Annotated in this window: 46 protein-coding genes (2 of these 46 running past the window's edge); 26 read left to right on the top strand and 20 right to left on the bottom strand. The window is 68.3% G+C overall.

Annotated elements, in window-relative coordinates:
• Positions 1-718, top strand: the 3' portion of a protein-coding gene (locus ATL31_RS02845; RefSeq protein ID WP_245861851.1) for a ComEC/Rec2 family competence protein. It extends 1,697 nt beyond the left edge of the window; only the last 718 of its 2,415 coding nucleotides appear in the window; its start codon lies beyond the left edge, outside the window; the stop codon is at positions 716-718.
• 9 nt (positions 719-727) lie between these two features.
• Here the strand turns inward: ATL31_RS02845 and ATL31_RS02840 are convergent, their stop codons facing one another.
• A complete protein-coding gene (locus tag ATL31_RS02840; protein WP_101394445.1) occupies positions 728-1,681 on the bottom strand; it encodes a LysR family transcriptional regulator in 954 nt (317 codons plus the stop codon).
• A 66-nt stretch (positions 1,682-1,747) separates the two neighbouring features.
• On the opposite strand from ATL31_RS02840, the gene ATL31_RS02835 reads away from it, so the two are divergent.
• Positions 1,748-2,752, top strand: a complete 1,005-nt coding sequence (locus ATL31_RS02835) for an NAD-dependent protein deacetylase (RefSeq protein ID WP_101394444.1) — start codon at positions 1,748-1,750, stop codon at positions 2,750-2,752.
• Positions 2,749-3,297: a GNAT family N-acetyltransferase gene (locus ATL31_RS02830; protein WP_101394443.1), complete on the top strand. Its 549-nt coding sequence runs from the start codon at positions 2,749-2,751 to the stop codon at positions 3,295-3,297. The genes ATL31_RS02835 and ATL31_RS02830 overlap by 4 nt, the downstream gene beginning before the upstream one ends.
• A gap of 4 nt (positions 3,298-3,301) precedes the next feature.
• On the opposite strand, the gene ATL31_RS02825 is transcribed toward ATL31_RS02830, so the two are convergent.
• Positions 3,302-4,501 carry a RimK family alpha-L-glutamate ligase gene (locus ATL31_RS02825; protein WP_101394442.1) on the bottom strand — a complete coding sequence of 400 codons (1,200 nt, stop codon included), beginning with the start codon at positions 4,499-4,501 and terminating at the stop codon, positions 3,302-3,304.
• 26 nt (positions 4,502-4,527) lie between these two features.
• On the opposite strand from ATL31_RS02825, the gene ATL31_RS02820 reads away from it, so the two are divergent.
• Both ATL31_RS02820 and ATL31_RS02815 read left to right on the top strand, forming a co-directional pair.
• Positions 4,528-5,040, top strand: coding sequence for an ATP-dependent zinc protease family protein (locus ATL31_RS02820; protein ID WP_101394441.1), 513 nt, complete (start codon positions 4,528-4,530; stop codon positions 5,038-5,040).
• Entirely contained in the window at positions 5,040-6,005 is a 966-nt protein-coding gene (locus ATL31_RS02815; RefSeq protein WP_101394440.1) for a succinylglutamate desuccinylase/aspartoacylase family protein, read from the top strand. The genes ATL31_RS02820 and ATL31_RS02815 overlap by 1 nt, the downstream gene beginning before the upstream one ends.
• Before the next feature lie 123 nt (positions 6,006-6,128).
• Here the strand turns inward: ATL31_RS02815 and lexA are convergent, their stop codons facing one another.
• Positions 6,129-6,854 carry a transcriptional repressor LexA gene (lexA, locus tag ATL31_RS02810; protein ID WP_101394439.1) on the bottom strand — a complete coding sequence of 242 codons (726 nt, stop codon included), beginning with the start codon at positions 6,852-6,854 and terminating at the stop codon, positions 6,129-6,131.
• A 219-nt stretch (positions 6,855-7,073) separates the two neighbouring features.
• On the opposite strand from lexA, the gene ATL31_RS02805 reads away from it, so the two are divergent.
• The 3 genes from ATL31_RS02805 to ATL31_RS02795 all read left to right on the top strand — a co-directional run bounded on the left by ATL31_RS02805 (position 7,074) and on the right by ATL31_RS02795 (position 9,645).
• Complete coding sequence (locus ATL31_RS02805; RefSeq protein ID WP_143598297.1) at positions 7,074-7,520, top strand: LysM peptidoglycan-binding domain-containing protein; 447 nt, start codon at positions 7,074-7,076, stop codon at positions 7,518-7,520.
• A gap of 665 nt (positions 7,521-8,185) precedes the next feature.
• Positions 8,186-8,770: a hypothetical protein gene (locus ATL31_RS02800; RefSeq protein ID WP_170062484.1), complete on the top strand. Its 585-nt coding sequence runs from the start codon at positions 8,186-8,188 to the stop codon at positions 8,768-8,770.
• A gap of 23 nt (positions 8,771-8,793) precedes the next feature.
• Positions 8,794-9,645, top strand: a complete 852-nt coding sequence (locus ATL31_RS02795) for a cobalamin-binding protein (protein WP_101394437.1) — start codon at positions 8,794-8,796, stop codon at positions 9,643-9,645.
• A 34-nt stretch (positions 9,646-9,679) separates the two neighbouring features.
• On the opposite strand, the gene ATL31_RS16385 is transcribed toward ATL31_RS02795, so the two are convergent.
• Positions 9,680-9,847: a hypothetical protein gene (locus ATL31_RS16385; protein ID WP_158239773.1), complete on the bottom strand. Its 168-nt coding sequence runs from the start codon at positions 9,845-9,847 to the stop codon at positions 9,680-9,682.
• A 480-nt stretch (positions 9,848-10,327) separates the two neighbouring features.
• Between ATL31_RS16385 and nrdR the strand changes: the two genes are divergently transcribed.
• A complete protein-coding gene (gene nrdR / locus ATL31_RS02790) occupies positions 10,328-10,825 on the top strand; it encodes a transcriptional regulator NrdR (protein WP_101394436.1) in 498 nt (165 codons plus the stop codon).
• A 57-nt stretch (positions 10,826-10,882) separates the two neighbouring features.
• Complete coding sequence (locus tag ATL31_RS02785; protein WP_101394435.1) at positions 10,883-13,858, top strand: vitamin B12-dependent ribonucleotide reductase; 2,976 nt, start codon at positions 10,883-10,885, stop codon at positions 13,856-13,858.
• 170 nt (positions 13,859-14,028) lie between these two features.
• Here the strand turns inward: ATL31_RS02785 and ATL31_RS02780 are convergent, their stop codons facing one another.
• From ATL31_RS02780 to ATL31_RS02755, 6 genes are all read right to left on the bottom strand, one after another.
• Complete coding sequence (locus ATL31_RS02780; protein ID WP_101394434.1) at positions 14,029-15,786, bottom strand: competence protein CoiA family protein; 1,758 nt, start codon at positions 15,784-15,786, stop codon at positions 14,029-14,031.
• 250 nt (positions 15,787-16,036) lie between these two features.
• Positions 16,037-16,747, bottom strand: a complete 711-nt coding sequence (locus ATL31_RS02775) for a hypothetical protein (RefSeq protein ID WP_101394433.1) — start codon at positions 16,745-16,747, stop codon at positions 16,037-16,039.
• 10 nt (positions 16,748-16,757) lie between these two features.
• On the bottom strand, positions 16,758-17,942 hold the full coding sequence (locus ATL31_RS02770; RefSeq protein ID WP_101394432.1) for a hypothetical protein: 1,185 nt from the start codon (positions 17,940-17,942) through the stop codon (positions 16,758-16,760).
• Between the two features lie 7 nt (positions 17,943-17,949).
• Positions 17,950-18,690 carry an AAA family ATPase gene (locus tag ATL31_RS02765; protein WP_101394431.1) on the bottom strand — a complete coding sequence of 247 codons (741 nt, stop codon included), beginning with the start codon at positions 18,688-18,690 and terminating at the stop codon, positions 17,950-17,952.
• Complete coding sequence (locus tag ATL31_RS02760) at positions 18,687-20,258, bottom strand: DDE-type integrase/transposase/recombinase (protein ID WP_101394430.1); 1,572 nt, start codon at positions 20,256-20,258, stop codon at positions 18,687-18,689. Before ATL31_RS02760 ends, ATL31_RS02765 begins: the two co-directional genes overlap by 4 nt.
• Positions 20,255-20,881, bottom strand: coding sequence for a hypothetical protein (locus tag ATL31_RS02755; protein ID WP_143598295.1), 627 nt, complete (start codon positions 20,879-20,881; stop codon positions 20,255-20,257). The genes ATL31_RS02760 and ATL31_RS02755 overlap by 4 nt, the downstream gene beginning before the upstream one ends.
• Positions 20,882-21,460: 579 nt before the next feature.
• Here ATL31_RS02755 and ATL31_RS16280 point away from each other — a divergent pair.
• Complete coding sequence (locus ATL31_RS16280; protein WP_143598292.1) at positions 21,461-21,856, top strand: hypothetical protein; 396 nt, start codon at positions 21,461-21,463, stop codon at positions 21,854-21,856.
• A 166-nt stretch (positions 21,857-22,022) separates the two neighbouring features.
• On the opposite strand, the gene ATL31_RS02750 is transcribed toward ATL31_RS16280, so the two are convergent.
• Positions 22,023-22,259 (bottom strand): hypothetical protein, encoded by a 237-nt coding sequence (locus ATL31_RS02750; protein ID WP_101394428.1) that lies wholly within the window; start codon positions 22,257-22,259, stop codon positions 22,023-22,025.
• Positions 22,260-22,617: 358 nt separating this feature from the next.
• On the opposite strand from ATL31_RS02750, the gene ATL31_RS02745 reads away from it, so the two are divergent.
• The 8 genes from ATL31_RS02745 to ATL31_RS02710 all read left to right on the top strand — a co-directional run bounded on the left by ATL31_RS02745 (position 22,618) and on the right by ATL31_RS02710 (position 32,596).
• Entirely contained in the window at positions 22,618-23,061 is a 444-nt protein-coding gene (locus tag ATL31_RS02745; RefSeq protein ID WP_143598291.1) for a hypothetical protein, read from the top strand.
• Positions 23,062-23,287: 226 nt separating this feature from the next.
• Positions 23,288-23,584, top strand: coding sequence for a hypothetical protein (locus ATL31_RS02740; protein WP_101394426.1), 297 nt, complete (start codon positions 23,288-23,290; stop codon positions 23,582-23,584).
• Between the two features lie 146 nt (positions 23,585-23,730).
• Positions 23,731-24,195 carry a hypothetical protein gene (locus ATL31_RS02735; RefSeq protein ID WP_143598289.1) on the top strand — a complete coding sequence of 155 codons (465 nt, stop codon included), beginning with the start codon at positions 23,731-23,733 and terminating at the stop codon, positions 24,193-24,195.
• A 333-nt stretch (positions 24,196-24,528) separates the two neighbouring features.
• Entirely contained in the window at positions 24,529-26,283 is a 1,755-nt protein-coding gene (locus tag ATL31_RS02730; protein WP_211283955.1) for a site-specific DNA-methyltransferase, read from the top strand.
• A 1-nt stretch (position 26,284) separates the two neighbouring features.
• Complete coding sequence (locus ATL31_RS02725; RefSeq protein ID WP_101394424.1) at positions 26,285-28,768, top strand: DEAD/DEAH box helicase family protein; 2,484 nt, start codon at positions 26,285-26,287, stop codon at positions 28,766-28,768.
• 84 nt (positions 28,769-28,852) lie between these two features.
• Positions 28,853-29,827 (top strand): CBASS cGAMP-activated phospholipase, encoded by a 975-nt coding sequence (locus tag ATL31_RS02720; RefSeq protein ID WP_101394423.1) that lies wholly within the window; start codon positions 28,853-28,855, stop codon positions 29,825-29,827.
• Positions 29,814-30,821: an SMODS domain-containing nucleotidyltransferase gene (locus ATL31_RS02715; protein WP_101394422.1), complete on the top strand. Its 1,008-nt coding sequence runs from the start codon at positions 29,814-29,816 to the stop codon at positions 30,819-30,821. The genes ATL31_RS02720 and ATL31_RS02715 overlap by 14 nt, the downstream gene beginning before the upstream one ends.
• A 23-nt stretch (positions 30,822-30,844) precedes the next feature.
• On the top strand, positions 30,845-32,596 hold the full coding sequence (locus ATL31_RS02710; protein ID WP_101394421.1) for a ThiF family adenylyltransferase: 1,752 nt from the start codon (positions 30,845-30,847) through the stop codon (positions 32,594-32,596).
• Positions 32,597-33,005: 409 nt separating this feature from the next.
• Here ATL31_RS02710 and ATL31_RS02705 read toward each other — a convergent pair whose 3' ends face one another.
• Positions 33,006-34,226, bottom strand: coding sequence for an IS256 family transposase (locus ATL31_RS02705; protein ID WP_101394420.1), 1,221 nt, complete (start codon positions 34,224-34,226; stop codon positions 33,006-33,008).
• On the opposite strand from ATL31_RS02705, the gene ATL31_RS17165 reads away from it, so the two are divergent.
• On the top strand, positions 34,156-34,785 hold the full coding sequence (locus ATL31_RS17165) for a DUF6011 domain-containing protein (RefSeq protein ID WP_425440319.1): 630 nt from the start codon (positions 34,156-34,158) through the stop codon (positions 34,783-34,785). The genes ATL31_RS02705 and ATL31_RS17165 overlap by 71 nt on opposite strands.
• A gap of 101 nt (positions 34,786-34,886) precedes the next feature.
• Here ATL31_RS17165 and ATL31_RS02695 read toward each other — a convergent pair whose 3' ends face one another.
• The 3 genes from ATL31_RS02695 to ATL31_RS02685 form a co-directional block, all read right to left on the bottom strand.
• The gene (locus ATL31_RS02695; RefSeq protein ID WP_101394418.1) at positions 34,887-35,291 is read right to left on the bottom strand and encodes a hypothetical protein; all 405 of its coding nucleotides are present in this window, start codon (positions 35,289-35,291) and stop codon (positions 34,887-34,889) included.
• Positions 35,291-36,478 (bottom strand): TRAFAC clade GTPase domain-containing protein, encoded by a 1,188-nt coding sequence (locus ATL31_RS02690; protein ID WP_101394417.1) that lies wholly within the window; start codon positions 36,476-36,478, stop codon positions 35,291-35,293. The genes ATL31_RS02695 and ATL31_RS02690 overlap by 1 nt, the downstream gene beginning before the upstream one ends.
• Positions 36,479-36,648: 170 nt before the next feature.
• Positions 36,649-36,999 (bottom strand): hypothetical protein, encoded by a 351-nt coding sequence (locus tag ATL31_RS02685; protein WP_101394416.1) that lies wholly within the window; start codon positions 36,997-36,999, stop codon positions 36,649-36,651.
• Between ATL31_RS02685 and ATL31_RS02680 the strand changes: the two genes are divergently transcribed.
• Both ATL31_RS02680 and ATL31_RS02675 read left to right on the top strand, forming a co-directional pair.
• On the top strand, positions 36,986-38,092 hold the full coding sequence (locus ATL31_RS02680) for a DUF6994 family protein (protein WP_245861850.1): 1,107 nt from the start codon (positions 36,986-36,988) through the stop codon (positions 38,090-38,092). The genes ATL31_RS02685 and ATL31_RS02680 overlap by 14 nt on opposite strands.
• Positions 38,093-38,490: 398 nt before the next feature.
• Positions 38,491-43,935 carry a DUF3320 domain-containing protein gene (locus tag ATL31_RS02675; protein ID WP_101394414.1) on the top strand — a complete coding sequence of 1,815 codons (5,445 nt, stop codon included), beginning with the start codon at positions 38,491-38,493 and terminating at the stop codon, positions 43,933-43,935.
• A gap of 100 nt (positions 43,936-44,035) precedes the next feature.
• Here ATL31_RS02675 and ATL31_RS02670 read toward each other — a convergent pair whose 3' ends face one another.
• The 5 genes from ATL31_RS02670 to ATL31_RS02655 form a co-directional block, all read right to left on the bottom strand.
• Positions 44,036-45,544 carry a DUF262 domain-containing protein gene (locus ATL31_RS02670; protein ID WP_211283954.1) on the bottom strand — a complete coding sequence of 503 codons (1,509 nt, stop codon included), beginning with the start codon at positions 45,542-45,544 and terminating at the stop codon, positions 44,036-44,038.
• On the bottom strand, positions 45,475-45,813 hold the full coding sequence (locus ATL31_RS16605; protein WP_211283953.1) for a DUF262 domain-containing protein: 339 nt from the start codon (positions 45,811-45,813) through the stop codon (positions 45,475-45,477). Before ATL31_RS16605 ends, ATL31_RS02670 begins: the two co-directional genes overlap by 70 nt.
• Before the next feature lie 197 nt (positions 45,814-46,010).
• Complete coding sequence (locus ATL31_RS02665) at positions 46,011-46,580, bottom strand: hypothetical protein (RefSeq protein WP_101394413.1); 570 nt, start codon at positions 46,578-46,580, stop codon at positions 46,011-46,013.
• Between the two features lie 31 nt (positions 46,581-46,611).
• Positions 46,612-46,944, bottom strand: a complete 333-nt coding sequence (locus ATL31_RS02660) for a hypothetical protein (protein WP_101394412.1) — start codon at positions 46,942-46,944, stop codon at positions 46,612-46,614.
• Positions 46,941-51,557, bottom strand: a complete 4,617-nt coding sequence (locus tag ATL31_RS02655; RefSeq protein ID WP_245862616.1) for a DEAD/DEAH box helicase — start codon at positions 51,555-51,557, stop codon at positions 46,941-46,943. Before ATL31_RS02655 ends, ATL31_RS02660 begins: the two co-directional genes overlap by 4 nt.
• A 363-nt stretch (positions 51,558-51,920) precedes the next feature.
• Here ATL31_RS02655 and ATL31_RS02650 point away from each other — a divergent pair, with 363 nt between their 5' ends.
• From ATL31_RS02650 to ATL31_RS02635, 4 genes are all read left to right on the top strand, one after another.
• The gene (locus tag ATL31_RS02650) at positions 51,921-54,713 is read left to right on the top strand and encodes a hypothetical protein (RefSeq protein ID WP_245861849.1); all 2,793 of its coding nucleotides are present in this window, start codon (positions 51,921-51,923) and stop codon (positions 54,711-54,713) included.
• A gap of 2 nt (positions 54,714-54,715) precedes the next feature.
• Positions 54,716-56,221 (top strand): P-loop NTPase family protein, encoded by a 1,506-nt coding sequence (locus ATL31_RS16380; protein ID WP_158239772.1) that lies wholly within the window; start codon positions 54,716-54,718, stop codon positions 56,219-56,221.
• A complete protein-coding gene (locus tag ATL31_RS02640; RefSeq protein ID WP_101394411.1) occupies positions 56,218-56,517 on the top strand; it encodes a GIY-YIG nuclease family protein in 300 nt (99 codons plus the stop codon). Before ATL31_RS16380 ends, ATL31_RS02640 begins: the two co-directional genes overlap by 4 nt.
• A 383-nt stretch (positions 56,518-56,900) precedes the next feature.
• Positions 56,901-57,671, top strand: the 5' portion of a protein-coding gene (locus ATL31_RS02635; protein WP_101394410.1) for a helix-turn-helix transcriptional regulator. Its footprint extends 66 nt past the window's final position; 771 of the gene's 837 nt are visible here — the first part of the coding sequence; it begins with the start codon at positions 56,901-56,903; its stop codon lies beyond the right edge, outside the window.

The raw sequence follows: 57,671 nt of genomic DNA, 5'->3' as shown, positions 1-57,671 counted from the left end.
CGCGGGCCACGCCGTGCTGGTCGACGCCGGCCCCGACCCACCCCTGGTCGACGGCTGTCTCGACCGGCTGGCCATCCGCACCCTCGACGCCGTGGTGCTCACGCACTTCCACGCCGACCACGTCGACGGGCTGGCCGGGGCGTTCCAGGGCCGCACCGTGCGGCAGCTGCTCACCACGCCGGTGCGCGAGCCCGAGGCCGGTGCGGCAGCCGTCGACCGGGTCGCCCGCGAGCACCACGTCCCCGTGAGTACCCTGCGGGCCGGGGACGCGCTCACCCTCGGCGAGCTGCACGCCGTGGTGTGGAGCCCGTGGCGGCGCATCGGCGACGGGTCGGTCCCCAACAACGCCAGCGTCGTCCTCGCGGTGCGCACGGGCGACGTCGACGCCCTCCTCCTCGGTGACGTCGAGCGCGAGGCCGCCCACGACCTGCTGCTGCGGCTGCGCCGCGACCCCGCGATGGCGGCGGCCGCGCGCGGCTTCGAGCTGGTGAAGACCCCGCACCACGGGTCCTCGAACCTCGACGACGAGCTGATGGCCGCGGTACGGGCGCCGGTCGGGGTGATCAGCGTGGGCGCCGACAACGACTACGGGCATCCGGCGCCGGCGCACGTGGCGCTGCTGCGGCGCCTGGGGTACGCGGTCTACCGCACCGACCAGCGCGGCGACGTCGCCGTGGTCGAGGGCGGAGGAGCCACTCGGGTCGTCACCGCCCGGTGAACGGTCGGCTCAGATCGACCAGGCGGGCTCGGCCATCCGGGTCGTGGGGGTACGCGGCTGCGAGCCGGCACTTTCGATGAGCGCGTCCAGGGCTGCCCCGACGGCCGGCACGCGCCGCAGGTCCGGCGTGGTCATGGCGGTGATGGTGCGGCGCGAGGCCGGCTCCATCCGCAGGGCCACCACGTCCGGGTGGTGCACGGTGCGCAGGATCAGATCGGGGATGAGTGCCACCCCGAGACCCTCGGCGACCAGCCCCATCACCGCCACGTAGTCCTCGGTCTCGTACGCGACGTCGGGCCGGAAGCCCGCGGCGTCGGCCAGCTGCAGCAGGTGGCCGCGGCAACGCGGGCAGCCGGCGATCCACGGCTCGTCCCGGAGGTCGGCCAGGTGCACCGTCTCCTGGTCGGCGACCCGGTGGGTGCGCGGCACCGCCAGGCGCACCTCGTCGTCGAGCAGGGGGGTGATGACGAAGGCGTCGAGGTCCTCCTCGCCGCGGGCCAGGTCGGTGCCCTCGTAGGCGAACGCGATGGCCAGGTCGCACTCGCCGGCCCGCAGCGCCGCGATGCTCTGCGGCGGCTCGGCCTCGGTGAAGCTGATGCTCACGTCGGGGAAGCGGGCCTTGACCAGCGCCAGCGCCCGCGGCACCAAAGTGGCCGATGCCGACGGGAAGGCCATGATGCGCACCCGCCCGCTGCGCAGCCCGGCGATGGCGGCCACCTCCTCCTCGGCGGCGTCGAGCGCGGCCAGCACGGGGCCGGCGTGGCGGGCCAGGACACGCCCGGCCTCGGTGAGCCGGACGTTGCGCCCGACCCGCTCGACCAGGGCGGTGCCGGTGCGCTGCTCGAGGCGGCGCACCATCTGCGAGATGGCGGGCTGGGTGTACCCGAGCGCGCCGGCGGCCGCCGTGAAGCTGCCCTCGTCGGCGATGGCGCGCATGACGCGCAGTCCTGCGGCGTCGATCATGCCCCACAGCGTATAACCCCGTGTTATCGATCGTGCCCTGTCGGCGGGTCGGGCGATACTGGAGCCATGCCGGATGCCGCCCCGACCTCCCCGTCGTCGCGCCCGCCCCACCCCGGGCCGCTGGCCGCCCCGGCGCCGGTCCTGCGGACCGACGACACCGCCACCCCGGCGTGGGCGCTCACCCAGCCGCCGGCCGAGGCGCGCAGCCCCGAGGCCGTCGCCCGGCTGGCCGGCCTGCTGCACGACCATCCCGGCACGATCGTGCTCACCGGTGCGGGCATGTCCACCGACAGCGGCATCCCCGACTACCGCGGGCGTGACGGCACGCGGCGCGTCACCCCGATGCAGCACGGCGAGTTCTGCGCCAGCACCGAGAACCGGCGCCGGTACTGGGCGCGCTCATTCGTGGGGTGGCAGCGCTTCTCGCGGGCCGAGCCCAACGCGGGGCACCGCGCGGTGGCGGCCCTGCAGCGCGCGGGCGTGCTCGGCCCGGTCGTCACCCAGAACGTCGACGGCCTGCACCAGGTCGCCGGCAGCCGCGACGTCACCGAGCTGCACGGCACCCTGGCCGAGGTCGTGTGCCTCACCTGCGGCGACCGCAGCCCGCGCGAGGCCCTGCAGCGCCGGATGGCCGAGGCCAACCCGGGGTTCGAGGCACTGGTGCGGGGCGAGGTGGCCGACGGCTCCCGGGTCAGCAGCCAGATCCGCCCCGACGGCGACGTGGTCCTGCCCGACGAGGCCGTCGCCGGCTTCCACCTCGCCGGGTGCCTGGTCTGCGGGGCCGACACCCTCAAGCCCGATGTCGTGTTCTTCGGCGGCTCCGTCCCGCGCGAGCGCGTCGACCACGTCTTCGCGCTCACCGACGCCGCGCCGGCCCTGCTGGTGCTCGGCTCCTCGCTGGCGGTGATGTCGGGCCTGCGGTTCGTCCGGCACGCCGCCCGCCGCGGCATCCCGGTGGTCGGCGTGACCCGCGGCCCCACGCGCGGCGACGAGCACATGTCGCTGCGCGTCGACGCCGACCTCGCGCCCACGCTCGAGCAGGTCCTCGCGGCCCGGGGCCGGGCCGCGTGACGGCCGGTTCTGCGGCCGGTGACGACGACGTCGTCGTCCGGGCCGCCACCCCGGCCGACCTACCCGGGATGGCCGCCATCTACAACGACGCCGTGCTGCACTCGCTCGCCACCTTCGACGTCGAACCCCGCCCCGACGACCACTACGCCGACCGGCTACGGTCCGAGGCGCCCGGCGACCACGTGCTGGTCGCCGTCCGGCAGCCGTCGGCCGAGGTGCTGGGGTACGCGTTCAGCGGCGTCTACCGCCCACGGGCCGCCTACGACGCGACGCGCGAGGTCTCGGTCTACCTCGCCGACGTGGCCCGCGGCCGGGGGCTCGGGCGCCGCCTGTACACCGAGCTGTTCGCCCGGGTCGACGCCGACGGCATCCACACCTGCCTGGCCGTCATCGCCCAGCCCAACCCGGCCAGCGAGGCCCTGCACCGGTCCTTCGGCTTCGAGCCGGTGGGCACGCTGCGGGAGGTGGGCCGCAAGTTCGACCGCTGGGTCGACACCGCGCTCTGGCAGCGCCGCCGCCCGGCCGCGCCCGACGCCGGGCCCTGAGGGCTCACTCGGGGCGGGGCTCGTGGATCGGCTCCTTGGGCAGCTTCTTGACCTTGCGGGTCCGCCGCCGCCGGCTCGGGATCATCGAGCGCATCTCCTCGAGCCGCCCGAAGCACAGCAGCCGGTCGCCCGCCTGCAGCACATGGTTCCCGTTCGGGTTCGGGACCACCGACGTCCCGCGGTGCAGCGTCAGCGCGGTGATGTCACGCTCGCGCAGCCCCGACGCCGCCAGTGTCTTGCCCACCAGGTCCGACGCCTCGAGCACCGCGATCTCGGCCACGCCGTAGCCCGTCGAGACCGTCAGCCGCTGGCGCACGTCGATCTCGGGGAAGGCCACCTGGTTGTCGATGTAGTCGATGATCGCGCCGGCCACGTCGAGCTTGGTCGCGGTCTCGATGCCCTCCAGGCCGGGGGAGGAGTTGACCTCCATCACGAGCGGGCCCTCGGCGCCCTCGAGCATGTCGACGCCGGCCACCCGCAGGCCCATGATCTGGGCCGAGCGCACCGCCGCCTTCTCGAACTCGGGGTCGAGCTCGACCGGTTCGACCGACCCGCCCCGGTGCACGTTCGAGCGGAACTCGTCGCCCTTGGCCACGCGGCGCATCGCCGCCACCACGCGGTCGCCGACGACCAGCGCCCGGATGTCGCGCCCCTTGCTCTCGCTGACGAAGTGCTGGATGAGCACGTTCTGCCGGGTCGAGTGCAGCGTCTCGATGATCGCCTCGGCCACCTTGATCGTCGGCGCCAGGATCACCCCGATGCCCTGGGTGCCCTCGAGCAGCTTGATGACCACCGGCGCGCCGCCGACCCGCTCGATGGCCGCGATGACGTCGGCCCGGTCGCGCACGAACGTCGTCGGCGGCATCCCGATGTGGTGGCGCGACAGGATCTGGGTGGCGCGCAGCTTGTCCCGCGAGTTCGCGATGCCCCACGAGGTGCTCGGCGTGTAGACGTCCATCTGCTCGAACTGGCGCACCACCGCGGTGCCGAAGTACGTGACGGAGTTGCCGATCCGCGGCAGGATCGCGTCGTACGTCGAGAGGCGCTTGCCCCGGAACTGCAGGTCGGGCTCGTCCCCGGAGAGGTCGATGCCGAACCGTAGGGTGTTCAGCACCTTGACGGTGTGGCCCCGGTCGGCGGCGGCGGTGCGCAGGCGCTGCGTACTGTACGAGCGAGGTGCGCGGGAGAGGATCGCGAGCTTCATGGCTTCCTGAACGGAGAGGACGGACGGTGTCGGACGGTCGTGCGGGCCCGGGCGCTGCAGCCTCGACCGACAGTCTTGCCTACACCCTCGCCGGGTGGCGCGAGTGGGTCAGCCTCCCGTCCGCGGGGGTCCCGTGGGTCAAGGCCAAGCTCGACACCGGCGCCCGCTCGTCCTCCGTGCACGCCTTCGACCTCGAGGAGCTCGAGCGCGACGGCGAGCGCTGGGTGCGCTTCACCATCCGCCCGTGGCAGCGCTCCGACGACGACGCCGTGGTGGTCGAGCGCCCGGTCCTCGACGTCCGCGACGTGCGCTCGTCCTCCGGCCACACCGAGCAGCGCCTCGTCGTCGCCCTGGACCTGACCCTGATGGGCCGCACCGTCAGCGCCGAGATGACGCTCGCCAACCGCGACGAGATGGGCTTCCGGATGCTCGTCGGCCGCGAGGCGCTGCGCCAGGGGTACGCCGTCGACCCCGGCCGTTCCTACCTCGGGGGCCGCCCGCCGCTGCGCCTGCGCCGGCGCAACCGGGGGGCCGGCTGATGGCCCGGGCGCTGCGGCCCTCGTTCGAGATCGGCAGCGTGCGGGTGCGGGCCGGGCGCGCCCAGTCGCTGGCGCTGCCCATCACCCGCCTGGTCACCGGCGCCGACGTCGACCTGCCCATCCGCGTCGTCCACGGCCGTGAGGAGGGCCCCACGGTGTGGGTCGACGCCGCCATCCACGGCGACGAGGCCGTGGGCGTCGAGGTGGTCCGCCAGGTGCTGGCCGCCCTCGACCCGAAGACGTTGCGCGGCACCCTGATCGCCGTGCCGATCGTGAACGTGCTGGGGTTCATGAACGGCAGCCGCTACCTGCCCGACCGGCGCGACCTGAACCGCTCGTTCCCCGGGGCGCCCCGCGGCTCGCTGGCGGGCCGCATCGCGCACCTGTTCATGACCCAGGTCGTCGACCAGTGCGAGGTGGGCATCGACCTGCACACCGGCTCCGACCGGCGCACCAACCTCCCGCAGATCCGCGCCGACCTCGAGGACGCGCGGACCCGCGAGCTGGCCGCCGCCTTCGCCGCGCCGGTGATGCTGCACGCCAAGGTGCGCGACGGCTCGCTGCGCCACGCCGCCCGCGAGCACGGGGCCACGGTGCTGCTCTACGAGGCGGGGGAGGCCTGGCGGATGGATGCCTGGGCCGTCGAGGCCGGGGTGCTGGGGGTGCGCCGGGTGCTGGCCGCGCTCGGGATGACCGAGCCCGTGGCCGAGGACCCGCCGGCCGCCTCCGAGGTCTCGTGGCGCAGCGGCTGGGTGCGGGCCCGCGGCACCGGGATGCTCCACCTCGAGGCCGGCCTCGGCCAGCGCGTCGAGGAGGGTCAGCGCCTCGGCGGCCTGTTCGACTCCTTCGGCAAGCGCGTGCGGCTGGTGCACGCCAACCGGGCCGGCGTCGTCATCGGGCGCACCGAGGCTCCGCTGGTGACCTCGGGCGACGCGGTCGTGCACATCGCCGAGGTCGAGGCCTGACCCGAGCCGGCCCGGCCCCGGTCATCCTGCTCCACTCCGGTCACCCCGATCCGCACCGGTCCCAGGTGACCGCTGCACCGCAGCCTGGCCGGTGCGCCACGGGCTCACCGGCCAGGCAGCGGCTCAGACGCGCCGCAGCACCGCGGTGACCTTGCCGAGGATGGTCGCGTGGTCGCCGTCGATGGGGTCGAAGGCCTGGTTGTGCGGCATCAGCCACACCTTGCCGTCCTTGCGCTTGAACGTCTTGACGGTGGCCTCGTTGTCGAGCATGGCCGCCACGATGTCGCCGTTGTCGGCGTTGGGCTGCTGGCGCACGACCACCCAGTCGCCGTCGCAGATGGCGGCGTCGATCATCGAGTCGCCGACCACCTTCAGCAGGAACAGCGAGCCCTCGCCCACGATCTGCCGGGGCAGCGGGAAGACGTCGTCGACGACCTCCTCGGCCGTGATCGGCACACCGGCGGCGATGCGGCCGAGCACCGGCACGTAGGTGGCCTCGGGGCGGTCGTCGTGGATGCCGGTGACGTCGACGTCGTCGTGCTCGACCTCGGCGCTGCGCCGGTAGCCGCCCTCGTCGGCGGTGTCGGGGGAGAGGACCTCGATGGCACGCGGCCGGTTGGGGTCGCGGCGCAGGTAGCCCTTGCGCTCGAGCGCGGACAGCTGGTGCGCGACCGAGCTGGGGGAGGTGAGCCCGACGGCCTCGCCGATCTCGCGCATGCTCGGCGGGTAGCCGCGACGGTCGATGGCGTTGCGGATCACCTCGAGGACCTTGCGCTGGCGGTGCGTGAGCTCCCCGCCGTCGCCCCGGTCGGGCATCTCGTGGATGTCGGCGTTCCTCGGACGTGCCATCTCGACCCTTTCGCTGCGTCCGGGGCCCCAGGAGCGCCCGGATCGGGGTGTTATCGCAGGTCAGCCGGCTTGTCGGTGCTCATGTGCAGGCTGGTGCGCATGAGAACAGCCTACGCGGTTCGTACAGGGGATTCAAACATTCTTACGACGCGTGTCTTGAACCGGTCGAACATCCGTGCTACAACTCGTACAGACGTTCTATCGAACAACGGTTCGACGGTGGCACTGGCCGCTGGGATGGAGGACATGATGAGTGCGATCGCCTGGGAGCCCACCGAGGGCTTCGTCCACCCGCTGCCGCAGGGGCCCCGGCTCGTCGTCGTGCGGGGCGGCGCCGGTCCTGCTGCCGGCGTGTCCGAGGGCGGCGTGTCCGAGGGCGGCGTGTCCGAGGGCTTGCGCCTCACGGCCCGCGGCCGTCTCGCCCTGCTCGTGCTGGCCGCGCTCGTGGTGGCCGCCGTCCTGGGTTTCGGGGGCGTCGGCGATGCCGGCGCCGTCACCGCTGAGCACGCGGTCACCGTCGGCGCCGGGCAGACCCTGTCCGAGGTCGCCGCGGCCGAGCTCCCGGGCCTGTCCGTCAGCCAGGGCGTCCTCGCCATCCAGCTGGCCAACAGGCTGAGCACGGCCCAGGTCAGCGCCGGCCAGCGGCTCGTCATCCCCCGCGGCTGACCCGCCGGCGTCGGGCTGGCAGCCCCGTCGGCCCCCCTCGTCCGAGTCCCTCGACCCGACTCAGGACGCCGAAGGGCGTCACCTCCGTGCAGGAGGGGTGACGCCCTTCGTGCTGTCCGTGGCGGCCTCCGCCGACCTGTCCCTTTGCTGCCACACCCTGCCCCCATCGACCGAACGGCCGAGGGGGGATGGCCCGTCCTGTCGGAGTCCGGCGCTGGACGACCGAGAGGGCGTGCTCAGCGCTGTCCACCGCGCGGGCGCGCCACGAAACTCCCTACATGCAGCCCCGCCGGCGGAGCACCTACCGCGCCACGCACCACCCGGTCGTCCACTGTGGCGGCTCGGGCCGGTGGCTGTGGACGTGTGGGTGCGGAGCCCGGGGTATCGCATCCTCCGGAGGCTGGCACCACGCGTTTACGGCAGCGCTCGTGCACCAGAGCCTGAGTCCGGGGGAGTAGGCGTGCGGCCCGGGGGCAACAGAGGGTCCCCGGGTCGCACGCCTCGTCCCCGTCCACACTCGCCGGACGGGGGCGACGCATCGCAGGGGCGCGGGCCCACCCTGGCTGGGGGTGGCGGGCTCGCGCAGCGTCATGCCCGGGAACAGAAGTCTCGACGGCGTCGTTCTGCAGTGGTGTAATGAAGTAATCACTGCAAAGGAGAACGACATGCGCCCAGGACACCGACCCGACGACGACACCCGCGAGCACGGCGCCGGCCGCCCCGGCCGGGGCCGTCGCGGCGGCTGGCAGCAGGGCGACCTGCCGCCGGCCGACGACGCCCCGGACTGGTTCGCCGGCCGCCTGCCTGACGGCTGGTTCGACGCGCTCGACGTCACCGTCGACCGCGAGGAGATCGTGGTCGTCGGCACCCTCTCGGGGGTGCCGCACGACACGGCGCCCGGCGAGGTCGAGGGCCGCATCTCGCGCTTCCGGGCCGACACCCGGGAGCAGCGGATGGCGGTCGCCCAGGAGGCCCAGGCGCGCTACGGCCGCACGGTGTCCTGGGGTGCCCGCGTGGGCGAGCACACCGCCCTGTTCACCCACCTCGCCGTGCCGGTGATGACGCGCCTGCGCCAGCCCGAGCGCGCGGTGCTCGACACCCTCGTCGACGCCGGCGTGGCCCGCTCCCGCAGCGACGCCCTGGCGTGGTCGGTCAAGCTGGTCGGCCAGCACGCCGAGGCCTGGCTCGGAGAGCTGCGCGAGGCCATGACGCACGTCGACGACCTGCGCGCCCGCGGCCCGCAGCTCTGAGACCCGGCCCCTAGGGTCGGGGGATGCGCGTCGTCAGTCTCATCCCGTCGGCCACCGAGATCCTGTTCGCGGTGGGCGCGGGCGACGAGGTGGTGGGCGTGACCTTCGAGTGCGACCACCCGGCGCAGGCGCGAGGCCGCCGGATCGTCTCGACGACGACCCTGGCCGAGGGGCTCTCGCCGCGCGAGATCGACGACGCGGTGGCCGCGGCCGTCGCGGCGGGGGAGGACCTCTACCGGCTGGATGCCGGGGCCCTGGCCGGGCTGGACGCCGACCTGGTGGTCACGCAGGACCTGTGCGCGGTGTGCGCCCTTGACGCCGCGACCGTCGACGAGGCGCTGGCCCATCTCAGCTGCCGCGCCGAGGTGCTCACCGTCGACCCGCACGACCTCGAGGGCGTGTTCGCCTCGGTGCTGAGGATCGGCGCCGCCGTGGGGTGCGAAGCCGAGGCGCAGGCGCTCGTGGCGCGCTGCCGCGACCGGCTGGCGGCCGTCGAGCGGTCGGTGGCGGGGCGTCCGCGTCCGCGGGTGGTCGTGCTGGAGTGGACCGACCCGCCCTACGCGCCGGGGCACTGGATCCCCGAGATGGTCGCGCTGGCCGGCGGCGAGTGCGTGCTCGGGACGGCCGGCGAGCGGTCGGGCCGGGTCACCTGGGACGACGTGGCGGCCGCGCGGCCCGACGTCGTGGTGGTGGCGCCGTGCGGCTACGACCGCGCCGGGGCGCAGGAGCAGGCGGACGCCCTCGTCGCCGCGGGGCTGCTGCCGGCGGCGGTACGGGTGCACGCGGTCGACGCGAACGGGGAGTGGGCCCGGCCCGGGCCGCGGCTGGTCGACGGGGTGGAGGAGCTGGCGCGAGTGCTGCATCCCCCGGCCTGAGCGACCCGGCGGGGTCCGGCGGGTCGAGGTGCGGTCAGTGGTGCCGCTTGCAGCGGCGCGGGCCGTGGCCGTCGATGCCGAGGCGGGCGGGCAGGGACGACAGGGCGGCGAACCCGACGACGACGGCGTCGAGGATGGGGGAGGCGGCGTCGTCGCCCGCGCTGCCGCGGCGGGCGGTCGCGCACTCGGTATAGCGCCCCATGGGGCCTTCCAGGTGGTACCTCATGACCCGAGCTCTCCCTGATCAGCGTCGGTGGATCTGCGTACTCCTCCACGGTGACAAGGAGCGCGGCCGCCCCGCAGGGCTTCCTGAGAGAGCCTGGCCGAACGGGCGACGACACGACCGAACGGCTGATGGCTGCCCGGCATCCTTCCGCGCGCTCGACCCCTAGATGTGGTGCCTCTCCCGTCACATCAGCCCCAGCAGTAGTACCCCGACACGCCGCCGGCAGCGACACGCCGCACCCCTGCACCCCCTCTGACCTGCGCAAACAGCCGTTCGGACGATTCTTGGCCCCGCCTGCTTGCGTCGCCGGTCACACCGGGGGCATGATGAGCACAACATCTAGTGGTTACACCGCTGTAGTTCGTCCACATGTTGTGAACAGGAAACACCGGTCGTCCACAGGTTGTTCACACCACAGTCCACCGTTCCATCCACAGGGGAGGGAGTCCCAGCGCCATGCACTGCCCGTTCTGCCGCCACACCGACTCCCGCGTGATGGACTCGCGCACCACCGACGACGGCTCGTCCATCCGCCGCCGCCGGCAGTGCCCCGAGTGCGGTCGGCGCTTCACCACCGTCGAGACGGCCAGCCTGAGCGTGGTCAAGCGCTCCGGCGCCACCGAGCCGTTCAGCCGGGCCAAGGTCCTCGTCGGCGTCCGCAAGGCCTGCCAGGGCCGCCCGGTCACCGAGGACGACCTCGCCCTCCTCGCCCAGAAGGTCGAGGAGACCATCCGCAGCGCCGGCTCCGCCGAGATCGACGCCCACGAGGTCGGCCTCGCCGTCCTCGAGCCGTTGCGCGAGCTCGACGAGGTGGCGTACCTGCGCTTCGCGAGCGTCTACCAGGCCTTCGACTCCCTCGACGACTTCGAGTCGGCCATCACCCTCCTGCGCGCCGAGCGCGACGCCACCGCGGAGGAACCGCAGGCCACGCGGCCTGTCGGACCCCAGCAGTAGAACAGACACCAAGGTCACCACCGCTCCCGGCTGAGGGGGCAGAAGAGAGGAACTCGTATGACCGACATCGCCGGAGCACGTGCAGGTGCCCGCAAGCCCGCCAAGGGCAAGGGGGTGCGCATCGAGCGCATCTACACCACCCCGGGCGTCCACCCCTACGACGAGGTGACCTGGGAGAAGCGCGACGTCGTCCAGCAGAACTGGAAGACCGGCGAGACGATCTTCGAGCAGCGCGGCGTCGAGTTCCCCGACTTCTGGAGCGTCAACGCCTCCACCATCGTCACCACCAAGTACTTCCGCGGCGCCGTGGGCACCGAGGCGCGCGAGACCGGGCTCAAGCAGCTCATCGACCGCGTGGTCCTCACCTACGTCAAGGCCGGTAAGGACCACGGCTACTTCGCCGTCCCCGAGGACGCCGAGATCTTCGAGCACGAGCTGACCTACGCCCTGCTGCACCAGGTGTTCAGCTTCAACAGCCCGGTCTGGTTCAACGTCGGCACCGCGAGCCCGCAGCAGGTCAGCGCCTGCTTCATCCTCTCGGTCGACGACTCGATGGACTCCATCCTCAACTGGTACAAGGAGGAGGGCTTCATCTTCAAGGGCGGCTCCGGTGCCGGCCTGAACCTCTCGCGCATCCGCTCCTCCAAGGAGCTGCTGTCTTCCGGTGGCACCGCCTCCGGCCCGGTCTCCTTCATGCGCGGCGCCGACGCGTCCGCGGGCACCATCAAGTCCGGTGGCGCCACCCGCCGCGCGGCCAAGATGGTCGTCCTCGACGTCGACCACCCCGACATCGTCGAGTTCGTCGAGACCAAGGCGCGCGAGGAGGACAAGATCCGCGCCCTGCGCGACGCCGGCTTCGACATGGACCTCGGCGGCAAGGACATCACCTCCGTCCAGTACCAGAACGCCAACAACTCCGTGCGGGTCACCGACGCCTTCATGCGCGCGGTCGAGGAGGGCACCGAGTTCGGGCTCACCTCCCGCCAGGACGGCTCGGTCATCGAGACCGTCGACGCCCGCGAGCTCATGGGCAAGATCGCCAAGGCCGCGTGGGAGTGCGCCGACCCGGGCATCCAGTACGACGACACCATCAACGACTGGCACACCAACCCCGAGTCGGGCCGGATCACCGCGTCCAACCCGTGCTCGGAGTACATGAGCCTCGACAACAGCTCGTGCAACCTGGCCAGCCTCAACCTGCTGAAGTTCCTCAAGGACGACGACACCTTCGACGCCGTCACCTTCCAGAAGGTCGTCGAGCTCGTCATCACCGCGATGGACATCTCGATCTGCTTCGCCGACTTCCCGACCGAGCCGATCGGCAAGACCACCCGCGACTACCGCCAGCTGGGGATCGGCTACGCCAACCTCGGCGCGCTGCTCATGGCCAGTGGTCTGGGCTACGACTCCGACGGTGGCCGGGCCCTGGCCGCCAGCATCACCTCGCTGCTCACCGGTGCCGCCTACAAGCGCTCCGCCGAGATGGCCGCGGTCGTCGGCCCCTACGCCGGGTACGCCCGCAACGCCGAGGCCCACCAGCGGGTCATGCGCAAGCACGCCGCCGCCAACGACGCGGTGCGCACGGTCAGCACGCTCGACAAGGACGTCCACCGGATGGCCACCAAGGCCTGGGACGACGTCGTCAAGCTCGGTGAGAAGAACGGCTTCCGCAACGCCCAGGCGTCGGTGCTGGCCCCCACCGGGACCATCGGCTTCATGATGGACTGCGACACCACCGGCATCGAGCCCGACTTCTCGCTGGTCAAGTTCAAGAAGCTCGTCGGCGGCGGGTCGATGCAGATCGTCAACCTCACGATCCCGCGGGCCCTGCGCAAGCTCGGCTACACCGAGGAGACCGTCGAGGCCATCGTCGAGTACATCGCCGACAAGGGTCACGTCATCGACGCCCCCGGCCTGAAGACCGAGCACTACGAGGTCTTCGACACCGCGATGGGTGCGCGCGCCATTTCCCCGATGGGCCACGTGCGGATGATGGCGGCCACGCAGCCGTTCCTGTCGGGCGCGATCAGCAAGACGGTCAACCTGCCCGAGACCGCCACGGTCGAGGAGATCGAGGAGGTCTACATCCAGGGCTGGAAGTCGGGCCTGAAGGCGCTGGCCGTCTACCGCGACAACTGCAAGGTGGGCCAGCCCCTTTCCGACGGCGGCTCGACCGCCAAGGACGCCGCGGCCGACAAGGCCTCGGCCGCGGCCAAGGCCGCGCAGACGCTGGTTGAGGGAACGCAGATCGTGGAGAAGGTCGTCTACCGGCCCACCCGCGAGCGGCTGCCGAAGCGCCGCACCAGCCAGACCACGTCGTTCGCCGTGGGTGGCGCCGAGGGCTACCTCACCGCCGGCACCTACGACGACGGCCGCCTGGGCGAGGTGTTCCTCAAGTTCGGCAAGCAGGGCTCCACGCTCGCCGGTGTCATGGACGCCTTCTCGATCGTCACCTCGGTCGCGCTGCAGTACGGCGTGCCGCTCGAGACGTTCGTCGAGAAGTTCACGAACATGCGCTTCGAGCCGGCCGGGATGACCGACGACCCCGACGTGCGGATGGCGCAGTCCCTCATGGACTACGTGTTCCGGCGGCTGGCGCTCGACCACCTCGACTTCGACACCCGGTCCTACATGGGCATCCACACGGCCGAGGAGCGGGCGCGCCAGCTCGAGACCGGCTCGTACGCCCCGGAGGCCGCGGAGTCCGACGAGGAGCTCGTGGGCGAGATCGAGTCGCTCTCGGCGGGCATCGGCGCCTCGGCGAAGAAGGCCGAGGAGCCGGCGCCGTCCGGCCCGACGGTCATCGAGTCCAGCGGCGACGCCGAGTCGGCCTCGACCCTGGCGTCCGGTTCCGGCGCGGCCTCGGCCCGCGAGGTCTCCGCCGAGATCCACAGCTCGGCCGACCTGCTCGCGGCGTTCGGCAACTCCAAGGCCGCCGACGCCCCGATGTGCATGACCTGCGGGACCAAGATGCGCCCCGCCGGCTCCTGCTACGTCTGCGAAGGCTGCGGCAGCACCAGCGGCTGCAGCTGATGTCAGTTCTCACTCGGATGTCAGTGGATTCTCACGGGATTGTCAGTGGATTCTCACGAGATGTCAGTGGATTCTCACGAGAGTGTCAGTGACAGAACGGATATCTGAGAAGAACGCCTGAGGGCGGACCGCATGAGCGGTCCGCCCTCAGGCGTTGGGTCGTACGGGGGCTACCGCCGCGGCTCGCAGCCGAAGTGGTACCCCCGCTTCATCAGCACGTCGGCGAGTGACATGCCACAGGTGAGGCAGTTCGTGTACTTGACTGCCCCGGTCTCGGTATGAGGCGCTGAAGACGAGACTTTAGGGGTGGGACTCGGCGTGGGTAGGGCCGTGGTCCCACGGTTGACCTCGCGGGCAGCCTGTCGCTCCTTCAGCGCGAGTGCTTCGCGTCGCCGTCTGATCTCGGCTTGGCGTTCTGCGGATCGCTGTTCTCTTTCGGCCTGTTGCGCTTCACGTTCGGCCTTCGCGACGTCGCGGAGCCGCTTGTTCTCGGTGGCGGTGTTGCAGTCCCCGTAGACGCGGGCGTACTCGATTTGCCCCGGACGGGGGCGGCTCATTTTGACGTACAGGAGGTCAGATTCGGCGAGGTGCTTGAGGTAGTCGATGACGGCGCTTGAGCGGCGCAGGCCGTCGCTGTGGAGGGTAAAGCCGTTTCTACTGAGCGTGCGGTAGCAGTCGGCGACGGTGAACTTCTGGCCGTCGGGGCGCCCGAGGATATGCGCTTCGTAGATCAGGGCGTGCCAGTGGGTGGCGTGGCCGCGGACCCCGATGTCGTTCGGGAGTTCGGTGCTCAGGACGGCTGGGACGAAGCCGTGCTCAGCGATGATGCGGGCGTAGGTGCCGCTGAGTTTCCAGCGACCGTCGAGCGCGTTGGCGTATTTGGCGAGGAACTCTCGGACGTTGCGGTCCTCTTCGAGGAGTCTCTCGATGCGTGCTGCGGCGACGCGTTGCCGCGCGTCGGCCTCATGTCTGGCCTGCGCCTCGCGTCGCTGCCGTTCTTCGCGAATCCCGGCCTGCGCGTCGAAGTCGGCCTTGCGGGCGGTCAGGTACTCAGCGTGCTCGGCCCGCAGTCGCCTCGTCGTCGGTGTCTGCATTCCGTCCGGGGTGATCTCGCACTCGGCGAGGACGTCGATGCCGAAGAAGCCGAACGAGTGAAGGGACTCGGCCCTCTCCTGCGGTGGGATCTGGAACATCCGGTCGTCGCTCGGCCAGTCGCAGAACGTCTCTTCGCACTCGTGAGCGTCGGTGTCGATCCAGACGGTGCCGACCTGCTCCTCGATCGGGTTGATCCAGAACAGCGGCACTTGGGCGGCCAGCATGGCCTGGTGGAGGGCACCGAAGGCCACTGCGCCTGCTGAACCTCGCGATGTACAGCGCACGTTGCGGGCCTCGCGCAGGTGAGGCGGAATGTGGCCGAGCAGCCACACGCAGGTGAGTCCTTGCTCGGTGTAGGACTCGTGGCGGGCTTTCCATTGCGCGACCGTCAGGGGGGCGTACTGGACCTCGATGGCGACCTGTCGGCCGTCGGGCCACGTAAGCATCACGTCGGCGCGGCGTTCCTTTGACCGGGTCGCTTGCTCGGGCTGGGCCACTACGGCACCGGCGTACTTCTCTTTCACCCAGCGAGAGATCAGGGCCTTGGCCTGCTGGTGAAACAGGCCTTCCTTGGCGTGGCCGCCCGCCCCACGCCGGTGGGAGAAGCCGTCGCGCCGGGTGGATCGAGCGACGGTTGTCAGTTCTCTTGCGTCGCAGGTCGGCATGAAGCATTCAAGGTGTTCCTTGGCCCATGTGCGGATCTCCGCGGCCGTCCCGTCGTGGAGGTAGTACAGGGGCCCACCGGGGGCGGCTTTGTGACGGGCGTAGACAAGTCGTTCTTCGCCGTTCTGGAACTGGGCCAGCGCCGAACGCTCGTGTGCGGTCCCCCTCATGCGCAAATCATCGGCTAAAGCACTGACACCCCACAGCGTCTTTCTGCATGCTGCTGCGCGTTGTGCTCCCTCGTTCGGGGGAGCGGAGTGAAGCCGATCAAGGAGCGAGGGCGATTGGAAACGGCCAGGGCGCCTAGCGCGGTGGCCGTCAGCATCGGCCGTCGGCGGTGGGCTGACAGTCGAGGTCGCAAGGTTTCATTGATCGGCCAGTTAGGAAACGTTGTCGGCTGATCGTGACCCAAGGGTGGGGTCACCTTGGGCGTGGAGGCCGCTGGGTGGGGCTTGGTGCCGTGTCGAGGAGTGCGAATCTGAGGTCGGGGGAGAGCGTGAACCGGTCGGGTCCTGACTCTCCAAAGATGATGGCGCCACGATTGGCGAGTGCGCCAATCTGTACCTGAGTGTCGTTCGGTAGTTCTCGGGTGCCGAGGTTGCCGGTCATGATCTTGTAGAGAGTCCGGGCTGCGCCGTGGTGGAGGCTGTCGTCGTTGTCGCGACGCCGGTTCAGTTCGGTGGTGATCTTTGCGAGCCCGGAGCCGCGTGCCGTAATGGCGACGTCGGGTTCGATGGTGACGTCCAGGCCGAGCGGTTCGAGGCGAGCGCGTAGGTCTTGGATGACGGCGTGGGTGTGGGTGAGGTCCCAGCCGAGGGCCGCGGCGAGGCGGCGGGTGGGTTGCCGCTTCCGGATGGCTGTGAGGGTGCGGGCGAGCAGGACTGCGTCGTCTTCGAGTTCAGTGGAGGGTTCGGGCAGCGGTTCGGTGAGGAGGTCGTCGAGGGAGACGCCCGCGGCGCGGGCGCAGTTGACGATGTCGGAGATGGCGATGCCGGGGCTGACGGCGTTCTCGAAAAGCATCATTCGTAGCACGCTTTGTCCCATGCCCGTGATTCGGCAGAACTCGCGGTCGGTGTAGGCGTTGCGCAGGAGCGCTTCGCGGAGTAGTTGCCCGTTGACATAGATGGCCATGGCGGTCCTTTCAGGTAAGGGTGGCGATGCGGACGCCGAGCGCTTTGCGCCATGTCTGGTCGGGGGTGTCGTCGAATCCGGCTTGGGCGCTGACGGTGGGGATGAGGAGGTCGCGGCCGATGGAGCGGAGCGCTGCGCGGACGCCGGGTGTGTTCATGGTGAAGAGAGGGTCGCCCTCGGTCGCGCCCTTGATCCGTCGGAACTCTCGATGGGCGCGTAGGAACGCGCGGGCGTCGTCCGTGAGCGGTTGCGCAGGGTTGGTCAGGTGGCCGGTGGGCTGCAGGTCGGCAAGGGTGAGCGCTGCGATGTCGTTGCTTGTCAGTTCGGCGTCGTGGAGGACGGCCAGGCTTGATCGCCAGGGCGTGCGGTAACCCCGCAGGGATCGGACTTCAGCAGGGGTGAGGCGGCGGTGCTGGTCCCGCTGCATGGCGGTGCGCAGGGTTGGCATCCAGACATACAGGTGTCGTCCGGTCTTGAACAGTGCGGCCTGCGTCGCTCGGATGATGGTTGTCGCTTCGCTCTCGGTCGTGACGGTGGAGAGCATGGTGCGCAGTCGCGATGAGGCGTCCTCGTCGTCACCGAGCGGGTTTGCAGTGATGTCGCGGAACGTGCGGACGTACAGGTCGTCCACGATGGCGAACTCGTTGGCGGGGAGAAGTTCTCGGCAGAGTCCGCGGAAGGCGTAGAAGTCCACTTCTGGCAGGAACTTCGGGAACGATGTGGGGGCTTCGGCGGGTAGGGGGTAGGCCGGTCGAGCGGTGGCCTTCATCCGGTCAATGAGGGGCGTGGGTGTGGTGTGGACGCGGGCACCGTTGTCCTGAGCCCATGCGATGACGGGGGTGACGGTGCTTTCGTCGTGGGTCAGCGCGACGTCGCAGTCAGCAGCCCGTCCAAGGTCGAGCAGGAACGTCAACAGCCGGGGGTAAGGGACGAGGTGGGCGTTGAGCATCACGATGAGGCGAATGTCGTACGCGCGGATCCAGCACCTCAAGAGGGTGATGTCCTCGTCGTGGCGGCGGCCCGCACCGGGCAGGTCGTGCCGCGCGCCAAGGCCGAGAAGGAGGTCTTGGCTGAGCGTCCACGCGTTGCGCGTCAGCGTCGTTGACGCGGTGAGAACGCCGCTGCTGGGGTCGAGGGCGGGCAGCGCGTCCCGGGCGCTCATGGTGGACGGAGTAGGGGTGACGGTCAGTTCCATGGATGCCTCAATCGAGAGTCGGGAGGAGGGACGCGATGGCGTGCAGGTCGCGAGAGGTGGCCGTCGTGGTGACGCAGTGAGCGTCGAGCCAGCGCACGGTCATGGCCCACCGGCGCAGCAGGCCGTGGCAGGCGTGACGGTCGTGGTCGAGCAGGTCGCTGGTGGGAATGTCCTGGAGACGGTGGTCAAGGGCGCGCACCGTGTCGAGGAGGACGTTGTCCGCCAGCGGCGCGAACACCGCGTGGCCCATGAGTCGGCTCTTCAACTGCGGATACCGAGCCAGGGCGTCGAGGATCCCCGTTCCAACGAGGACCATGGGAAAGGCTTGCTGGCTCTCCTCCCACAGCCAGGTGATCTGCTGCATCGTCATGACCTGCGCGGTCTGACATTCGTCGACGATGAGTACCCCGTCCCAGTGGTTGAGGATCGGCAGCAGGTCGCGCTGCATTTGGTAGCGGGTGCCGGTGGCTTCTAGGCCGGTGATGGCGCGGTGCATCTGGCGGAGCATGTCCAACGGTGCTGGGCGGGCAGCCATCGTGATGATGGCTGAGGGGATGCCGATGGTTTCGGCGAAGTACCGCACGCAGGTGGTCTTCCCGGTGCCGGGCGGGCCGTCGATGGCGACGAGTCCGTTGACGGCTACTGCGCCTTTTGCCAGGCGCCGTCCGAGATTGAAGTGGGACGTGCGGATCAGGTTGACGTCGAGGTTCTTTTCGACGTGAGTGCGCCTGTCCGGGGTGGTGTTCATTCGTCGTCCTCATCTAGTGCCGCGAGCCAGGACTCGGTGTCGGCGGTGCTCCTTGCGGCCTGGGCAGTGGCGCGTGCCGTGACGCGGGGCAGGCGCTTACGGGGGCGGGCTGCGCGCGCGGCGATCGCCGCGGTAACAGACGAGCCGCCGTCGAAGCGGGCGTCGTCGTCCTGGTCGATGACGCGCGCGTTGACAGCGTCGGCGAAGTGACGTCGCGAATCGATGACGCCCTGTTCGATGGCGGCTGCGTGACGTTCCTGCTGGGCACGGGCCGCCATGAACTTCGCGCGCGCGTTCGGCGGCAGGGACCCGGCCTCGAACGCCTCGCACACGTAGCGCCCCTCCGGCGTGAACAGGTGGACCGAGTCCCGCATCGTCGGCAGATAGTGCACGCGGTAGTCCCGCCCGAACTGGACACCGGCGGCGACATAGTGCCGGTTCTCGAACTGGATGCCGTTCTTGCTCGCCGTGTAGGTGCGCCCGTCCGTGGTCAGCATCGCGTGCAGGGCGATCGACTCGGCAACGGGGAACCGCTCGGTCGGGTCCTGCGCGTAGGCCTCCAGCCGGGTGCGGCCACCAAGGCGCTTCATCCGGATCGTGGTGTTGATCTCGTCCACGACCTCGCGCAGGGCGAGCGTGAACGCCTTCCACGACCAGACGGTGTCCGGGTCGAGTTTGTCCATCTGGGGGACTTGAAGGTGACGGCGCTGGTTGGTGCGGGTCGTGCCTGCGTCGGTCGCGCCCGGAGCCCGATTGGCCAGACGCTGGTTCAGCAGTCCGATCGCTCGCTCCGCCTTGCCGTTCTGCCACGACGAGAACGGGTGCGTCGGAGCCAGGAGCCAGCCCAAGTTCGTGGCTCCAGCGCGCATTGCCGGGCCAAAGTGCGCGGCAGCGTTGTCCAAGACCACCTGCTCGGGGACCCCGCCCACACTCACGCCGTAGTAGTCCCGGTCGATCCCCGCCTCCACCAGCGCGGCCGCGACCATGTCACCGTTGATCTCGTTCTTCCACGGCACCGCGTGAATGAGGCCGGAGTACCCGTCCACGACAACGGTGACCTGAGGCCGGATCGGTGCTCGCTCTCGGTGCGAGGGCCACACGTACAGGTCCATGGACGTGTGGTCCAGGTGGTAGGTGTGGTTGCGGTGCGGGGGAGTGGTCTGCAGGTACATCCGGTTGTTCACCAGCCCCTTGAAGCCGTGGATGGCGGCCTGCCGCATCGCCGGGTCGCACCGGTCCAGGGCCCGCATGAACGTCGGGTAGGAGCAGGTGACTTCGCCCGCGTCCCGCAGCCGCTGCCACGCCCCGTGCGCGTTCTGCTCGTCAGCGATGACGGTCAGGTGCCCAGTCGTGATCTCGAACGACGCCCGTCCGGTCCCTACCGCGGTGTCGGGCAGTGACGTGTCGTTCAGGTCCGCAGACTTGACCCACCGGTAGATCGTGCGCGCGGTAACACCGTGCTGCCCTGCCACCCGCTCCACCATCCCCATCGACGGGCACTGTCCGCCGCCCAGGCTCATCAACTGGGCCACCACGGCGCGTTTCTGAGTGACATCGCGAGTCATCACGCCGCCCCGACCGTAGAAGCGACGGCGGGAGCCAGCGGCGACGACATCAGCGGCGTAACCAGGCCATCTGGACCGATCACGACGCTGTCCTGGGTGTGGCCCGTGACGACGAGGCGGACTCCAGCGAAGCGGGCACCGAACTGAGCGGTCCCCGCCTTCATGTAGCGGTCAACCTGGTCCCAGGTCTGGGCGTCCCAGGACATCCCGGCGTGCCGCCACGTCTTGACCTCGTCGAACCAGACCCCGTGATCCGGGTGCGACCACGCCAAGTCCACACGGCCGCGTTCGACCCGGACCTCCGCACCGAGGAAGGTGCACTCGTGCCCGGGCATGAAGTGCGTGACGTACCGCGCCGCGTGCGACTGGACCCGCAACCGGATGGCAGCAGAGCCGCGCGTGGCTGGGACGGTGCGCTCCACGGTGTCGCCGACCATTCGCAGCGCGTCCGTGACCGGCAGCGCGCGGGCAGAGTCAACGACCTCACCGATGACGCGGTGCACCAGCACCCCGACGCGGCCGTCCCGGTTGCGACGCTCGTGGGTGGGGGACTGGACGTTCGTGTAGATCGGGACCGGGAGCGGCCGCGAGGCAAACACTCCCGCTCCGGCATGCAGATCACGCATGACGGTTCTCCATGTTCTTCTGTACGCGGTTGACACCCCACCCGGCCGCGCCATAGGGCCGACGCTGCGAGTGAGCCCTCGCGTCCTCGCTCGCCCGGTTAGGGCACCGAAGCGAACAAGTGTTCGAGTGTCGACGGACGGTAGACGCACCCACCGACTGGAGGTCTCTCGTCTCCGAACGACCCGACTTGTCCACCCTCACGTCTTCGCTCCCTCCGCCGCCTCGGCCCACCCGAGGTCCCGCATCACCAGGGAAACCGTCCAGGTGGGGTCGCGGTGATTGCGGCTGTCACGAACTGTCACGAGTTGTCACGAGTTGGCCCACGCGTGCCCCGCGGCGCATATACGGTGTGGCAAGCACGAGAGGGAGGAGCCGCAGGTCAGGGGCCCACGACTGGGACAAGGCCATGCGTCCGCGCCGTCGGACGGAACTCGAACTCGTGACGTCACGAGATGTCACGAAATGTCACGAACAGCAACTAACGCACGTCCAACCGGACGGAACGGGGTCACTCGAACATGGCGCTACCTGGCGGAGTAAACCTCAGCGACCGCACCCCCGAACGATCCCGACCACCCGTGCTGTCCGTCGGCACGCGTGACCGGGCCGCCGCTCGACTCGCCACAGACGGAACCCGCTGGTGCGGTCGATGCGACACAACGCTCCGGGCCGACAGCCGCGAAGCCCTGTGCGCAACCTGCAGGCGTGACCGCAACACCGAGATCCAGCAAGCGCGACGTCAACAAGCCAGAGCGGCAGCGCGCCCTGTCGGCCTGACCGTCACCTCCGACACCCTCGAACGACTCCTCAGCGCCAACAGCACCCTCCAGCGCAAGACGTCCGTGGCCTCAGGCGTCAACCGGCCGACCAACGGACAGGAGCAGCCGCCCTGGCTGGACGAACTGCTCGTCGCCGCCAAGAACGTCGCCATCGCCGTCGACGCGATCGAACGCCAGATCCCTCGTCGCCGGTGACCTTCCCCGCCCCCTTCGGGTGTGTTCGACCTGGGCGGCATCAGGGTCGACTGTGACAGGTGGATAGCGGGCTCATGCCGATGGCCCACGCTGACCTGCTCGACCGCGCACCACGCAATGCGACCTGGAGTAGCAAGACCCCAGACCTGACATCACCGCAAGGAAATCACGGGATGAAGAGCAGATTCCTCTTTCGTAGCCGTCGGCCAGACTGGAGCACGCCCAGCCGGAAGATGCCCTGCATGAAGGCGTACATCAGCACGGGTGGCAACAACGAGATTGGTTGGGTGAACCGAATCCCCGCCACCATCCACACCGTCGTCGCGGCACAGAACACGCCACTCAAGGACACCGAGAGCAGGGAAATGAAGGGGTCGGGGCGGGGCGGCCACTGACGTGCCATGCCTGACAATCTACCTGCGACACATGCCGTCCCTGGCAGTCTCCACCTGCACGCGCTTGCGCCACCTCGTGGAAACCCCATGTGCACACCGGGGCTCCTGTGACCAGTAATGGTCGGCAGCGGGCTCCCCACGCCCTCACTAGCAACGCTGTCCAGCGCGCCTGCCAAGATGCGATCGTGAGTAGCGAGACGGGATCAGCCAAGGCCGAGTCGCGTCCTCCTCTCCGCGGGCTTTCTCATCCCAGTCTGGGGTCGGGGTCGCGTGAGTAGCGCACGCGAAAGCAGGTCCGCTCACCACGACGACCACCCGTATCGCGGCCTCATCTCGGGGTCCCTGAGGGGAGGTTTGCTCTTCGGCTTGGGTGCGTTCGTCGTCGCGGCGGCGCTGATGGGACTCGACTACGTCGCCGTGCACGACCGACCCACTGAGCGCGTCATCGTGATCTCCCAGGGCCCGTCTGGCACTACCGAGGCATGCGGTCCGCGTGGCCTCATCCCGGATACGCCGGGGGAGCAGACGACCTACCGCTCAGCGGACCCGCCCCCCGGGTTGCCTGCCGAGTTCCGGGTCAACCACTGCCCCGACTGGGAGGACAACATCGGGGACGTTGTCCAGGTCCGCCGTACCGGCCTGACGCAAGACGACATCTACCTCGATCCGATCCAGAGCGTCGGGCAGTGGTTAGCCATGGCTGGTCTGGTTGGTGCCGCGACCGCCGTAGCCGTCAGCATTTTCGCCGGGTTGAAGGAAGGGCTGGGGACCTACCGTGCCCAGCGTAGGGTCCGACGGCGGCCCGGATAACCCTCCATGTAGGCGGCCCCAGGGCCCCGTGGGCCCGCTTCCCTTGAAGCCGCTCGCGAGATTCGATACTGAACGAGCGCGGCCCAGCCGATGAACCGCCCTGGCTAGGTCCTCTCATCGCTAGCCTTGGAGGTCCTAGCCCTCTCACACGGCCGCGCAAAGCGCCCACAACGTTGAAGGGGTCCCCCGCATGTCCCGAACGCCACGATGGTGGCCGCCCACCAGGGTGGCGATCCTCTACCTCGTCTTCATGCTCAGCCTGTACCTGGTCACCGAGGCACTCGGTGCCTTCGGCGACGACGCCCTCCCCGTGCAGGATGTCCTGTCCCTGGTCTTCTTCGTGGCTGCCCTGCCCGCGGCCCTCATCGGCCTGCCGATCGGGCTGGCTCTCTTCGTCAACAGCGGCGCCTACCTCGGTGACACCTTCACGTACCTCACCGAGACCATCATGGCGGCGACAGTCCTGCTCAACGCGTTCATCCTCGACTGGCTCGTCCGTCGCCGCAGACGGTCTCGCGAGTGACGAACCGCGTTCCTGCGACAACGCCGTCCGCGCCCCGGCGGACGCGTCGGGCGCGCCTGACTCACTGGGTCCGCCGAGGCGCCGCACCCTCGATACCCATCCTGGTCATCGGCTCGTTCTTCGGTTTCGTTGGACTCATCACCGCGGTGAACGACATCTCGGACCGTGCCGCCGCACAAGACCTGTCCCGGCGGGGGACACAAGTCACGGTGACGACTCCCGAAGTGCACGTCGGCCAGTTCCAAGGCAGAGGAGGCAAGTACTACGAAACTGACGCCGTACGAGTCCGCCTCAAAGGTGTGACGGGCACCGTCCTTCTCGATGGGATCCCGGAACCTGAAGAGTTCCACACGACCCCAGTCCCCACCGGTTGGCAAGCGCCCACCACACGCACCGGCTACACAGCGCCCCTTCACATCGTCTACCAGATCCGGCCAGACGGATCCGTGCACGCCATGGCCCTTACCGACATGGACAACGCCGCCACCTCCCGCAAACCCGAACTCAGCCTGCTCGTCGCCGCCGCCGGGTTCGCCGCCGTGCTCGCAGGCCTCGTCGCGGGCAACAACGGCACGATCCGGCTCCTCGTCGGCGCCGACCAACGAACCTGAGATGCGAAGGCGGTGTGGCGCGCTCAGGTCCGCCTCCCCAGACGGCACCATGACGCAGATGACGAAGGGCGAACGTAAACGAGCCAAGTTGGATGCGCAGTACCGGGCCGCGCTCGGACTTCCGGAAGATCAGGCCCTACCTCGCACCCTGGGGACGCAGTCGTCAGCCGGTGGCGCGCGCGGCGGGCGCGGCGCTCGGCAGAAAGGCCGCGGCCGCAACGGGTAACACCGCTCCGCCCGAGGCGGCCCCTTGGCCAAGGGCGTGCTCAGTTCCAGCGGCCGACCGATCCGGACGATAGGTTCGGTAACGGAACCAACCGGGAGGAATAGCGCGTGCCGTCACCCCAGGGCCGACTTGAACTGTCGTGGATGGGCAAAGACCTCGCCCTCGTGCCCGCCGAGCACGGCAGGTACGACTACGCGTGGGTCGACCCAGCCGACCCGCGGGTTCGCGAGGTGCGCTCTATCGAGCCGGTCGGAACCGTGGGAGACGAGAGCACCGATGACAATCTCCTGCTCATCGGAGACTCCGGGGACGCGCTCCAAGCCCTCAGCACCATCCCGGAGTACGCCCACCGCTACCGCGGACAGGTCAAGTTGGTCTACATCGACCCGCCGTTCAACACCAAGCAGACTTTCGAGCACTACGCCGACCAACTCGAACATTCCGTCTGGCTGACGCTTATGCGCGACCGCCTCAAGGCCATCGTCCCGCTCCTGGCACCGGACGCCTCCATCTGGGTGCACCTGGATGACTCTGAGGTCCACCGGATGCGCCTCCTGCTCGACGAGGTGTTCGGCACCAACCGCAGCGCCACCCAGATCGTGTGGCAGAAGCGGACCACGCGCGAGAACCGGGCCGCGTTCAGCGACAACCACGACCACCTTCTCGTCTACACCGTCCCACCCGTCACGCAGTGGAGAGACGTCCGCAACAGGCTCGCCCGCACGGACACGACCAAGAACCCCGACGATGATCCGCGCGGACCATGGGACAGCGTTCCCTTCACAGCGCAGGGCAGCCGTGCGAACCAGATGTACAAGATCACCACGCCCACTGGTGTCGTGCACGACCCGCCCCCGAACAGGTGCTGGGGCGCAGTGCAAAGCGTCTACGAGCGTTACCTCGCTGACGGTCGCGTCTACTTCCCGAAGAACGGCAACGGCCGACCTCGCATCAAGCAGTTCGCATCCGAAGCGCCCGGACTCGTCCCGCACACCATCTGGCTCGCGGCCGAGGTCGGCTCCAACGACGAAGCCAAGAAGCACATCCAGTCCCTGTTCCCCGGCGTGCCACCCTTTGACACCCCGAAGCCGGAACGGCTCCTCGAACGCATCATCGGCATCGCGACCAACCCCGGTGACCTCGTTCTGGACTGCTTCGCCGGGTCTGGAACCACGGCGGCTACAGCCCACAAGATGGGCCGCCGCTGGGTCACCGTCGAACTCATCGAATCGACCGCCGACACGTTCATCGTCCCCCGGCTCACCCGCGTCGTCGAAGGCACGGACCCTGGTGGCATTACATCCACCACGACCCGGGTCCCGGTCGAGGACCTCCCCGAAGGCATGACAGCCACCGAAGCCCAAGCGTTCAGGGCGTTGCTGGGCAAGGTAGCGAAAGCCGTTGAGGGCTTGGACGACGCCACCCTCAAGGCACTGCGCGAGGCCACCCGCACTCGAAACGAGGTAGCCACTCACTGGGAAGGTGGAGGAGGGTTCACCGTCGCCCGGATCGGACCCAGCATGTACGACGTCGACGAAGAATCCGGCACCGTCTTCCTTTCCCCGGAGGCCACCAACGGACGATGGTCCAAGGCCGTCGCCGGACAGTTGAAGTTCACGCTCACCCCCGAGCACCCAGTCTTCTGCGGACAACGCAACCGGCAACGGCTCGCCGTCATCGACGGGGTGGCCGACGACCTCGTCATCCGCAGCCTCGTCCAGCACCTCGCTGACGGTGAAACCCTGACCGTCGTCGCCAAGGCCACACTGCCCGAGGCGGCCATCCTGCTGGGCAACCTCCGCCCCGGATCCCGACTCCGTATCGCACCCGACGACCTGTTCCCCGCAACGACAGTGAAGTGACATGCGCATCGATATCCCGCACGACGAGAACTTGATCGCCGACATCGCCGCCCGATTCGACCTGCGCGAGCCCAACCGCCAAGCCCTCACCGACCTCGTCGCCTGGCTCGCCAGCGGCGACACTGACACTGACAACGAAGGCGTCGCCGACCTTGCCACCGGTGTCGGCAAGACCTACCTGATGTCAGCCCTCATCGAGTATCTGGCCCACTGCGGAGTCCGCAACGTCCTCATCGTCACACCCGGTTCGACCATCCAACGCAAGACCATCGATAACTTCGACGAGGCCAGCCGCAAGTACGTGCCAGGCGCCGACCTAATCCCCACGATCGTTACCCCGGACAACTTCCAGACCGCCCAGACAGGCTCGCTCTTGCACGACCGGACCGCCCTCAAGGTCCTAGTCTTCAACGTTCAGCAACTCCTCGCCCCCACCGCTGAAGCGAGCCGACGCACCCGCGAGGTCGATGAGAACATCGGGGCTCCGCTCTACCAGCACCTCCAGAACGCCGACGACCTGTTCGTTATCGCCGACGAACACCACCTGTACTCGACTCGCGCCCGCGCGTTCAACAGCGCCATTCGGGACCTTGACCCCGTCGCCCTCATCGGCCTCACTGCGACACCAGCCCCAGAAAACTTCTCCAAGATCAAGTCCCGCTACACCCTCGGACAAGCCATCGCCGACGGCTTCGTCAAGACTCCCGTCATCGTCTACCGCCGCGACGGAACCACCGACGAACGAACCCAACTGAGGGACGCCTGCGCCCTGCTCCGCATCAAGGAGCAGGCATACAACGCCTACCAGTCCGCGGCCCCCTCAGCCGCGCCCGTCAAACCCGTCCTGTTCGTGGTCTGCTCCTCGATCGACCACGCCGAGACAGTCGCAGCAACCCTCGCGCAAGCCGATTTCATCGGCGACGGACATGCCGTCCTGCAGGTCACGTCCCAGTCGTCCGACGAGGCCCTCCAAGCCCTCGCCGACGTCGAGAACGCCGACTCACCGATCCGCGCGATCGTCAGCGTCAACATGCTCAAGGAAGGGTGGGACGTCAAGAACATCGCCGTCATTGTCGCCCTTCGCACCCTCGCCTCTCAGGCCCTCACCGAACAGATCCTCGGACGCGGTCTCCGGCTGCCGTACGGGGTCCGCACGGGCATCCCGACTATCGATCAGGTGGACCTTGTTGCCCACGACTCCTACGCGCAACTGCTCCAACAGCGAGACGTCCTCGTTCAGCGCCTACAAGCGACCTCCCCGACACCGCCAGCCGTAGACCAGCACGGAGCGGCCACTGAGACGCCGCCAAGTGAGGGCGGCCGCGGAGCCGCTGAAGGGCCCGGTTCCGAGCCCGAGGACCTCCCCGGTAACCGCGATAGCACCAACGACTCCATCGACGACGAGCAACATGGAGGCCACGGGCTCGACATCCCCGACCAGGACGGCAACTCCATGGTCGACTTCGAAGAGACCGAGACCCGGGCAAACACACAACCTGCCCGCCTCCTCGAACGAAGTGTCGGAGCGCCTCTCATCTCCTTCCCACGCCGTGAGTCCCTCGTCACCCACGTCGACTTCACCCTCGCCAACGTCCCCACCAGCGCAGCCGAAGTCGCCGGACGCGACTTCACCCGCGACACCCCCACCTTCATCTTCCGAGACGCACTCGAAGCCGAGCACGTCGGCGACGACGTCCGCATCACTGTCAGGCCCCAGGAGAACGCAGAAGCGGCCCAGGAGCACGTCATCATCACCCGCGTACGCGACGACCTCACCGAAACAGTCCTGCGCCAACCCGAAGTCCCCCGCACCCGAGAATCCGTCAATGGGTGTCGACGCATCGTTGACGCCTTCCTCAGCGGCGCCGGGGTCACCTCCGACAACGACACAGCCGAATGGACCGAACGGCGGCGTCAAGGCGCTCTAGAAGGAATCAGGGCCCTCATCCGGCAGGCCATCCGCAACCGGGAAACCCGCATGGAGCACGTCCTGACCGCTCAAACCCTCGCCGAAGGAGCAACGCTCGTCCAAGGCGATGCCCGCCACGCCTACGACGACCAGTTCACCAAGCACACCCAGTTCACCGGCTGGCAGCGCAGCATCACCCCCGCAGCCACTTTCGACGCCAAGACCACCGAGTGGGAACTTGCTCACCTCCTCGACCGCGACCCCAACATCACCTGGTGGCTCCGCCTCACCCCCAACGACCCCGCCTACATCACCCTCGACACCGGCGGCCGGTACTACCCCGACTTCATCGCCATCGATACCACCGGCACCCACTGGCTCATCGAAGGCAAAGCCGACCGCCACGCCACCGACCGCGACGTCCTCGCCAAGAAGGACGCCGCCGAAACGTGGGCCCGCGCAGTTCAGGACAGCGGCCATGAACCCACCTGGCGGTACCTGTTCGCCACCGAAGCCCACATCCGCGCCGCCGCTGGATCCTGGGCCACCCTCATCATCGAAGCACGGCCCGAGTAGGAACACCGGCGCCCAACTCTTGATCTGACGGAGTGTCAGGGCGGGCTAGTACGGTCAAGAGCGAGCCAGGGAGGAGGACGCTCTATGCAGGTGCTGGCGCTGGACGGGGGAGGGGCAAAGGCCCTCTTCACCATTAACGTGCTCGCGCGCCTGGAGGAAGACCTCGGTGTGTGTATCACCGATGCGTTCGACCTCATCGCTGGCACCTCCGCTGGAGGGATCATCGCGCTTGGCCTGGGGGCCGGGCTGAGCCCGGCCGAGATCGCCGACCACTACGAGTCTCTGGTCACGACCATCTTCCCGGCTAGCCGCCGCACCCGCCGTTCCCTCATGCGTCGCATCACCCACCCTCAATACGACGCGGACGCTCTCACCGAAGCCCTGAAAGACGTCCTGGGTGACCGCCTCCTCGGGGAAAGTGTCAAACCGTTGGTCGTCACGTCCTGGGACGTCCGCTCCGGCGAAGTGCACCTCTTCAAGACTCCTCATCATCGGCGACTGACCCGCGACTGGAAGATCCCAATGGTCGACGTCGCGCGCGCCACCTCCGCCGCCCCGACCTTCTTCGCACCAGCCACCGTCGACGACCAGCACCTCATCGATGGCGGGATCTGGGCGAACAACCCCTCGGTCGTGGCCATAGCCGAAGCGGTCAGCATGCTCGAAGCGCCCCTAAGCCAGATCAAAGTGCTCAACGTCGGCACAACTGACACGCTCGGCATGTTGCCGAACTCCATCCACACGGGTGGATTGAAGGCGTGGCTCCCTCACGTCCTCCCTCTCCTCATGCGAGCAGGGAGCAAGAGCGGCGAAGGTGTGGCTGAGCACCTCGTCGGCCCCGAGAACTACACCCGTTTCGACGTCGTCGTACCCGAGGGAACGTTCACCCTCGATACGCAGAGAACTGCCGACCTCAAAGCGCTGGCGTCAGGTGCTGCCCGGCGCCTTGGCCCCGCCTACACGGCCCGCTTCGCTGCGCACAACGCCGCCGCCTACCAACCGCACGTGACCCCAGATCAGATTGCCCGCCAGAAGGAGCGCCTCCATGGAGAACGTTAAGCAGTTCAACGACTTCCTCAACGACCATGTCAACCTCGGCAAGGGCAGCCTCGAACTCCTCGACCGCAACGTTGACGCGATCTTTGGGGCGCTGAAGGCTGACGAGGAACTCAACCCTCTGATCGTCAAGAAGGACCCGCAAGGATCGTGGGCCCACCGCACGATCATCAAGCCCCAGAAGGATCGCGAGTTCGACGCCGACTTCATGCTCGTGCTGCGAGAGAGCGACGACTGGTCGGATCCGGTCGAGTACCGCAACGCGATCAAGCGGGCTCTCAACCGGAGCGACAAGTACAAGACCATGCCGGTCAGCCACTCGTGCCGCGCCGTGACCGTCACCTACGCCGACTCGCACGTCGACATCGTCCCGTTCCTCAGCCTGAGCGACGGCCGTAACGTGATCGTCAACGGAGACGACAACGAGTGGGAAGACGCCAACCCGCAGTCCTTCACCAACTGGATGCGGGAGCGTGACGACATCACCGACCGCAACTTCCGCGAAGTCGTCAGGCTCATGAAGTACCTGCGCGACAACAGCGACTGGGCGGGAACGAAGTCCATCATCCTCACCACACTGCTCGGTGACCGTGTGAGCGCAATGAAGACCATCTTCGACCCCAACTACTACGGGGACGTGCCCACGACACTGGTCCGTCTCGTCGAGGACCTCAACGACTGGCTTCAGGCGCAGCCCGGCAAACCTGAGATCAGGGACCCCTCAGGAACCGGACTTTCCTTCGACCACCGCTGGAACGAGCCCACATTCCAGCGACTCAAGGACCGCATCAGCGGCTACGCGAGCGCGATGCGCGACGCCTACGACGCCCAGGACGAGCAGGACAGCCTCGACAAGTGGGCTGCCATCTTCGGTGACGACTTCCCGACCGACCTCACGGATGGTTCGCGCTCGGAGGGTGCCTCGAAGTTCGGTGTCGGGGCGGCAGGTGCCGGTGCAGCCGGTTCATCGTCCAGCCACTCAGGTCGCGCCGGTTGAGCAGGTCCCGCACGTCTTCGTCCATGTCGCCGTACCAGCAGCAGGTACGCCGCGACCTCGCCGACGTTGCGAGCGATCCCGCTACCGGCCTCCGGATCATCCGACGGCTCGACGCTGATGGTGTGGGATTGGTGACCACGATCATCGCGCTGGACACGACGTCCATCCCGCGCGGAGCCAGAGGGACACGTCGATTCCCCGTCCTGCCGCTCGCCGACGAAGAGCGGTTCACGCTGGTCGTCGGCGACGATACAGACCGGCCGCCGCATGTCCTCGTCGACCACGCGCGGTGGGTGGGGTTCCCCCACGTCATGGGTGGACGCGACCTCTGTCTCTACCTCGACCCCAGTCGCGAATGGGACTCCCGGATGACCATCCGGAACGTCCTCGCGCGCCTTTGGGACTGGCTCACGGACGCGGCCGCGGGCCGGTTCGACGCTGCCACATCGCTCTACCACGCAGTGGGTGGCTACAGCCGTGCCACCTCTGGCGAGCAGACTCTCGTCGTTCGAACACTCGACGGCACCCAGCCCCGACTCGCGTACGTCCAAGAACGCACACCACGCCGGGTCGACCTCGTGGACGAACACCCACCCATCGGGGAGCGAGACCGCTCCGTCTTGCTCATGCCAACCCCGGGGCCCTTCTACATTCCGAGCGGTTCGACGTACCGGTCCATCGCAGATTCGATCGAGACCTCCGGAACCCTTCCCCGCGCCCTGCACCCATCATTCGTGAAGGCGCCCCGACCCTGCATGGGACTCCCGGTCCCCGGCGAGCCAATCAGGTCAGACCGCACACCATCTGTGAAGCACGAAAGCCCGATCGCAGCCCTCAGGTTCGTTGAAGCCCTCTCGCGCATGGCGATGAAGCACCCGGACCGCGAAACAGTCACCGCTGTGCTCCTCGTTCCGCATCCAGTTAACGAAGCCCCGTCCCTCCTCGCGCTGCGTCTTCGGGCACAGGACGTCCGCGACGGCAACGGCGAGGCACCGGTTGAGTGGATCCGCATCTCAGACGAGCGGCCAGCGGTCACCACCCGCCGTGACCATCGACGCCCAACGCATGTACTCCAAGGCAAGCGTGTGCTCCTGCTCGGCTGCGGCGGCATCGGCTCATGGATGGGGGAGTACATCGCCCGGGCCGGAGCGCACACCCTCGTACTGGTCGATCCAGCCATCATTGACGGCGGGCTACTCACTCGCCAGAACTACACCGAGGACGACATCGGAAGGGACAAGGCATCGGCCCTTGCGCGCCGCATTCGCCAGATCAGCGACACGATCGACGTGGTCGCCGCGGAGAGCATGCCCGACCCGCAGCAGTTCGACCTCATCGTCGATGCGACGGTGAGCCGTAGCGTCGGAGGTGCGTGGACGGCACTGCATGGCCACGGACTTGACCTCCCGCTCATCGCGCGGGTCAGCACCGACGCCCACAGCGGCTCCCTCGGTCTGGTCACCATGTGTCCGCCCGGCTCAACCATGGCACCCGAGGAGATCGACGAGCACGTCGGCAATGAGGTCAAGGCCAAGCGTGACCTACAGGCCTACCGGGTCTTCTGGGAGGACATGGACCCTGCCGAGGCGCTCATACCGACGCTCGGCTGCTCCGTCCCGACGTACCACGGGTCGGCCGCCGACCTCGCCGCCGTGAGTAGCACCGCCACCAACCTCGTATGTCGGCACCTCGGCGGAGGCGTGGCGGGATCGCACCTTTTCGCGCTGCCCCACTCCGGCGTCTCGCCATCGCATCAGTTCGTACAGGCAGCCTGAGCGCGGACGGACTCGCAGATGTCAGCGATGAGAACCGGAGTGACAACCGGATGAGAACTGACAGCTGACACTCAGCAGCACAACGAGGGCCCGGGCGAAGGTCGCCCGGGCCCTCGTGTGCTGTTGACCAGTTCGACGAGTGGGGAGTCGGGGCGTGGATATGGGCGTTGAGCGGCAGAACCGCCGAACGTGGTGGACGCTGGGTGGCGCTGGCATCGGTGCGGCCGCAGGGATCGTTGGAACCCTCGATGGGTTGGGGTTGCTCGGCCCGGTCCTCATGCTGGTTGCTTGGTGCGCGTTGCTGGGGCACCGGGCCGTTTCGTTGGCGCCGCACAAGGATCCAGTGGCTCCGCGTGAAGAAAGAGTCCCGTGGAGTGGTGGGCTTTGAGGTCATCTCGATGCCGACCGGTCAACCCTCGGTGAGGGCGACAGGGTCATCATGCTCGGTGGTGCCGATCTTGGCCATGGATTCTTCGGAGAGGTAGCGGCGTTCGTCGGTGGCCCATTCGTCGTGGGTGTCGGCCAGGACGGCTCCGATGAGGCGGATGACGGCGGCTTCGTTGGGGAAGATCCCCACGACCCGGGAGCGGCGCTTGATCTCCTTGTTCAGCCGCTCCAGGGGGTTGGTAGACCAGATCTTGCGCCAGTGCTCACGGGGGAACGCGGCGAAGGCGAGGACCTCGGCTTTGGCGTCGTCCATCAAGGGGCCGATCTTGGGGTAGCGGGCGGCGAGCTCGTCGCGGACCTTGTCCCACTGCTTGCTCATCGGTGCGAGGCTGGGTTGGGCGAAGATCGTGCGGAAGACCGCGGCGACCATCTCGGACTCGCCCTTGGCCACGTGGGCCAGGACGTTGCGGATGAAGTGGACCCGGCACCGTTGGTGTGAGCTGCCCTGCAGGGCACGGGAGATGGCCGCGGTCAGGCCGGCGTGCTGGTCGGAGATCACGAGCTTGACCCCGGTCAGGCCGCGCTTCTTCAACCCGGTCAGGAACGCCCGCCAGAAGACCTCGTCCTCGCTGTCGCCGACGTCCAGGCCCAGGATCTCCCGCCGGCCCTGGCTGGTGACGCCGGTGGCCACGACGACGGCCTTGGAGGTGACCATGGCCTGCTCGGTGCGCACGTGCAGGTACGTCGCGTCGAGGTACACGTACGGGAACTCGACATGGTCCAGGCGGCGGGTGCGGAACGCCCCGACCGTCTCATCCAGCCCGGCACAGATGCGGGACACCTCGCTCTTGGAGATCCCCGACCCACCGAGAGCGACCACGAGGTCGTCCACGGAGCGGGTGGAGACGCCGTGGACGTAGGCCTCCATGACCACCGCGTACAACGCCTGGTCGATCCGCCGGCGTGGCTCCAGGATGCTCGGGAAGAACGAGCCCGCGCGCAGCTTGGGGATCGCCAGCTGGACGTCCCCGGCATGGGTGGTCAACAGCCGCGGCCGGGACCCGTTGCGTTCGGTGGTGCGGGTCTCGGACCGTTCGTAGCGGCCGGCGCCGACCGCGGCCGCCGCCTCGGTCTCGATCAGCTCCTGCATCGCCACCCGGACGCATTCACGGATGAAATCGGTGCCCTCGCCGGTGCGGAACACCTCGAACAGCTCGGACACGGCAGACTGGGACAAGGCCATCGGTGAGGTCTCCTTCGATGCGTGCTTGGCGGTACACATCGAGAATCTCGCCGGTGGCCCCCTTCTATTCAGGACGCCGCGCCGTCACCCCAAACCCCACCACTCCACGGGGCGCTGTCCGCGTGAACCCCGGCTTCACTCAGTCCACTTGCGCAAGCTGCCCGCGGAACCTACCCGCCGGATTCACGAACTCGCTTCGCACTGCACCATCTGCGGCCGTCCACTCACGAACATGGAGAGCCGGAGGGCGCGGGTCGGCAGCACGTGCATCAAGGCCTACGGACCGCGGTTCAAAATGGTGGAGAACCCCGCGTGGGTCCGATGGAACCGCGAGTTGATTGCGGCCCGCGCCGAACAGGCGCAGCGCCAGGCTGAAGCGCACGTCGCTCACGAGCGAGACCTGGACGCGTACCAACGTGCTCTCAGAGACTGGGAGGCCGAGCGCGTGTCACCGGCCGGTGAGGCCAGACGGCAAGCGAGGAACGCGGTCAAGTCGTCATACGGACTGGCACCGGTCGCGATGCCCCTGTTCTACGGAGTCACGGCTCTCGTGGCGTGAACGAGAGAGAGGTGTTGCTCACTGCCAGCGGCCCTCGTCCGAGGCCTGTGGATCCCTCCAACTCAGTACCAGTGTTGGCAAGGCGACGGCGTGGGCTCGTCTCAATCCGCTCGCAGCGGCGACGAGTTATCGAAGCGCACGTCCTCCGGGGACGGTGGGGCTTCTTGATCCCAGACACGCGCGTAGAGACTGGTCACCAGGGGCCATAGAAGGCGCAGCGCGTCGTCCACGGAGGCGATCTGCGTCGCGAGGTCGCCCGTCACGAGGAAGTCGTGGGGGATCAGCCGGCCGCTCCGGTCTCGTCGTCCCTCGGGGTCGACAAAGCGCACTCCGACCTGCTGGGCATTGCCCACCCAACCGGTCGCCTTGTCGCCGAGCTCGGCGAACATCGCCTCGTAGGCAGCGAGGGGGTCAGCAAGGCCGCCGTCCAGGAGGAACCGGAAGCCCCAGGTTCGGCCCCGGGTGGCCCACAGCACGCCGGCCGGCGCCGTCTGGAACTCCGTCATCACCGCTTCTTGATGAGCAGGGCGTCCGTGACGCCCTGCTCCAGGTCGAGCTTGAACTGGGTCAAGGTGGCCGTGAGAGTGTCGTGATTCTGGCGGGCGCCTTCGTTGGCCGCTCGTAGTTGCGAGCCGGTCATCTGCGCCGCCTTGGTGAGCACGGGGACCACCGCTCGGCTGGCCAGCGAACCGATTCGGGGAATCTTCGCTACCAGGTTCTTGACAGCCTTTCCCGCTTCACCGGTGAGCGCGATGGCCAAGAGGTCGGCGCCATCGGCGACGGTGTCGAGGACCTGCCGCGGAACCTGAAGCCGCCCGCTCCATTCGACGCGTCGCTCGAGGGGCAGGAGGGAGGCGACCGGGAGGATGAGGTTGACGCCGACCCGCTGCGTGACATCGATACGTTCCGGTGTCAGGTGGTCGGACTTCAGCTCGAATTTCGCGGACGACAGGAGCATGAAGTCCTCGCCGACCGACAGCGCCTCCGGAGCCTCGATGAGCGTGCTCAGCGTGTCGCGCAGGGCATCGATCTCGTCGGCCGCGCACTTCACGACGAGGTCGCGGAACGCGTAGACGTCCCAATCGGGGTGCAGGTCGGCCTTCGACAACGCGATGAGCCAGATGCGGGGGAACTCGGTGAGGGGTCCTTGGCCAGCGAGGAGATCGTCCTTGAGGCGCAACACACCCTGTCGGACGTTCGTGAGGAGAGACTTCAGATAGCGCTCTTCCTCGCCCCGGTGCCCCGCGAGCCGTTGTCCGTCGACCAGCAGGAGTGCGACATCTGACCTCAGGAGTGAGCGGAACGTGTCGACCCGCCGCGCCTCCTCTTCGGCGGTTCCCGGCGTCTCCTCGAACCACTCCCCGGGGTAGTCGTGCCACGCCAGCCTAAGCACGTCGAACGGCCGGCGCTTCACGGCGGAGTCGTCCGTGCCCTTGAGCTTGAGGCTGAAGTGGTACGTCGTGGACGCGAACTTGGTGGTCGGGGGGACTTCAGCGTCGTCTCGCATGCCCACGTAGTTCTTGAAGAGCCGGTTTCCCTGACCCGTGTCGTCGGCCACGAGATCCCACAGGTCGTTGGAGTAGGACCTTTCCTGGGTCGGTCCGAAGAACGACGAGAGCAGCACCGTCTTCCCGGAGCCGCTCTCTCCGAAGACGGCGATGTGCTGTTCCCTGATGCGGGGGTACTGAGGCATGCCGAGAACCTAGCCCAGGAGTACAACAGGCGAGGGGAGTGTGGGTCGCACGTCGCGCCGGCCGCTCACCGCGACGGGGATACCGCCGACGGCACGGTCCAGGAGAGCAGGCGAGCAGGTACGCCCAGGGTCGGAGGGGAACTCCTCCGGAACTACGATATCGGCGGGCTTCAGCCGGTCAGCGCCGCGGCGTACTTCTTCGCGAGCGAAGGCTTCAGCTGCTTCCCGTCCACGCGGAGCAGCACGGGTCCGTCGAGGGTGTGGAACTCGCTCCCCAGGATGGGGGAAGCCTTGAGGATGCTCAGGATGTACTCGGAGCGCGTCTTGGCCGAGGCCTCGTCCGGCCAGACCTCGACCGTCGCTCCGCAATCCACCCCGATGTCAGTGCACGTCGCGTTGGAGTCGTAGATCACCGCCGCACTCACGTACCCGTTGGGTCGGCCGATCAGGTTGTTCGGATCGTTGTCCTCGGTGATGGCGACGATCTTCGTGGCCGACGGTTGCTTGATGCTGTCGGCCACCTCGGCCGCTACCGGGGGTGCCGTGGGTGTGGCAGCTGGCGATGTGCTGGCGGCCGTCGTGGACGGCGCGCTCGAGGTCGCGCTACTGGCCGCGGGCGAAGACGGGGCGCTCGAGTCGCCGCTGCCGCAGGCGGACAGAAGAAGGCTGCCGGCGAGGACGCCGACGACGGTTGATGTGTTGCGGTACATGGACCGAGCACATCACAGGGGTCTGACACATCTCCGGCGCATCTGCGAGATCTCGCCTGGACGAAGCAGTGCCCGGTCACAGTCGTGGGACGACGCGCTCCGGGGGTGGGCTACCGTTCGAATGTCCGGAAGTGCCCAGTCAGGCACAGGAAGTCGAGGAACGATGACCGAGCCGCCCGTGATCGACACGTCCTTCGACGTCCGCACCGACGCCAGAGGCAAGGACCCCGACTCCCACAGCCCGACGCTTCGCCGGTATCACCAGCTGCTGTGGAGCAAGCCGCTGCCGAACGGCGAGACCTTCGATCTGGTCACGACGAGACCGCGGGCCTACCTGTACCACCAGTCCCACCGGGGTGAGTTCTTCCTCGGGAGCGACTCGGTCATCCCGAGTTTCAAGAGCTGGCTGGTCGCGGGGCCCGTTCTCGATCAGTTGGACGACGGTGAAGTGGAGTCGTTCAGGGACCTCGGCCACACCATCGGCGGTTTCATGGTCTTCCCGGGCAACCAGATCGAACGCAAGTGGACGATCAACACTGGCCGCGGGATGCACAGGCGGATCGCCGACCGCATGGACCTGACGCTCGAGTGCATCCGGCGGTACTACGACGGCGACACCCGGACTCCCCTCGGGCCGACCATCGCCCGGTACGACGACTTCTTCGCATTGTTCGGATCGTTCGCTGGCTACGTCGAGTTCTTCCTGCTTCAGGACTTGGTCGACCGTGAGACCGGGGGCGTGAAGTTCTTCCTGCCGTCAACAGACTTCGGTGCCGGGGCGATCCCCGGGGATGTCGAGACCTACCGCGAGTACCGCGACCGGAGTGTGGACTTCATCGCCGCACGCAACTCCCGCATCGACCGCTGGAGCAAGGAGCACCTTCCCTCCGGCAGCGAATCCTGAAGCCTACGGGCCGCACCGGTCGAGGCCACAGGCTGGCTGCCGCGTGACAACCAGGTTTCCTACGTCCGGAGTTCAGTGGGCCGGATCCTCCACGAAGACTTGCGGCTCAACCGATATGGGCAGTTGTTGCGTCCCCGGCCGCGTCATTGCGATGCCCGCAGGATGCGAGTCCCGTGAGCAGCCCGGGGCATCAGGCCCCCGTACCTAGACCAAGAGCGGCCGCTCGGCTGTCCGGCCCCGCCATCGTTCCGACTTCCTCAGCGCCCAAGACCCGTCCGTCAGCACGCGGCCGCAGCAATTGGGCAGGGCCTCGCACTTCTGATGGACCGGTGAAGTAACGTCGCCGCTCTGTGGGGGCGGCGCCGGGGTCGCACGCACGATAGGACACGGGAGGACACGTGGGACGACCGCGAAGTGAGGTCTCATCGATCCCGACCGACGTCGACGAGGCGTTACGGGTCTGGCGTGACGGTCTCATCAACTTGTCGGGAACCAACCGCGCCCTGAACTTCAAGCACACCAAGACGGGCAGCGTGCCTATCGACGGTCCGGACATCGCCACCGTGCTGGCCGGCCTACGGGCGGGACGAACTTGGCGCCTCCGCGGCCGGCCCGAACCGGCAGAGTCCGGGGAGAAGTCCACGACGCCGCCTTCGGACCCGACGGCACTCAGCACCTCGATGCTGGAGAGGGACCTGAGTCGTGCGCTGAAGAACCTCCAGCGTCGCGAGCACCAGGAGTACCTGGACCGGGGTCTCATCGTCTTGTACTTCGCCTTCGGCATGCTCGACTGGGCCGACGTCGACGGCACGAGGTTCGCCAGCCCCCTGCTTCTCGTCCCGGTCACCTTGGTGCCGATGGGACGTCAGAACGATCCGAAGCTGAAGGCCAACGACGACGGCGACGCAGTGCTCAACCCCGCCCTGGCGTTACGGCTCAACGACTTCGGGGTGACTCTTCCAACAGTCGAGGACCCGGAGACCGCCGACGTCGAGGAGCTCCTGGACGCAGTTCGTTCGGCCGTAGCGAAGAAGCCGGGGTGGATGGTCTCTTCCGACGTGACCCTCTCGGTCTTCTCCTTCATGAAGGAGGCGATGTACCGGGACCTGCTGGAGAACGCCGAGGCGATCGCGGCGCATCCGGTGGTCACGGCGCTCGCAACGCAGGACCCCACGGCCCAAGGCGGTGGGTTCCTCTTCGAGGAGATCCCTACGGAGCAGGTGGACGACGAGGCGCCCCCGGAGTCGACGCCCCTGGTCTTGGACGCGGACTCGTCACAGCGGGCCTGTGTCGCCGCCGCCGTGGCTGGGCACAGCTTTGTCATGGACGGCCCGCCCGGCACGGGGAAGTCCCAGACGATCGCCAACATGATCGGCGCGCTGCTCCACACCGGGAAGACCGTACTGTTCGTGTCGGAGAAGGCGGCGGCGCTCGAGGTCGTGAGGAACCGGCTCGAGCACGTGGGCCTGGGCAGCTACGTCCTCGAGCTGCACAGCCACAAGGCGAGCCGCAAAGAAGTTGCTGCGCAGCTCGCGTCGGCCCTCGACACGGTGCCGGTGCCGCCGCCGCCGATGTCGGCCCGCGACCGGAGCCAGGCGGCCGACCGACGGACGCAGCTGTCGGCCTACGCGCGGGCAATGAACGAGGTCCGTCCCGGTCTCGGCAGAACCGTCCATGAGGTACTGGGTCGCGTTGCCGAGCTCGACGAAGCACCCCATGCTCCGACGCCGAAGTCACCCGGTCTCGCGCTCACGGAGACTGGCCTCGGCGCGATCGCCGATGCCGCAGCGCGTCTCGCCAGGTGCTGGAGGCCTGCTCTGGAGGGCCAGAGCTTCCTGTGGCGCGGCGTCACGGACCAGTCCCCCTTCGGGGCGCGGATCTACGCCGCGCGGCGTGGTCTCGAAGAGCTGGAGGGGGTGGCGCGCCACAACGACGGCCTTCGAGAGGCTTTCGACTTGCCTGCGCTGTCCGACCTCCACCTCCTCGACGCGCTCATCGAGCTCTCCGTAGCCCGACCCGCAGAGGTGCCGAACGCGTGGCTCACGGTGGAGGACCTGGAGATCGTCAAGGGCGCGGTATCGACCGTGGAGGCGGGGATCGCAGCCGTCAGGGCTGAAGAGCAACGGGTTCGGGAAGTGGTCGGGGACGCCTGGCGGTCACTGCCGCCCACGGAGGACCTTCCGAGCGACTACACGGTCTCCGTGTCCACACCGAGCCCGGTGTCCGTTGGCGCTCTCACCGGCTCGCGGGCCGAGGAGCTCCGCCGCCGCATGTCGGGGTGGGCGACCACGGCGGACGGATGTCGGGACTCCGCCTCGCGCCTGGCCGAAGTGCTCGGCGTACCAGTGCCGGCGACCTTCTCGGACATCGACCACGTGTTGTCGATCGCGGCCATCCCCTTCATGGACGCACCTCCCGAGGCGACGTGGCTGACGACCGATGGCCTGGCGTCGGCGCGGGGGGCAGCGCAGATCCTGGGCTCCCGGGTCCGGGAACTGGCGGCTGCCGAGGCGGCGGCCCAGGGGACCTTCACCCCCGCGGCCCTAGCCGCGCCGCTCGCAGACTTGCACGCCCGCTTCACGACGGTCCACAAGGGCTTTCGCAAGCTCATGGGGGAGTACCGGCGTGACAAGAAGACCGTTGCTGCCTTCAAGGCGGAGGTCGTCAACCTCGATGACGCGATCAAGGACCTCGGGCTGGCCGTGTCATGGTCTCGGGCCCAGGCGGACCTCGGCACGGCAGAGCAGGGGATGGCCGGCGCTCTGGGCCGCTACTGGCAGGGACGTGAGACGGACTTCGAGCGGCTCGACGCGGCGCTGAACCACGCGGAGGAGATCCTTCGTGCCGTTCCGCCGGCTCTCTGGCCCCAGGCGGCACGAACGGTCGCCGGTGTTCCGGATCCGAGCATCAAGGCTCTCGTGGACCGTACTCGGGATGATCTCGTGCGGCTACGCGGTGAAGTCTCCGATGACGGCCTCGGCTTGAACCGCCCGGAGGTTGTGGTCGGTTCGGTCGCGGGCGCATCCGAGTGGCTGCGGGCCCATCTCGAACCTCTGGATCGCGCCGCCCAAGTCTGCGCGGGAGTGGCGGCCGTCATCGGGCGTGATCTGCCGGCCGACGATGCCCTTGTCATGCTGGAGGCACGCGACGGCGCGCTCAGCGCACGGCAGCGAGCCATTGAGGCGGCGGCCCAAGCCGAGGCCCACATCGGTCATGAGCTCTATCGGGGGCTGGAGACGGACCTCCCGGCCGTCCACATGGGCGTCACCTGGGCGACGAAGGTACGCAAGGTGCGCCGAGGGTTCGACCGCCCCCTCAGCGAGTCCCAGGTCAAGGCCCTGATGACGGCCCGGCGGACGGAGAACCTCTCGCTCGTCATCTCGGCGTGGGAGCGTGCGCGCGACGCGATCATCGACGCCTTCGAGGATGACCGCCGCGAGGACCTCGAGGACGAGATGGACCTCGCTGCCACCGCCGCGAGCCTGATCGACGAACTCGACGGTGACGGCTCAGGGCAGCAGGAGTGGCTGGGCTACGTCCGTGCCACAGCGGAGCTGCGGGACGCGGGCCTGCGTGACGTCGAGCGGTTCTGTGTGGACCACAGGGTCAGCAGCTCCGTGGTCCCGGCGGTGTTCGAGAGGGCAGTCCTGTCGTCGTTCGCCGACGCGGTCCTCGCGAGCGACCCGTCGCTCTCACCGTTCCGGTCGACGGACCGGGATGCGCTCGTCGACGAGTTCCGACGACTGGACCAGATGCTCATCCCGGCCGCGACGAGCGGGGTCATCACGGCCGCGAACGCACTGCGCCCTCGGCGGCTCGACGTGGGCGAACCGGCTCTCATCCGGCGCGAAGGGCTGAAGAAGACTCGTCACCTGCCGGTGCGGGAGCTGATCTCGCAGACCCGCACCACGACCGTCGCGGTGAAGCCGTGCTTCATGATGTCGCCGCTCGCCGTGTCGCAGTACCTCCCGCCGAACATGGCTTTCGATGTCGTCATCTTCGACGAGGCGTCTCAGGTCACGCCGGGGGACGCCATCAACTGCATCTACCGTGGCAAGGCACTCATCACGGCGGGCGACGACCGGCAGCTTCCGCCGACCTCCTTCTTCGACCGGGCCGCCGACGAGGACGAGGAGTCCGACACCGACGTCAGCGACTTCCAGTCGATCCTCGAGCTGTCGAAGGCATCCGGAGGGTTCCGCAACCTCGGGTTGAGGTGGCACTACCGATCGAGGCACGAAGATCTCATCGCCTTCTCGAACCACCGGTTCTACGAGGGCAGACTCGTCACCTTCCCGGGAGCGCACGCGGAGGGGCCGGACGTGGGCGTCGAGCTCTTCCACGTCCCGGGCATCTACCGGCGGGGGACCTCGCGCGACAACCCCGTCGAGGCGCAGCACGTGGCGGAGCGCGTACTCCATCACCTCAGCACGCGCCCGGATGCATCCCTCGGTGTCGTGACCTTCTCGGTGGCCCAGGCCGATGCCATCCAGAACGCCCTCGACCGGGCCCTCGATGAGCGGCCGGACCTGGCGGCGCAGCTCGACGGAGACCGGCTCAACGGCTTCTTCGTCAAGAGCCTGGAGTCGGTCCAGGGTGATGAGAGGGACGTCATGATCTTCTCGATCGGCTACGGACCCGACGAGAACGGAAAGGTGACCACCAACTTCGGAGCCCTCAACCGCCCCAAGGGATGGCGACGCCTGAACGTGGCCGTGACGCGTGCGCGTCAACGGGTCGAGGTCGTGTCCTCGGTCCGTGCGGGAGACGTCCCGCCGAGTACGAACGAGAGCGTTCGACACCTCGTGGGGTACCTGGACTACGCGGAGCGTGGCCCGGCAGCGCTGGCCTTGGATCTGGGACCTTCGGGGCTCGGCACCGACAGCCCGTTCGAGGACTCGGTCATCGACGCGATCCGAGCCATGGGCTATGACGTAGAGCCCCAGGTGGGGGCTGCGGGGTACCGGATCGACATCGGCGTCAAGCACATCGAGCATCCGGGGGTCTTCGCCATCGGGGTCGAATGCGATGGCTACATGTATCACTCCTCGCCCGCAGCGAGGGACCGGGACCGCCTACGGCAGCAGGTGCTCGAAGGCCTGGGATGGCGCCTTCACCGCATCTGGGGAACGGCGTGGTACCGCGACCGGGAGCGCGAGAAGGAACGGCTCCGGCGTGCGATCGAGGATGCGCTCTCGGCGCCGGTGACCGGCCGGCTGTCCGGCTCCATCAGTCCGTTCGAGCGGGCCATCGTCGAGCTCGAGGCAGTGAGTGAGGACGAGCAACCCACATGGACCGTCCCATACGTCCCGGCGACGGTCCCGCCGCTGCCTTCGTGGGTCGACGTGTCGGACCCGTCCGCTCGGTGGGAGATGGTCGACGGCGTGCGCGCCGTCGCCGACGGTGAAGGTCCCGTACACGTCGACGTGCTCCAGCATCGCCTCCGCGAGGCCTGGGGGATCGGCCGCGTGGGCCATCGCATCCACGCCAACATTCGCGCGGCGATCGAGGCGGCCGAGGTCACGGTCGTGGGCGACTTCGTCGACGTCCCGTCTCGGCGGGCCTTCCCCGTCCGCGTTCCCGTGCCGGGCGTTACCGCACGAACTGCCGGGCAGGTCCCCGACGTGGAGCTCGAAGAGGCGCTGGTGAACCTGTTGCGAGACTCGGGCCGGGTGGACGTCGAGGAGCTGCTCACGGCCACCGCTCGCATCTTCGGCTGGGGCCGCCGGACGCAGGACATGACGCGGCGGCTGCTTGACGTCGTCGGGGGTATGTCTGAACGAGGGGGCGTGACAAGAGAAGGCGCCACCATTCGTCTCAGCAGCGATGAGGCGCAGCGGTGACGCTCATCCGGCGCGGAGAGCGGACGGGCACCAGGAAGCACCCCAGGGTGTCGAGCTGCGAGCGCACGACCCTCCTCCAGGTCGGTTCGCCGACGGCCCCCTAGAGCGGAAACAGCGTTGCGGCCTCGTCGACGAGCCTGCCGGTCCTCTCCTCGATCGCTGCGACGGTCCACTCCGCCCGGGTCGCGAGGTCCGCGTTCAGGGACAGCCCGTTGCGGTATCCGATGGCAAGCCCCTGAGAATCGCGACGGTCGCGCTTCTCCTCGAACGTCTTGTTACCCAGGCTGCTGTTGTAGGCGGTGATCGTCAGGTTTCCCAGACGGTGGACGTGTGCTTCCTGTGCAGTTGCGGCTTCTTCGCTGCCGCCCAGCATCTCTCGCCACCCCGAAGGAAGATTGGCCCCCTGCGGCAAGATGTGCTCGATCGTCCACCGGTAGTGGCCTGAGTCGTACGCCCACAGGTCGACGTGTGTCTCCTTGGTCATCTGCCTCTCGGCCAGGCGGGTCAGGATGAACCTGGTCGCGTCGCTGTTCTCGGCGTAGAGGGGGCCACTGAGGCGTGACCGGAAGTCGTTGTCCGACACCGATACCTCTCGCACACGGCGCCGGACCGTCTCGAGCAGGTCGTCACCGCGCACGGTGGAAGCCTCCTCGATGATCGACATGAAGAGGTACGGGAGGGAGTACGTCTGCGGAGTCCCCGTGAGATTGCGGCGGACGAAGAAGTTGGTCATCAGGTCCACGAGCTCGGTGATGTGGCTCTCGGTGAGATCCAGTGCCCCGTGCTTCACCATGGCCCACACCACAAGGACGTAGGACTGTGCCCCCTGCGCATGCATGAGCCGATCCAGCGCCTCGGACAGGTCAGGCCCACCTTCGCCGTCGCCGATCACCCGGGTGATCCGCCCGTACACCCGACTCGCAGCCTCCAGATCGTCGAGCCGGGCCGTCAGATCGTCCGTGAACAGGGCTTCGAAGATGCGGATGAGGTCGGCCCTGGTGGCCACAGGCGCCCGAGGGATGTCAGGCAGCTCGCCCTTGAAGGCGTTGTAGTAGTGGCGAAGGAACCGCTCCTGGTTCACGTAGCTGTCGCCGAGATGGCCGAGGATCCGGTTCCACGATGCGAAGGCCTCGTCGACCGCCATGATCTTCCGGCGCTCCGACTCGGCGAGCAGGTGGTTCTTGATCAGGTCCACCGGGGTGAGGGGCATCCCGCGGTTGTTGAGCGACTCGAAGAGGACAAAAGCATCCGCATGGCTCACCACCTCGATCTTGACGAGAATTGCCGACTGGGCAGCCTTGCGGATGTCGGTGGCGGTCTGGACGACCGACGTCTTCCGCTCCACGGCCAGCTCCGCGATGGCGTCCTTGAAGTAGCGGAAGCACTTGTTCATCCGACGCATCGGGAAGTAGGGGGCTTTACTGCCGGTCACGGGCAGGCCCGCGTCGTCGAGCACCGCCAGGTAGTCGGTCAGGTTGTGGCCCTGTGTCTGAGGGGTCAAGCGGGGTGCCTTGTCGTTGCCCCGGACGAGCTGCCGACTCAGGATCGCCAGGTCAGTACGAGCATCGTCGTCGAGAGCATCGGAATGATCCTGCAATGTCGAGTGCACCGCAGCAGCAGCAAGGTCAGAGTGGTGAGGCGTTGCTGGCCGTCGATCACCTCGAGGACTCCGCCGGCGAGCTGGTCCGTCGTCTGGTCCAGCGTGATGATCGTCCCCAGGAAGTGCGCCCCATCGGCTTCGACCAGATCCTCGAAGAGGTCCTCCCATTGCCCCTTCTGCCACGAGTACTCGCGCTGGTACGTGGGAACGCGATACATGACGTTGCCTTCAGCGCTGAGCAAGGCGTGGACCGGGTACTGGTTCGCTGACTTGATCACCCGGCCAACACTACGGATCAGCCCCCACCGGGCCGAGAATCCCTGCCCCCAGACCCGCCGGCGACCTCAGCGCGGGCGCGGAGACTGCCGATGCCCGGGCCCCTATGTCTCGTCCGGGCCGGTGATCGGTACTCGTTGCCGGAGGTCGTCGCACGGGCCAGTTCTTGGGCCCCCCACGTACTTGGCGTGTCAGGTGTTCACCCGTAGTGGGTCTCGGAGATCACGGTGCTCCGTCGCGGAGCGGAACAGCGAGCCTGAGCCGCTTCGCGCACCATCGCTTCGCTGGTGCTGAAGTGCTGGTACATCGTCGACAGGTGCCGACCGGCGGTGTCGTCGTCGAACGGCACGTCGAGCTGCATCTGGAGCGATCCCCTGATGATGGCGGAGACCTCTGACGACAGGGTGTCGCGGCGCATCGCGCGGATGATGCCCGTGTCCGAGTCCACGAGGAGGGTGCGGAGGTGGATGGGATCCTCGAGCCTTCCCTCGGGGATCCCGCGGAGGTCGGCGTCGCGCAGGCGCCCGATCTGGAACGGCACGTCCGACCAGTCGAGCGAACCGAACCGGTAGGCGAACATCAGCAGGTGCTCCGACACGAGGACCGCCGCGAACTCGGCGTCGTCTCGGTGGGCGTCGACCTCGGACTGACTGGGGGAGGGCCAGAACCGGGCGAGCTCACTGAACTCTGGTGTGAAGCGGACCTGCTCGGTCTGCGGGTAACTGGACCGGCTCGGGTCGTAGCGGTTGCCGACCTGGAGGGTGTGCATCGCACTCCTTCGTATCGTGAGGGGTGTGAATTCAGAGGGGCGGCTCGTCAGCGAGCCGGCGCAGAAGATCGTGAGCCTCAGGGGTCGCCCGCAGCTGCCAGCCGGAGCTCGCCTGCCTGCCGACCTCGTACCCGAAGCCTTCGTCGAGCTCTGCGAGACCGAGTTGCACCAGACGCCGCGCGCCCCGGATGTCGATGAGCGCGCGCTTGCCTCGACCGGGCACGGGTCCGCCGTCGTGGTCGAACACGAGCCGAGCCACGACGACCGCGTCGGCGTAGGTGACGTCATCCCGGAGCAGGTCCAGGGCGCTCGCAGCACGGCACACCGGTGAGCCGCCGAGGACTCGCCGCTCGCCGCTGCTCACTGACTCTTCTCCGGCTGCTGGTTCTCGAGGATGTCGAGCGGGGGCAGGGCGTCGACGATCTGCATCGTCTCGAGACTCACCGTGACGATGCGGGCGAGGAGGTCGATGATGTAGCGCGGGTCGCCGACCTCGCGGGACCAGTCGTTCGGGTCGTTGACGATCCCGGACGCCTTGTCGGTCTTGATCCGGTAGCGGTCGATGATCCACTCGACCGCCGAGCGCGAGCCGAGCATGTACCGGTAGGCGTCCTGCGGGATCCCGCTCAACGTGATCCGGTCGTTGTAGATCAGCGTCGACCTGTCGGCGACGAGCTTCTTCGTCTCTGGGTCGCGCTTCTTCGCGAACGCCATTTTCTCGACTCTGAAGACGTCGTACGCCGTGTCGTCATCCGGGGCGTCCACGTCCGGGCCGTCGAGCGGATAGGGAGTGACCGACTCGTAACCGAGGTGCAGTTCCGACAGCCTCCGGCCGGCGTCGACGAAGGGCGCTGCGCCTTCGACCAGCGGGATGCGCGGCAGCATCTTCTTGAGGTCGGCTGCGTAGGTCTCGCGGTACTCCGGCGAGTGCAGCAGCCCGTACACGTAGAAGAAGATGTCGTCCTTCGTGAACGACTCCCCGTACGCGGCTTGGAACCGCGTCAGCGCCTCATCCGTGATGTTGTCGATCCGCCGATACCCGTCGACTACGGGGCCCTCGTCAGTCTCGAAGAGCGACTCATCCGCCTGAACCTCCTTATAGCGCCAACGAGGCAAGATGTCAGGCGGGTCCATGAAGAAGCCGAGATTGGGGGGGTCAGCAACGGAGAGTGTTGCGAAGGGCGTCCGGTCGTTCGGCCTCAAGACGGAGAGCGCGAGCTGGGTCTCGGGCCGGAACATCGCTGGTGTCTTTCCCTGAGCCTCGAGTAGCGGCCCTGAGAGGAGTCCCCACTGCCGCTGGAAGGGTCGGTACGACGTGAAGCCGAATCGGTTCTCGGCGCGGGTTAAAGGTCGCCCCCTCTCAAAACGGGCCCGTAGGCCCCGGGACCACGAGATGTCGCGTGGTCCAACCACACCAGCGTCTTCTGCACGGCCCAGGGCAGCGTTGTAGTTGTCCACCAAGCGCTCGATATTTGCCTCGACTGCCGTACGTGAGGACCCGACGGCCCATGAGTCCCGGCTCGTCGAAACGCCCAACGAATAGTCAGCGAAAATGCCGCGTCGAAGTTCAAGGAAGGAACCGAAGTCATCTCGGCGCTGGTTGAGCCAATCGCCCTCTTGGTTGCAAGCGAGTGCTTGAGAGTCGAGACGCGACAGCCTTGCAGCCGAGGCGATGCTGACGAGCTTCTCCTCACGGGTGAGGTAGTCCCCGATGTCCGTGTAGCGGATCGCTGCCGGACCCGATTGCGCGGGGTCCTTGACGAGGACCGTGATTGCCACGGTCGCGCGCGAGCCGGCGTCGAAGACCTTGCCGCCCTCCCTGCGTGACTGCTCGCCGGCTGTGCGCTGATTGCCGCGAAGATTGAAGATGTGGATCGCGGAGAACTCATCCACGAGGGTCAATCGCATGCCGTCGAAGGCGTTCGAGTCGAGCCAGCCGCCGTTCGTCACGAAGGCGATGACGCCTCGGTCCTTGATCCGCAGCGAGCCCCATTTGATGGCGCGGATGTACGAATCATACAAGTTCCGAAGCAAAGTGGCTGACGATCGTGCGGCATATGTATTACGTATTTCTGAATCGAGTGTCGGGTACTTCTCATTGGCGTTGTCGTCGTTGGCGCTGTCCTGACCAACTGAATACGGCGGGTTGCCGACGATCACGGTGATGGGGAGCTTGCGCTGGCGGTTGATGCGCTCGTTGTTCTCGGGGAAGACGCCAAGGTCGTCCTCGTCATCCTGCTCGTACGACTGGAAGGTGTCGGTGAGGACGAGACCCGGGAACGGCTCGTACGCGGCTTCTTCGTCGAGCGAACCGCGCACGAGGTCCTGGTAGGTCGTCTCGATGTTGACGGCGGCGATGTAGTAGGCGAGGAGGAGGATCTCGTTGGCGTGCAGCTCGTTGGCGTACTTGCGGGCGAGGTCGTGCGGCTTGATCAGCCCCGACTGGAGCAGCCGCACCATGAAGGTGCCGGTGCCGGTGAAGCCGTCGAGGATGTGCACGCCCTCGTCGGTCAGGCCCTGCCCGAAGTGCTCCCGGAGCACCTCGTCGGCGGAGTTGAGGATGAAGTCGACGATCTCGACGGGGGTGTAGACGATGCCGAGCTTGTCCACGGTCTTCTTGAACGCCGTCGCGAAGAACTTGTCGTAGAGCTCGATGATGATCCGCTGCCGGCCCTCGGCGTTGTCGACGCCCTCGACCCGTCCGCGGACGGAGCTGTAGAAGCGCTCGAGCTCGGCGTTCTCGGTGTCGAGGGAGTGCTCGTCGAGGACGGCGAGCATGCGCTCCATCGTCTGCGCCACGGGGTTGTGCGCGGCGAAGTCGTATCCGGCGAAGAGGGCTTCGAAGATCGGGCGGGTGATGAGGTGCTGGGCCAGCATCTCGATGGCGTCCGCCCCGGTGATGCTGTCGTTGAGGTTGCCACGCAGGCCGCCGAGGAACGCCTCGAACTCCTGGGCCGCGCTCGAGTCTTCGTGGGCGAGCAGACCGGTGATCCGCGCGATGTGCTGCTCGGCGATCTTGGCCATGTCCTTGGCCCAGGTCTCCCAGTAGCGTCGCTCGCCGACCTTCTTGACGATCCGCGCGTAGATGGCGTCGCGCCATTCCTCGATCCCGAAGGGCAGTGTCAGCTGGGTGGAGTCTTCGGACCCCGACGAAGCGCGCCCACCGCCACCGTCGATGATCACGACCTTGCTGTGCTTCTTCTTGTTGAGGTCGAGCTGGTTGACCATCGCGTTGAAGCGGTCGTCGTGGGCGCGCAGGGCCTGTAGCACCTCCCAGACCACCTCGAAGCGCTTGTTGTCGGCCAGAGCCGCCTCGGGCGACATCCCGGCCGGGACGACGACCGGCAGGATGATGTAGCCGAGCTTCTTGCCGGCGGCCTTGCGCATCACCCGGCCGACGGACTGGACGATGTCGACCTGGGAGCCGCGGGGCGTCAGGAACATCACCGCGTCCAGCGACGGGACGTCGACGCCTTCGCTGAGGCAGCGGACGTTCGTCAGCACGCGGCACACGTTGTCGGCCTCGTCCGAACCCGAACGCAGCCAGGCCAGCTCGTTCCCGCGGTCGACCGCGTTCATCGTGCCGTCGACGTGCCGGATGTCGACCTTCATCCGGTTCCGCGTGCGCTCGGCCCCGGTGTCCTCGTCCTCGGCGTAGGTCGAGATGAGGCGGTCGACGATGCTGGGGAACGTCTCGCGCGCGGCCTTGCTCGCGCGGATGTTCGCGGCGAAGGCCACCGCGGTCCTCATCGGGGTGAGGTCGTCACCATCGAGGTCGTCGGTGGTCAGGGTGTCACCGAAGCGCTTGGCCAGGCCGTTCCAGCAGCCGATGAGCTTCGCCGCATCCTCGAGCTTGATCTCACCGGACTGGGCGAGCTCGCCCTGGAACGACTCGGCGACGAAGCCCTCGTCGACCTTGAGGACGAGGACCTTGTAGTCGGTGAGGAGGTCCTTCTCGACGGCCTCACCGAAGCCCAGCCGGTGCAGGACGGGCCCGTAGAGGCTCTCGTCATCCATCGAGACGAGCACGGCATCCGAGGTGGTCGCCTTCTCCTTGACCTTCGGGTCGAACAGCCGGGGAGTGGCCGTCATGTAGAGGCGCTTCGCGGCCTTGATGTAGCTGTTGTCGTGGACGCGCACGAACTGCGACTCGACGGTGTCGGCGAGCGTGACGCCGGTGGTGCGGTGGGCCTCGTCGGCGATGACGAGATCGAACTCGGGCACCCCGTCGCGTTGCGCCTGAGCGACGACGTCGATCGACTGGTAGGTCGAGAAGATCACCGTGAAGCGGTCGTTCTCGTGGGCCTCGCGGACCTTGGCGGCCAGCGCCTGGGTGTCCGTCGTCGCGGGGATGATGAGGTCGTGGACGGCGATGTCCTCGGGGTCATCCTTCGGCCGTGGGCCGCTCTTGCCGACCTTGACGTCGGAGCACACGGCGAAGGCTCGGAAAGGCAGCTCCGACTCCTGCGCCCATTCGCGGAACGTCTGGTTGACGAGCTGGATGCTGGGGACGAGGAAGAGGACCGTCGTGTTCTTCGCCTTGTTGTCGGTGGCGAGCTGCTCGGCGACCTTGAGGCTGGTGAAGGTCTTGCCGGTCCCGCAGGCCATGATCAGCTGACCGCGGTCGTGGGTCGCGAGGCCGGTGATGACCCCGTCCTTGGCCGCGCGCTGGTGCGGCCGGAGCTGCTTCTTACCGTGCAGCGGGAGGTAGGTCTGGGGCGCCTGCCAGTCGATCTGGGACCAGTCGACCTGGCTCTCGAGCAGGTCGTTGATCCCGATGCGGGTGACAGGGACGGTCAGGCCATCGAGCTGGCTCTCGGCGGTGGGGCCCCAGTCCTTCGCCGTCGAGACGATCACCCGTCCCGTGAAGCCCCTCTTGCTGGACGCCGCCAGGAAGGAGTCGATGTCGGCCTTCGAGACGTGGTGCTGCGGGTTGTAGAACTTGCACTGCACCGCGCACCAGCCGCCGGTGTGCAGATCCCTGGCGACGATGTCGATGCCGTGGTCGTGCTGGTTGCCCCGCTCCGGCCAGTCCTGCAGAGGTAGACGTCCTCGAAGCGGTCGGCGAACTCGGGGGCCGTGCGCAGGTAGCTGGCGATGAGGCGCTCGAACGCCGTACCCTTGCCGACCTTGTCATCCCCGTACGCGTTCCAGATCTCGTCGAGCTTCTCGTAGAGATACTCCAGCGCCGACTCGGACACCTGCGACCACAGCCCTTCCACCCCATGACGAACGTGGCGCCCACCCTAACGAGGGCGGCAACGCTTCCTCGGGAGCCCGGCAGAACGAGTCCGTTGGATGTCCCTGATAGACGTTCCTCCACACGTTGCGGCGCCTAGGGTGCTGCCGGTCGAAGCATTGCGGAAGGGGCGGACGTTCATGGGTGGGCTCAGTACGGGGGGCGGGAGCAGTGCCGTCGCGGCCTCGGCACACGCCGGATGCGAGAGGTTCCGGCATACGGACCCTCTCGTGGTCGGCATGTCGCGGCGGGCGCTGGCGGCGAAGCTCGGGCACCCCGACACCTCGGCCGGCATCCCCGAAGCGCGGTGGATGCGCGCCATGACGTTCGAGGCGCTGGTGCGGCACGAGCGCTTCGTGTTTGAGCTGCTCACCACGGCGGTGGGCCGGCTCCGGCTGGCACGGCCGGAGGCGGTGCGCCGGGCGAGCGGGCGGGTCTCGGTGGAGGCCACCGCCACAGCCCTGCAGCAGGCCCACCTCAAGGCAGTGCATGAGGAGGTCGCAACTATGGTCACCAGCCTCGCTGTTCCGTTCGCGGGGATGGAGTCGGTGGCCGGGGCGACGCCGGTCAAACCCGACTTCGCGATCGTCGCCCCCCGGTACGTCCTCGGCGATGACGGCACGGAGGTCGAAGGGCACGGCACGCCCACCGGGTCCTGGCTCATCATGGGCGACGCGAAGGACTACGAACGCGTCCGGTCCCGGATCGACGACCAGCGGATGCTCAAGGGATTCCTCCAGGTGGCTCTCGGTGCCGCCTCGGCCCAGGCCTGGAGCAAAGTTCCGTCAGGGATGGCGGTGCACTCCTGGGGCGCGCTGGCCGTCCCGCGCAATGCCTTCCTGCAGCCGGAGGCCATCGTCGACTGCCTCGACGACCACCGCACTGAGGTCATGGATCGAGTGAGGGAGCGGCAGGAGGTCCTGGATGCGCGAGGGGACCACGTCGTTGCGGAGGCCAAGCTCCCGGGGTGGGTGGCGCACCTCGAGGCGGTGTACGACCCGGCGACCTGCCCGTCGTGCGCCATGTTCGCCCACTGCCGCAGCGAGGTCCGTGCGTCCGAGGACCCGGTCGCGCGGCTCGTCGAGCTGGGCGTGCCGCCGGCGCAGAGGCCTGGGCTCATCGGGCTGGTCGACGGGACCGGCGCCGTCGCTCCGTCCGCACCCGCCAGCTCCGTCGCCTCGCTGACCGCGACCGTCTCCGGGCTCCCGCAGCCCACGAGGCAGCGTCGCACCGACCCCGTGGGGCTCCCGGGCACCGTCAACGTCGTGATCGCCAAGTCCGACGCCGCCGCGTTGGGCATCCACGGGATCTCGCTGCGTGACGGGGAGGGGGGAGGTCGGCCCTGGTCGACCACCGTCTTCGAGGATCCGCAGGCTCCGGCGACGCGCCTGGAGGTCATGTCGCAGATCGGGCATGCCCTGGACGCGGCGTTGGACGCCGTTGCCCCGTCGGGGGAGCCGATCCATCTCGTGATGCCCGACACCGTCACCGCCGACGTCCTGGTGTCGATCGCCGACTCGCTGGCCGGGGTGGAGATCAGTCGGCTGCGATGGGAGCGGGACGTCCAGGAAGGGCGCACGCCCCTGACCTTCGGTGGTGAACCCGCCACGGTGCCGGCCGCCCTGACGTTGCATCAGCGGTTGGCCGTCAGCTTCCTTCTCGAGGCGGACCGGTCGCGGGCGGTCACGCTACGAAGCGCGCTCGTCGACGTGCGTCGCGTCCTCGCAGCCCATGTCGTACCCGGGGGCCCTGGCCCCGACGCGCTCCGGTTGGACTACCTGGTGCGGTGGGCCGAAGCCACGGTGCCCCTCGATCATCGCGTCGTCTCCGACGATGTCGCGGACTCGGAGCACACCCCTGGTGCTCGCTTGTCGAACCGGCGGTCCGACGCGATCCACGCCGTGAGCCGGCGAGGCCAGAAGGAACGCAGCGACGACGACCCGGCTGCCTACCACGCCCTGGTACGGGAGGAGCTGGCCTTCAAGGCGGCGGTGCTGGACCGCGCCGCAGCCATTCTGGAGACGCTCGAAGTCTCGAGGCTCAGGGTCGTCCATCGCGCCCTCGAGGCGGATGCCCAAGCGGTGTGGCTGCGGCGCTGGGAACTTCACGCGTCGGACCTGGTCCGGTTCGGGCGGGTGCCCTGGTGGTGGCGCAACGACCAGGTCGACCAGCTCGACAAGGACTCGGCCCTGGCGACTCAGCTCGCCGCCTTGGGCAACCCCCAGGCCGCTCGGGACATGGCCACGACCGCGGGGACGCGCCAGGTGGCGCTCGCGACCATCACCCAGCAGGTCCCGCTCCGCGTCCGCGTGCACTCGCGGCGCATCAAGGACGGCTCCACGATCCACATGGCCCACGGACCCCTCGGGGCATCCGTCGAACTGGAGACCACGACGCTCAAGGTGCAGAAGGGCAGCTTCAAGTTCGGGCAGCAGTGGGTCGGCACGCTCAGTGCCGATGACCAGACCGAGGTGGACGGCTCGTTGCTCTGGGCCGTCACGCTCCCGTCGCTCTTCCCGGTGGGTTCGGAGATCGTGGTCCTCGACGGTGAGTGGGTCAGCGGTACCTTCAGGTCCGGGCACGAGATCGCTGTGGCGAGACCATCGTTGGACCAGACCAGCTCACCGCGCGAAGCCTGCGCCGATGGTGACTACGCCCTTGACCCCGCGAGTCACCAGTGGTGCTGTCGTCCGCACGAAGAGGCGGAGGCCGAGTTCTCCGACGACCTGGCCGCCCGGCGCGCGAACGGCGAGCTGAATCCTCAGGCCTGGCCGCCGGTCATCGACGAGGACCACTTCGACACCGTGGCCTCGGGTTCCCCGACCGAGACCGATGCCGCAGACGAATCCGTGCCCGCGAGGCCCCCGGGCCTGACGATCGACGACCTGGACTGACCATGACGATCCACTTCACGGCCCCGGTCGCGACGCCGACCTCGGCGGCACACCATGCTGCGGCGGCCATCCGGAACGTCGAGGTCACCTCGAGCGCGGTCGGTGCGCTCCAGTCGGCGCTCGACGGGAGCGAACCCTACGAGCGCCTCCTGCTGAAGGCCGCCGCCGGCGCGGGAAAGTCCTACGCGCTGCGCCGACTCGTGCGGGAAGCCATCTCGCATCCGGGCGTGTCGCGCGTTGGAGTGACAGCATTCGCCAACAAGCAGGTCTTCCCCTTGGCCCTCGAGCTGGCGAAGGAGCTCGGCCGCGACAAGGTCTGTCTGATGGTGGCCCCGGACCGGGTGGCCGACCTTCCGCCGAACGCGCAGCAGGTCTGCGCCATCGCGGTGAAGTACCAGGAGGTTCCCGACGAGGCCCAGGTCGTCGTCGGCACGACGCACAAGCTCGAGGGGTCCGCGCGGTGGATGCTCAATCTCCACGGGCCTGCCGCGAATGGCAGTCGGCTGTTCGACGTGCTGTTCGTCGATGAGGCGTGGCAGCTGCCGCTGCATCGCTATCGGCGGATCGATCGACTTGCACCCGTCGTGGTGGGGGTGGGCGACGTCGGCCAGCTGCCGCCCCTGGACTCGTCGCAGAACCCGTGGCGCGGTGACGGGCGGTACAACCCGTACCGGGCCTGGCCCACTGCGTACGACGAGGACGCGGCCACCTGGGCGGCCGAGATGCCCGCCGTGTGGCGTCCGACGGCGGAGCAGCTGGGCCTGTGGCGGGCCTTCTACGCCGAGTGGGACAGCCTGGACTGTGTCGCGGCCCCCGGAGACAGGGGCCTGGACCTGGAATCCGCTGGCGAATGGGCCCAGGGGATGGACGTGTGGCGCCAGGTGGCGACGGGCGTCCCGACGCTGGTGGAGGTAGCAGGTCTCGCAGACGCCGAGGCCCCGGACGTCGACCTACCCCTCATGAATGTCCTTCGCGATCTCCTCGACGAGCTGCTGACGGCCGGATTCGCCACGCGCCAGGAGCAGTACGACGCGCACGGCGCGCCCGCGGGTGCACCGTTCATCTCCTCACCTGACGCCCCCGGTAGCGACCCGCTGATCGCGGTGCTGGCCACCCGCAACCAGGCCGTTGATGACGCGCAGGACATCGTCGACGAGCTCGTGACGAAGTACGACCTTCCCGAGGGCGTCATCGTCGCGTCCACCGTCGACTCCTGGCAGGGGCAGACGAACGGGATCACGGTCGCGATCCACCCCCTGTCGGGGGCGTCGACGCTTGACGAGTTCAACTCGGCGTTCGGACGGCTTGCGGTGACCTGTACGCGAGCAACCCATGGACTTCTGCTGCTCGCCCGTGAAGGGCTCGACGACCTCCTGTCCGTCGCGCCCGCCCGGCCAGGGACGCCCCTGGGGGAGCCGGGCAGCCGACAGCTTCCACGGCAGACACACCAGCGAATCCTCGCCACCTTCTCGCGAGGAGTGCTTCGTCGCGACGAGGAGAACGCATGACGCAAGAGGCGACACCTCATCAGTACTGCGTCTACGTCATCGACGTCGACGGGGGCAGCGACAACGAGGTCTACGTCGGGCAGAGCTGGCATCCGGCCGAGGTCCGATACGAGCAGCACCTTTCCGGCGAGAGGCAGGCGAAGGTGTTCCGCCGTGAAGGACGGTCGGTCGGTCGCCTTCGGTCGGATCTTCTTCCACCCCTCGAGCCGCTGCTGAACCGCAGAGTGGCTGAGGCGGCCGAAAAGTACGTTGCAGCGCTGCTCGAGAGCCGTGCCTTCGTGGTCCACACCGGCTGAGCGTCGAGAGGCGAGCACCGGGGTGGGCCTGGGTCGTATGCGTCATCGCCTGGGGTCCGGCGCTGGCTGGGACGCACTGTCAGGGGGCCGGCCGAAGTCCGCGGCAGCGGTCACACACTTCCGACGACGCCGGCCAGGCGGCTCACGACCCGAAGCCTTCGTCCGGTATGAAGGTCATCAGCTCGGGAGGAGGACAGCAGATGACGACGCCGACCTGGGGGGACCCTTGGTACGCCGCCGACGATGAGGGGGGCTCGGGAGAGGACGGTGCTCCGTCATCCGAGGCCGCCCTTCTTCTCGAGAGCCTGAGGGAGGCCGGCCGCGACGCGCGATCGCTTCCGGTGACCGGGCGCGCCACGCCCGGGGCACGTCGGGAGCCTCCGGTGGCCCGGCTGCTCCGACTCCTGCGGGCCCTCGCCGCCGGGGACGCCCGCCGGGGCGTCGCCGCCGACCAGCTCATCCGCATCGGCGACTACCGCCTGGAGGACCAGAAGGCGGCGATGTCGAGCCTGCAGCGTGACGTGCGCCGGCTCGGTGACGCAGGCTGGTGGATCGAGAACGTCGCGCCCGCCGGCAGCCCCGCCCGGTACGTCCTGCACCCCAACGACCTGGCCGAGCGGGCGGGCCTCACCCCCGGTGAGCAGTCAGTCCTCGAGGAGGCGCTCGCTGCTCTGCCGGTGCATCCTCCCGAGGCGTCGGAGGTCGCGCCGCCGGTGGCGATCGCCACCGTCCGGAGGGCGGTCGACGCACGGTGCGTGCTCGAGATGACGTACAACGGCACGTTGCGGCGGGTCCACCCGATGCGCCTGCACAACCCACCGGGCCGCTGGCTGCTCCGCGCGCTGGACGAGCACGACGGTGTCGTCAAGTGGTTCCTCATCCACCGCATCGAGAACCCATCGCTCGACGACCCCGGCTCGGCGCGCACCGGGATCGACGACCCCGAGGACTCCCTGAACCCGCACGAGTGGCGCGTCGACCCACCCACGGAGGTCGAGCTGGCGGTCGCCCCGGAGCACCAGCACCTGGTCCGCCACACGCTGAACCTGGCCGTCGGGCACGCGGACGGTGAGGTCGGCGAGCGTGTCGAGGTCACGGTGACCAACCGTCGGGCGTTCATGGACTGGCTCGTCACGATGGGGGAGCGCGTCGTG

Origin of the sequence: Phycicoccus duodecadis (assembly GCF_002846495.1) — a bacterium.
GTDB lineage: Bacteria > Actinomycetota > Actinomycetes > Actinomycetales > Dermatophilaceae > Phycicoccus > Phycicoccus duodecadis.
The sequence above is the reverse complement of the archived record's forward strand: the minus strand, read 5'-3'. Positions and strand labels throughout refer to the sequence as shown.

What these genes read in the sequence shown, in the direction of transcription:
- ATL31_RS02840 (WP_101394445.1), bottom strand. Translation starts at nt 1,681, where the DNA reads ATGATCGACGCCGCAGGACTGCGCGTCATGCGCGCCATCGCCGACGAG.
- ATL31_RS02835 (WP_101394444.1), top strand. Translation starts at nt 1,748, where the DNA reads ATGCCGGATGCCGCCCCGACCTCCCCGTCGTCGCGCCCGCCCCACCCC.
- ATL31_RS02825 (WP_101394442.1), bottom strand. Translation starts at nt 4,501, where the DNA reads ATGAAGCTCGCGATCCTCTCCCGCGCACCTCGCTCGTACAGTACGCAG.
- ATL31_RS02815 (WP_101394440.1), top strand. Translation starts at nt 5,040, where the DNA reads ATGGCCCGGGCGCTGCGGCCCTCGTTCGAGATCGGCAGCGTGCGGGTG.
- lexA (WP_101394439.1), bottom strand. Translation starts at nt 6,854, where the DNA reads ATGGCACGTCCGAGGAACGCCGACATCCACGAGATGCCCGACCGGGGC.
- ATL31_RS02800 (WP_170062484.1), top strand. Translation starts at nt 8,186, where the DNA reads ATGCGCCCAGGACACCGACCCGACGACGACACCCGCGAGCACGGCGCC.
- ATL31_RS02795 (WP_101394437.1), top strand. Translation starts at nt 8,794, where the DNA reads ATGCGCGTCGTCAGTCTCATCCCGTCGGCCACCGAGATCCTGTTCGCG.
- ATL31_RS16385 (WP_158239773.1), bottom strand. Translation starts at nt 9,847, where the DNA reads ATGGGGCGCTATACCGAGTGCGCGACCGCCCGCCGCGGCAGCGCGGGC.
- nrdR (WP_101394436.1), top strand. Translation starts at nt 10,328, where the DNA reads ATGCACTGCCCGTTCTGCCGCCACACCGACTCCCGCGTGATGGACTCG.
- ATL31_RS02785 (WP_101394435.1), top strand. Translation starts at nt 10,883, where the DNA reads ATGACCGACATCGCCGGAGCACGTGCAGGTGCCCGCAAGCCCGCCAAG.
- ATL31_RS02780 (WP_101394434.1), bottom strand. Translation starts at nt 15,786, where the DNA reads ATGAGGGGGACCGCACACGAGCGTTCGGCGCTGGCCCAGTTCCAGAAC.
- ATL31_RS02775 (WP_101394433.1), bottom strand. Translation starts at nt 16,747, where the DNA reads ATGGCCATCTATGTCAACGGGCAACTACTCCGCGAAGCGCTCCTGCGC.
- ATL31_RS02770 (WP_101394432.1), bottom strand. Translation starts at nt 17,942, where the DNA reads ATGGAACTGACCGTCACCCCTACTCCGTCCACCATGAGCGCCCGGGAC.
- ATL31_RS02765 (WP_101394431.1), bottom strand. Translation starts at nt 18,690, where the DNA reads ATGAACACCACCCCGGACAGGCGCACTCACGTCGAAAAGAACCTCGAC.
- ATL31_RS02755 (WP_143598295.1), bottom strand. Translation starts at nt 20,881, where the DNA reads ATGCGTGATCTGCATGCCGGAGCGGGAGTGTTTGCCTCGCGGCCGCTC.
- ATL31_RS02750 (WP_101394428.1), bottom strand. Translation starts at nt 22,259, where the DNA reads ATGGCACGTCAGTGGCCGCCCCGCCCCGACCCCTTCATTTCCCTGCTC.
- ATL31_RS02725 (WP_101394424.1), top strand. Translation starts at nt 26,285, where the DNA reads ATGCGCATCGATATCCCGCACGACGAGAACTTGATCGCCGACATCGCC.
- ATL31_RS02720 (WP_101394423.1), top strand. Translation starts at nt 28,853, where the DNA reads ATGCAGGTGCTGGCGCTGGACGGGGGAGGGGCAAAGGCCCTCTTCACC.
- ATL31_RS02715 (WP_101394422.1), top strand. Translation starts at nt 29,814, where the DNA reads ATGGAGAACGTTAAGCAGTTCAACGACTTCCTCAACGACCATGTCAAC.
- ATL31_RS02710 (WP_101394421.1), top strand. Translation starts at nt 30,845, where the DNA reads ATGTCGCCGTACCAGCAGCAGGTACGCCGCGACCTCGCCGACGTTGCG.
- ATL31_RS17165 (WP_425440319.1), top strand. Translation starts at nt 34,156, where the DNA reads ATGAAATCGGTGCCCTCGCCGGTGCGGAACACCTCGAACAGCTCGGAC.
- ATL31_RS02705 (WP_101394420.1), bottom strand. Translation starts at nt 34,226, where the DNA reads ATGGCCTTGTCCCAGTCTGCCGTGTCCGAGCTGTTCGAGGTGTTCCGC.
- ATL31_RS02695 (WP_101394418.1), bottom strand. Translation starts at nt 35,291, where the DNA reads ATGACGGAGTTCCAGACGGCGCCGGCCGGCGTGCTGTGGGCCACCCGG.
- ATL31_RS02690 (WP_101394417.1), bottom strand. Translation starts at nt 36,478, where the DNA reads ATGCCTCAGTACCCCCGCATCAGGGAACAGCACATCGCCGTCTTCGGA.
- ATL31_RS02680 (WP_245861850.1), top strand. Translation starts at nt 36,986, where the DNA reads ATGCTGTCGGCCACCTCGGCCGCTACCGGGGGTGCCGTGGGTGTGGCA.
- ATL31_RS02665 (WP_101394413.1), bottom strand. Translation starts at nt 46,580, where the DNA reads ATGCACACCCTCCAGGTCGGCAACCGCTACGACCCGAGCCGGTCCAGT.
- ATL31_RS16380 (WP_158239772.1), top strand. Translation starts at nt 54,716, where the DNA reads ATGACGATCCACTTCACGGCCCCGGTCGCGACGCCGACCTCGGCGGCA.
- ATL31_RS02640 (WP_101394411.1), top strand. Translation starts at nt 56,218, where the DNA reads ATGACGCAAGAGGCGACACCTCATCAGTACTGCGTCTACGTCATCGAC.